At 71.1% G+C, this 55,509-nt stretch carries 58 protein-coding genes and 2 pseudogenes (2 of these 60 only partly in view); 39 read left to right on the forward strand and 21 right to left on the reverse strand.

The features are described from left to right. The 5 genes from B9S64_RS08920 to B9S64_RS08940 form a co-directional block, all read left to right on the forward strand. Positions 1-180 carry the 3' portion of a TetR/AcrR family transcriptional regulator gene (locus B9S64_RS08920; RefSeq protein WP_103490287.1) on the forward strand. Its footprint begins 564 nt before the window's first position, so the window shows 180 of its 744 coding nt (coding positions 565-744); its start codon lies off the left edge, out of view; it ends in the stop codon at positions 178-180. A 317-nt stretch (positions 181-497) separates the two neighbouring features. Further along, positions 498-1,709, forward strand: a complete 1,212-nt coding sequence (locus tag B9S64_RS08925; protein ID WP_103490288.1) for an alpha/beta hydrolase — start codon at positions 498-500, stop codon at positions 1,707-1,709. A gap of 108 nt (positions 1,710-1,817) precedes the next feature. Continuing rightward, positions 1,818-2,741, forward strand: coding sequence for a DUF4429 domain-containing protein (locus B9S64_RS08930; RefSeq protein WP_103490289.1), 924 nt, complete (start codon positions 1,818-1,820; stop codon positions 2,739-2,741). 141 nt (positions 2,742-2,882) lie between these two features. Further along, entirely contained in the window at positions 2,883-4,277 is a 1,395-nt protein-coding gene (locus B9S64_RS08935) for a sensor histidine kinase (RefSeq protein ID WP_103490290.1), read from the forward strand. After that, entirely contained in the window at positions 4,274-4,963 is a 690-nt protein-coding gene (locus B9S64_RS08940) for a response regulator transcription factor (protein WP_103490291.1), read from the forward strand. The genes B9S64_RS08935 and B9S64_RS08940 overlap by 4 nt, the downstream gene beginning before the upstream one ends. 101 nt (positions 4,964-5,064) lie before the next feature. Here B9S64_RS08940 and B9S64_RS08945 read toward each other — a convergent pair whose 3' ends face one another. Next, a complete protein-coding gene (locus B9S64_RS08945) occupies positions 5,065-6,084 on the reverse strand; it encodes an aldo/keto reductase (protein WP_103490292.1) in 1,020 nt (339 codons plus the stop codon). Between the two features lie 4 nt (positions 6,085-6,088). Beyond that, a complete protein-coding gene (locus B9S64_RS08950) occupies positions 6,089-6,541 on the reverse strand; it encodes a MerR family transcriptional regulator (protein WP_093526987.1) in 453 nt (150 codons plus the stop codon). 81 nt (positions 6,542-6,622) lie between these two features. Here B9S64_RS08950 and B9S64_RS08955 point away from each other — a divergent pair, with 81 nt between their 5' ends. After that, a complete protein-coding gene (locus B9S64_RS08955) occupies positions 6,623-7,435 on the forward strand; it encodes a serine hydrolase (protein ID WP_103490293.1) in 813 nt (270 codons plus the stop codon). Positions 7,436-7,521: 86 nt separating this feature from the next. On the opposite strand, the pseudogene B9S64_RS08960 reads toward B9S64_RS08955, so the two are convergent. Then, positions 7,522-7,872 (reverse strand): annotated as a pseudogene (locus tag B9S64_RS08960) (ATP-binding protein); the annotation flags it as partial. 81 nt (positions 7,873-7,953) lie between these two features. On the opposite strand from B9S64_RS08960, the gene B9S64_RS08965 reads away from it, so the two are divergent. The 3 genes from B9S64_RS08965 to B9S64_RS08975 are packed head-to-tail and all read left to right on the forward strand — an operon-like array spanning position 7,954 to position 9,316. Further along, positions 7,954-8,778 (forward strand): helix-turn-helix transcriptional regulator, encoded by an 825-nt coding sequence (locus B9S64_RS08965; protein WP_103490294.1) that lies wholly within the window; start codon positions 7,954-7,956, stop codon positions 8,776-8,778. Further along, positions 8,762-8,956: a DUF397 domain-containing protein gene (locus B9S64_RS08970; protein ID WP_103490295.1), complete on the forward strand. Its 195-nt coding sequence runs from the start codon at positions 8,762-8,764 to the stop codon at positions 8,954-8,956. Before B9S64_RS08965 ends, B9S64_RS08970 begins: the two co-directional genes overlap by 17 nt. Positions 8,957-8,977: 21 nt before the next feature. Then, complete coding sequence (locus tag B9S64_RS08975; protein ID WP_103490296.1) at positions 8,978-9,316, forward strand: DUF397 domain-containing protein; 339 nt, start codon at positions 8,978-8,980, stop codon at positions 9,314-9,316. A 29-nt stretch (positions 9,317-9,345) separates the two neighbouring features. On the opposite strand, the gene B9S64_RS08980 is transcribed toward B9S64_RS08975, so the two are convergent. From B9S64_RS08980 to B9S64_RS08990, 3 genes are all read right to left on the reverse strand, one after another. Then, positions 9,346-9,798: a GNAT family N-acetyltransferase gene (locus B9S64_RS08980; RefSeq protein WP_103490297.1), complete on the reverse strand. Its 453-nt coding sequence runs from the start codon at positions 9,796-9,798 to the stop codon at positions 9,346-9,348. A gap of 83 nt (positions 9,799-9,881) precedes the next feature. After that, complete coding sequence (locus B9S64_RS08985) at positions 9,882-10,850, reverse strand: hypothetical protein (RefSeq protein WP_103490298.1); 969 nt, start codon at positions 10,848-10,850, stop codon at positions 9,882-9,884. After that, positions 10,847-11,212 carry a PadR family transcriptional regulator gene (locus B9S64_RS08990; RefSeq protein WP_103490299.1) on the reverse strand — a complete coding sequence of 122 codons (366 nt, stop codon included), beginning with the start codon at positions 11,210-11,212 and terminating at the stop codon, positions 10,847-10,849. Before B9S64_RS08990 ends, B9S64_RS08985 begins: the two co-directional genes overlap by 4 nt. A gap of 840 nt (positions 11,213-12,052) precedes the next feature. Between B9S64_RS08990 and B9S64_RS08995 the strand changes: the two genes are divergently transcribed. Further along, positions 12,053-12,595 carry a hypothetical protein gene (locus tag B9S64_RS08995; RefSeq protein WP_258037781.1) on the forward strand — a complete coding sequence of 181 codons (543 nt, stop codon included), beginning with the start codon at positions 12,053-12,055 and terminating at the stop codon, positions 12,593-12,595. Between the two features lie 32 nt (positions 12,596-12,627). On the opposite strand, the gene B9S64_RS09000 is transcribed toward B9S64_RS08995, so the two are convergent. After that, positions 12,628-13,418 (reverse strand): IS5 family transposase gene (locus B9S64_RS09000; protein WP_103493837.1). Its coding sequence is split into 2 segments (ribosomal slippage): positions 12,628-13,101 and positions 13,104-13,418, totalling 789 coding nucleotides; the frame shifts between segments, so codons are not numbered across the junction. A 144-nt stretch (positions 13,419-13,562) separates the two neighbouring features. Between B9S64_RS09000 and B9S64_RS09005 the strand changes: the two genes are divergently transcribed. Further along, positions 13,563-13,997: a hypothetical protein gene (locus B9S64_RS09005; protein WP_103493831.1), complete on the forward strand. Its 435-nt coding sequence runs from the start codon at positions 13,563-13,565 to the stop codon at positions 13,995-13,997. A gap of 4 nt (positions 13,998-14,001) precedes the next feature. Here the strand turns inward: B9S64_RS09005 and B9S64_RS09010 are convergent. After that, positions 14,002-14,911 (reverse strand): annotated as a pseudogene (locus B9S64_RS09010) (IS5 family transposase). On the opposite strand from B9S64_RS09010, the gene B9S64_RS09015 reads away from it, so the two are divergent. Further along, on the forward strand, positions 14,869-15,114 hold the full coding sequence (locus tag B9S64_RS09015; RefSeq protein WP_146060195.1) for a hypothetical protein: 246 nt from the start codon (positions 14,869-14,871) through the stop codon (positions 15,112-15,114). The pseudogene B9S64_RS09010 and the gene B9S64_RS09015 overlap by 43 nt on opposite strands. 491 nt (positions 15,115-15,605) lie before the next feature. Further along, positions 15,606-16,106, forward strand: a complete 501-nt coding sequence (locus tag B9S64_RS09020) for a hypothetical protein (protein ID WP_103493834.1) — start codon at positions 15,606-15,608, stop codon at positions 16,104-16,106. Positions 16,107-16,594: 488 nt separating this feature from the next. Here B9S64_RS09020 and B9S64_RS34380 read toward each other — a convergent pair whose 3' ends face one another. The 4 genes from B9S64_RS34380 to B9S64_RS09035 form a co-directional block, all read right to left on the reverse strand. Continuing rightward, positions 16,595-16,759 (reverse strand): hypothetical protein, encoded by a 165-nt coding sequence (locus tag B9S64_RS34380; RefSeq protein ID WP_181012472.1) that lies wholly within the window; start codon positions 16,757-16,759, stop codon positions 16,595-16,597. A gap of 281 nt (positions 16,760-17,040) precedes the next feature. Next, positions 17,041-17,388, reverse strand: a complete 348-nt coding sequence (locus B9S64_RS09025) for a hypothetical protein (protein ID WP_103493835.1) — start codon at positions 17,386-17,388, stop codon at positions 17,041-17,043. Positions 17,389-17,671: 283 nt separating this feature from the next. Further along, positions 17,672-18,925 (reverse strand): pentapeptide repeat-containing protein, encoded by a 1,254-nt coding sequence (locus B9S64_RS09030; RefSeq protein WP_308460779.1) that lies wholly within the window; start codon positions 18,923-18,925, stop codon positions 17,672-17,674. 408 nt (positions 18,926-19,333) lie between these two features. Continuing rightward, a protein-coding gene (locus B9S64_RS09035; RefSeq protein WP_103490709.1) for an IS5 family transposase occupies positions 19,334-20,214 on the reverse strand; the annotation gives its coding sequence in 2 pieces (ribosomal slippage) (positions 19,334-19,854 and positions 19,854-20,214; 882 coding nt in all). A gap of 173 nt (positions 20,215-20,387) precedes the next feature. On the opposite strand from B9S64_RS09035, the gene B9S64_RS34940 reads away from it, so the two are divergent. After that, complete coding sequence (locus B9S64_RS34940; RefSeq protein ID WP_258317553.1) at positions 20,388-20,519, forward strand: hypothetical protein; 132 nt, start codon at positions 20,388-20,390, stop codon at positions 20,517-20,519. Positions 20,520-20,923: 404 nt separating this feature from the next. Here the strand turns inward: B9S64_RS34940 and B9S64_RS09040 are convergent. Continuing rightward, positions 20,924-21,714 (reverse strand): IS5 family transposase gene (locus tag B9S64_RS09040; protein ID WP_109492219.1). Its coding sequence is split into 2 segments (ribosomal slippage): positions 20,924-21,397 and positions 21,400-21,714, totalling 789 coding nucleotides; the frame shifts between segments, so codons are not numbered across the junction. A gap of 251 nt (positions 21,715-21,965) precedes the next feature. On the opposite strand from B9S64_RS09040, the gene B9S64_RS09045 reads away from it, so the two are divergent. The 6 genes from B9S64_RS09045 to B9S64_RS09070 all read left to right on the forward strand — a co-directional run bounded on the left by B9S64_RS09045 (position 21,966) and on the right by B9S64_RS09070 (position 28,804). Continuing rightward, positions 21,966-22,937, forward strand: a complete 972-nt coding sequence (locus tag B9S64_RS09045) for an ATP-binding cassette domain-containing protein (protein WP_103490800.1) — start codon at positions 21,966-21,968, stop codon at positions 22,935-22,937. After that, positions 22,934-23,722 carry an ABC-2 family transporter protein gene (locus B9S64_RS09050; protein WP_103490799.1) on the forward strand — a complete coding sequence of 263 codons (789 nt, stop codon included), beginning with the start codon at positions 22,934-22,936 and terminating at the stop codon, positions 23,720-23,722. Before B9S64_RS09045 ends, B9S64_RS09050 begins: the two co-directional genes overlap by 4 nt. Before the next feature lie 5 nt (positions 23,723-23,727). Then, positions 23,728-24,528, forward strand: coding sequence for an ABC transporter permease (locus B9S64_RS09055; protein WP_103490798.1), 801 nt, complete (start codon positions 23,728-23,730; stop codon positions 24,526-24,528). A 282-nt stretch (positions 24,529-24,810) separates the two neighbouring features. Further along, on the forward strand, positions 24,811-25,986 hold the full coding sequence (locus B9S64_RS09060; RefSeq protein ID WP_103490797.1) for a macrolide family glycosyltransferase: 1,176 nt from the start codon (positions 24,811-24,813) through the stop codon (positions 25,984-25,986). A 91-nt stretch (positions 25,987-26,077) separates the two neighbouring features. Beyond that, complete coding sequence (locus tag B9S64_RS09065; protein WP_103490796.1) at positions 26,078-26,506, forward strand: hypothetical protein; 429 nt, start codon at positions 26,078-26,080, stop codon at positions 26,504-26,506. 210 nt (positions 26,507-26,716) lie between these two features. Further along, on the forward strand, positions 26,717-28,804 hold the full coding sequence (locus B9S64_RS09070; protein ID WP_103490795.1) for a LamG domain-containing protein: 2,088 nt from the start codon (positions 26,717-26,719) through the stop codon (positions 28,802-28,804). 58 nt (positions 28,805-28,862) lie between these two features. Here B9S64_RS09070 and B9S64_RS09075 read toward each other — a convergent pair whose 3' ends face one another. After that, entirely contained in the window at positions 28,863-29,531 is a 669-nt protein-coding gene (locus B9S64_RS09075) for a pirin family protein (RefSeq protein ID WP_103490803.1), read from the reverse strand. A gap of 79 nt (positions 29,532-29,610) precedes the next feature. Between B9S64_RS09075 and B9S64_RS09080 the strand changes: the two genes are divergently transcribed. The 5 genes from B9S64_RS09080 (at position 29,611) to fabF (ending at position 34,493) form a co-directional block, all read left to right on the forward strand. Continuing rightward, positions 29,611-30,819: a CdaR family transcriptional regulator gene (locus B9S64_RS09080; RefSeq protein ID WP_028439860.1), complete on the forward strand. Its 1,209-nt coding sequence runs from the start codon at positions 29,611-29,613 to the stop codon at positions 30,817-30,819. Between the two features lie 89 nt (positions 30,820-30,908). Next, positions 30,909-31,823, forward strand: coding sequence for an ACP S-malonyltransferase (locus B9S64_RS09085; protein WP_103490794.1), 915 nt, complete (start codon positions 30,909-30,911; stop codon positions 31,821-31,823). A gap of 13 nt (positions 31,824-31,836) precedes the next feature. Continuing rightward, positions 31,837-32,838: a ketoacyl-ACP synthase III gene (locus B9S64_RS09090; protein WP_028439858.1), complete on the forward strand. Its 1,002-nt coding sequence runs from the start codon at positions 31,837-31,839 to the stop codon at positions 32,836-32,838. 63 nt (positions 32,839-32,901) lie between these two features. Beyond that, entirely contained in the window at positions 32,902-33,150 is a 249-nt protein-coding gene (locus B9S64_RS09095; RefSeq protein WP_028439857.1) for an acyl carrier protein, read from the forward strand. 80 nt (positions 33,151-33,230) lie between these two features. Continuing rightward, entirely contained in the window at positions 33,231-34,493 is a 1,263-nt protein-coding gene (gene fabF, locus B9S64_RS09100; RefSeq protein WP_103490793.1) for a beta-ketoacyl-ACP synthase II, read from the forward strand. 130 nt (positions 34,494-34,623) lie between these two features. Here fabF and B9S64_RS09105 read toward each other — a convergent pair whose 3' ends face one another. After that, on the reverse strand, positions 34,624-35,118 hold the full coding sequence (locus B9S64_RS09105) for a DUF3145 domain-containing protein (RefSeq protein WP_103490792.1): 495 nt from the start codon (positions 35,116-35,118) through the stop codon (positions 34,624-34,626). 378 nt (positions 35,119-35,496) lie between these two features. Here B9S64_RS09105 and B9S64_RS09110 point away from each other — a divergent pair, with 378 nt between their 5' ends. Both B9S64_RS09110 and B9S64_RS09115 read left to right on the forward strand, forming a co-directional pair. Beyond that, positions 35,497-36,411 carry an SGNH/GDSL hydrolase family protein gene (locus tag B9S64_RS09110; protein WP_103490791.1) on the forward strand — a complete coding sequence of 305 codons (915 nt, stop codon included), beginning with the start codon at positions 35,497-35,499 and terminating at the stop codon, positions 36,409-36,411. Between the two features lie 11 nt (positions 36,412-36,422). Next, positions 36,423-37,415, forward strand: a complete 993-nt coding sequence (locus B9S64_RS09115) for an aldose epimerase family protein (RefSeq protein WP_103490802.1) — start codon at positions 36,423-36,425, stop codon at positions 37,413-37,415. A gap of 60 nt (positions 37,416-37,475) precedes the next feature. Here the strand turns inward: B9S64_RS09115 and B9S64_RS09120 are convergent, their stop codons facing one another. Together B9S64_RS09120 and B9S64_RS09125 are read right to left on the reverse strand one after the other, a co-directional pair. Then, positions 37,476-38,084, reverse strand: a complete 609-nt coding sequence (locus tag B9S64_RS09120) for a LysE family transporter (RefSeq protein WP_103490790.1) — start codon at positions 38,082-38,084, stop codon at positions 37,476-37,478. Then, positions 38,081-38,917, reverse strand: a complete 837-nt coding sequence (locus tag B9S64_RS09125) for an EI24 domain-containing protein (protein WP_103490789.1) — start codon at positions 38,915-38,917, stop codon at positions 38,081-38,083. Before B9S64_RS09125 ends, B9S64_RS09120 begins: the two co-directional genes overlap by 4 nt. Positions 38,918-39,026: 109 nt before the next feature. On the opposite strand from B9S64_RS09125, the gene B9S64_RS09130 reads away from it, so the two are divergent. The 6 genes from B9S64_RS09130 (at position 39,027) to mmsB (ending at position 46,329) form a co-directional block, all read left to right on the forward strand. Beyond that, a complete protein-coding gene (locus B9S64_RS09130) occupies positions 39,027-40,181 on the forward strand; it encodes a mandelate racemase/muconate lactonizing enzyme family protein (RefSeq protein WP_103490788.1) in 1,155 nt (384 codons plus the stop codon). Next, entirely contained in the window at positions 40,178-41,197 is a 1,020-nt protein-coding gene (locus tag B9S64_RS09135) for a zinc-binding dehydrogenase (RefSeq protein ID WP_103490787.1), read from the forward strand. The genes B9S64_RS09130 and B9S64_RS09135 overlap by 4 nt, the downstream gene beginning before the upstream one ends. Positions 41,198-41,280: 83 nt before the next feature. Further along, positions 41,281-42,261, forward strand: coding sequence for a hypothetical protein (locus B9S64_RS09140; protein ID WP_103490801.1), 981 nt, complete (start codon positions 41,281-41,283; stop codon positions 42,259-42,261). Positions 42,262-42,395: 134 nt separating this feature from the next. Further along, positions 42,396-43,505 carry a multiple monosaccharide ABC transporter substrate-binding protein gene (gene chvE / locus B9S64_RS09145; protein WP_103490786.1) on the forward strand — a complete coding sequence of 370 codons (1,110 nt, stop codon included), beginning with the start codon at positions 42,396-42,398 and terminating at the stop codon, positions 43,503-43,505. Positions 43,506-43,537: 32 nt separating this feature from the next. Beyond that, positions 43,538-45,088 (forward strand): multiple monosaccharide ABC transporter ATP-binding protein, encoded by a 1,551-nt coding sequence (gene mmsA / locus B9S64_RS09150; protein ID WP_103490785.1) that lies wholly within the window; start codon positions 43,538-43,540, stop codon positions 45,086-45,088. Next, positions 45,085-46,329 (forward strand): multiple monosaccharide ABC transporter permease, encoded by a 1,245-nt coding sequence (gene mmsB / locus B9S64_RS09155; protein WP_103490784.1) that lies wholly within the window; start codon positions 45,085-45,087, stop codon positions 46,327-46,329. The genes mmsA and mmsB overlap by 4 nt, the downstream gene beginning before the upstream one ends. A gap of 64 nt (positions 46,330-46,393) precedes the next feature. Here the strand turns inward: mmsB and B9S64_RS09160 are convergent, their stop codons facing one another. Next, a complete protein-coding gene (locus B9S64_RS09160; protein ID WP_103490783.1) occupies positions 46,394-46,822 on the reverse strand; it encodes an organic hydroperoxide resistance protein in 429 nt (142 codons plus the stop codon). A 143-nt stretch (positions 46,823-46,965) separates the two neighbouring features. Next, positions 46,966-47,994 (reverse strand): NADP-dependent oxidoreductase, encoded by a 1,029-nt coding sequence (locus B9S64_RS09165; protein WP_103490782.1) that lies wholly within the window; start codon positions 47,992-47,994, stop codon positions 46,966-46,968. A 115-nt stretch (positions 47,995-48,109) separates the two neighbouring features. On the opposite strand from B9S64_RS09165, the gene B9S64_RS09170 reads away from it, so the two are divergent. After that, positions 48,110-48,538, forward strand: a complete 429-nt coding sequence (locus tag B9S64_RS09170) for a MarR family winged helix-turn-helix transcriptional regulator (protein ID WP_103490781.1) — start codon at positions 48,110-48,112, stop codon at positions 48,536-48,538. Positions 48,539-48,659: 121 nt separating this feature from the next. Here B9S64_RS09170 and B9S64_RS09175 read toward each other — a convergent pair whose 3' ends face one another. Then, positions 48,660-49,373, reverse strand: coding sequence for a hypothetical protein (locus B9S64_RS09175; RefSeq protein WP_181387625.1), 714 nt, complete (start codon positions 49,371-49,373; stop codon positions 48,660-48,662). Positions 49,374-49,496: 123 nt separating this feature from the next. On the opposite strand from B9S64_RS09175, the gene B9S64_RS09180 reads away from it, so the two are divergent. From B9S64_RS09180 to B9S64_RS09190, 3 genes are all read left to right on the forward strand, one after another. Continuing rightward, on the forward strand, positions 49,497-50,069 hold the full coding sequence (locus B9S64_RS09180) for a hypothetical protein (RefSeq protein ID WP_103488587.1): 573 nt from the start codon (positions 49,497-49,499) through the stop codon (positions 50,067-50,069). 131 nt (positions 50,070-50,200) lie between these two features. Further along, positions 50,201-51,238, forward strand: coding sequence for a rod shape-determining protein (locus B9S64_RS09185; RefSeq protein ID WP_103488588.1), 1,038 nt, complete (start codon positions 50,201-50,203; stop codon positions 51,236-51,238). 16 nt (positions 51,239-51,254) lie between these two features. After that, positions 51,255-52,760 carry a GAF domain-containing protein gene (locus B9S64_RS09190; protein ID WP_103488589.1) on the forward strand — a complete coding sequence of 502 codons (1,506 nt, stop codon included), beginning with the start codon at positions 51,255-51,257 and terminating at the stop codon, positions 52,758-52,760. Here B9S64_RS09190 and B9S64_RS09195 read toward each other — a convergent pair. After that, positions 52,738-53,169 carry an Lrp/AsnC family transcriptional regulator gene (locus B9S64_RS09195; RefSeq protein ID WP_028439837.1) on the reverse strand — a complete coding sequence of 144 codons (432 nt, stop codon included), beginning with the start codon at positions 53,167-53,169 and terminating at the stop codon, positions 52,738-52,740. The two genes, B9S64_RS09190 and B9S64_RS09195, sit on opposite strands and share 23 nt — an antisense overlap. Before the next feature lie 224 nt (positions 53,170-53,393). On the opposite strand from B9S64_RS09195, the gene B9S64_RS09200 reads away from it, so the two are divergent. After that, complete coding sequence (locus tag B9S64_RS09200; RefSeq protein WP_103488590.1) at positions 53,394-54,848, forward strand: acyl-CoA synthetase; 1,455 nt, start codon at positions 53,394-53,396, stop codon at positions 54,846-54,848. 19 nt (positions 54,849-54,867) lie between these two features. Further along, positions 54,868-55,509 carry the beginning of a carboxyl transferase domain-containing protein gene (locus tag B9S64_RS09205; RefSeq protein WP_103488591.1) on the forward strand. The gene runs 690 nt beyond the window's last position, so 642 of the gene's 1,332 nt are visible here — the first part of the coding sequence; it begins with the start codon at positions 54,868-54,870; its stop codon lies off the right edge, out of view.

The following is a 55,509-nucleotide window of genomic DNA, read 5'->3' on the forward strand; positions in this document are numbered from 1 at the left end:
TGGGGCCGCCGGCAGGACGCGAGCGCGCACGCGCTGCGCGAACTGACCGAACTCCACCTGGGCCTCCTGCGGACCACGCTCCTCGGCCCGTGGCGCACCGCGTCGCCCACGGACCACGAGGCCTGCCCCTGCCTGTGTCCGGCGGACGGCGCCACGGCCCCTTCTCCGGACCGGACGTAGCCCGGCGGCACGCGCGTTCCCCGGACCGGGTACAGCCCGGCGACACGCGCGGCCCGGCCCCGCCCTCCCCAACACCGCGCCCCCCGCCTTCCCGTACACCCGCACCCCCGCCGCCCCCGGCCGACACGCCTCGACGCCACCCCGTGACGAACATCACAAGAGCCCACGTGCGCACGCCATTTCGGGCACCGGCCCGCACCCGCCCCCGGACGCCGGGCGCACCGGGGCGCCACACGCGTCCGCCGCTCCTCCGCGGCCGGGTGATCCGGGTCACCCGTGACACGAGGGCCTGAAACCGTCTCCTAGGGTGGGGCGCAGTGACTTCCTTCGACTCCTCCCCCACCCTCACCGCGTGGCGCGCCCTGCTCGCCGTCGCGGTCGTGTTCGTGATGCTGGCGACCACGGGCTGGACCGCCGTACGCCACCAACACACCGCCACACCGCGCGACATCGCGCTCGCCTCCTGGGCGAAGGACCGGATAGGCGGTCACGCGCTCCCGGACGCGGACGCCCCCGCGGACCGGCTGGCCCGCTTCTTCGCGTCGCTCACGGCCGGGCAGCGGGTGGCGCTCACCGACAAGTACCCGCTGGTGGTGGGCAACATGAACGGCGCCCCCGTCACCCTGCGCTACCGGGCCAACCGGCGGGCCCTGGTGGCGGCCGAGGCCGAGGAGCGGCAGCGGACCGGGGACACGAGACTCTCGTTCGACGGCCGTCACCAGGCCCTGCTGCGGCTGGAACGCTTCCGGTCGCTGCTCGCGAAGGACCGGCAGATCCTCTCGTTCGACCCCTCGGGGCGAGGGCACGTGGCCGAGGTCCTCGGTGACCTCGACCGCGCGCAGCGTGTCTCCGTCGTCGTCCCCGGGGTGGACACGAACCTGCTGACGCTGGAGCGCACCGGCCGCAAGGAGAACGCCGCGCCGGTGGGCATGGCCCGCTCGCTGTACGGCGCGGAGCGCTCGGCCCGGCCGGACACCCGTACCGCGGTCATCGCGTGGGCCGACTACACCGCGCCGGCGGGCCTCGGCGTGGACGCCGCCCTCGGCGGTCTGGCGGCGGCCGGGGCGGTCCGGCTGAACGACCTCCTGGACGCGCTGCCCGGCACCTCGACGGTCTCGCTGTTCTGCCACAGCTACGGTTCCGTGCTGTGCGGTCTGGCCGCGCGGGACCTGCCCGGCCGGGTGTCCGACATCGCGGTCGCGGGGAGCCCCGGCATGCGGGCCGACAACGCGGCGGGGCTGCGGACCGGGGCCCGGGTGTGGGCCATGCGGGACGCCGACGACTGGATCGCGGACGTACCGAACATAGAGGTCGGCGGGGTCGGTCACGGCGCCGACCCGGTCGATCCGGAATTCGGCGCGCGACTCGTCTCGGCACAGGGCGCGATCGGCCACAGCGGCTATTTCGAGCCGGGTACGGAGAGCCTGAGCAATTTCGCCGCGATCGGTGTGGGCGCTTATGACTCGGTCAGTTGCGCGAGCGCCGAGCAGGCCTGCCGGAACGAGATCTCCGACGGCGTGCGTGCCTGACGCGCGTAGAGCGCGGCGAACGACGTGTGGACATCCTGTGAACGTTCCCATCGGAATGCGCATCACCAAGGGGCGACGTGAGGGCGCGTGCCGCCTACGATGAGGCACATGGGTGATGTGCTGGCCGGAATTCATGCCACCTGGGAGTTCGACACCGACTCCGTGCTCATCCGCTTCGAACGGGGGATCCGCACGCCGAGACTTTTCCAGAGTCTGCGTGAACGCCGCATTCCGTATGCCGCGTTGTCGTCGGTGGCGCTTTTCCCGGGCAAGCGGGGCACGGTGGTCCTGCACGCCGTGCCGAGACCGGGTGCCGATCCGCTCTGGGAGGCGGCGGCCGGGCAGCTGAAGACGGGCTGCGACCCGTACCGGCTGGCCCTGCCCGCCGAGCGCGAGACGCTCGCCGAGTACTACGCGGCCGAGCTGCGGGCGGTGCTGGGACCGGACGCGTCCCTGCCCGCCGACCGGTTCCTGGTCGCGGCGCCCGAGGCGCCGATGCAGTTCAAGGCGTACGACGGCCGGGCGGGCTTCGACGGGTCGCTGGTCTCCTTCCGCTGGTCGTGGACCGGGGCGTCCAGCGCCAAGTGGAAGGCGGGCGACCAGACGTTCCCGGTGGCGGAGCTGTGCGGGGTCGAGTGGCGCTCGCCGGACGCGATGGAGGGGTATCTGCGGCTGGTACCGCGGGGTGCGCCCACGGACGCGGAGGTGGCGGTGCCCGTCCCGGGGCTGACCGCCGGCCCGGACACCCCTGGTCCGTGCGTCGAGGTGGACCAGGACCCGGCCGCCGTCCTGTTCGGGCGGGGGTACGGGCCGGTGCACGAGTCCCTGCCGTTCGCCGCGGCGGTCCTGGAGTCCGTACGCCGTACCCAGCCCGCCCCGCTCGTCACGGCTCCCGCCCCGGTCGGCGGGCCGCTGCACGATCCGGCCGGCGTCGCGGAGCGGATGCGGCACCTCGGGGAGCTGCACCAGGCGGGTCTGGTGACGGACGCCGAGTACAGCGCCAAGAAGGCGGAGCTGCTCGCGGAGCTGTGACGCCCCGTCCCCTCCGGGCACGGCCGCCGCACCCCGTTCCCGGGCCATGGACCCCGTACTCCGGTACGGGGCGGGCCGGGGCAGGAGCGGCACCCTGGTATGACGCCCCGGTGCGGTGCGCCCGCCTAACCTGGCCGGGCCATGTCCTCCTCTTCCGCCTCTCCGGGGCCTCCCCCGCCCGCCGACGGCCTGATCGGCGCCGCCCGCCGCCATCTGGGTGCCCTCGCCCGCAGTCTGGCCCACCCCTCCCACCCGCCGACCCCGTTGCTCGCCGGCTCCTCCAGGCGGTGGCGGCGGCTGGCGCCCTATGTCGTCGTCACCCTGCTCACCGCCCTCTTCGTGCCCGTCACCTTCCAGATCCTGACCTCGGACTACCAGGTGGGGCGCGGCCTCGCGGCGCTCCTGGCGCTCGCCCAGGCGGGGCCGCTGCTGATGCTGGCCCACCGGCCGTTGCAGGCGTGGTGGATCGTGCTGTGCGCGGACGTCGTCGGCGCGCTGGTGCTGCTGACCCCCCTCACGGACCCGTCGCCCACCCTGGTGCAGCTCCCGCCTCTCCCCCAGGAACTCCCCTGGCCGTGGCCGCCTTCGGTCATCCTCGGCCACCTCTTCGTGCTGCTCGCCCTGGGCCTGCGCGAGACCCGGCGGACGCTGGTCGCCGTCTGGCTGACGATCTCCGCGGCCGGGCTCCTGCTGTACCTGATCGGGTCGGACCGCGACGCCGGCGGTGTGGTGCTGCTGCCGGTCCTGGGTGCCGTGGTCCTGGTGATCACGGCGGCGCTGCGGGAACGGGGCGAGGCACAGCGCAGGCTCGCCGAGCAGGAGACGATCAGCGAGACCGAGCGGGCCGGGCGGACACTGCTGGAGGAACGGACCCGGATCGCCCGGGAACTGCACGACGTGGTCGCGCACCACATGTCGGTGATCACGGTGCAGGCGGACTCGGCGCCGTACCGGATCGAGGGACTCCCGGACCAGGCGCGCGCCGAGTTCGACTCGATCGCGGCGAGCGCCCGGGAGTCCCTGGCCGAGATGAGGCGGCTGCTCTCCGTGCTGCGCAGCGACGGTACGGACGGGGAGCGCGCGCCTCAGCCGGGGCTCGACCGGATCCAGCAGCTGGTCGAGGCCACGGTGCGCTCGGGGCTCCGCGTGGAGCTGTCGATGGGCGCGGAGGTCTCCGAGGCGATACGGGAGGGGCTGCCCCAGGCCGTCGATCTGTCCGCCTACCGGATCGCGCAGGAGGCCCTGGCCAACGTGGTCCGGCACGCGCCGGGGGCCCGCACCCGGGTGTCGGTCACCGTGGCCGGCCCTCACCTGACGGTCCTGGTCGTCAACGACGGTGCGGGGCGGCCCGGTTCGCCGCTGGAGTCCACCGGGACGGGGCACGGGCTGGTCGGTATGCGCGAACGCGTACGGTTGACCGGCGGCACGCTGGACACCGGTCCGCTGCCCGACGGGGGCTTCCGGGTGGCCGCACGGCTTCCGCTGTCCGCCGCCACCCCGGTTCCGTCGGCTTCCCTCGCCTCGGAGGACTCGTGAGCATCCGCGTGATCATCGTTGACGACCAGGCCATGGTCCGGGCGGGGTTCGCGGCGCTGCTGGCGGCGCAGGGCGACATCGAGGTGGTGGGCCAGGCACCGGACGGGCGCCAGGGCGTCGAGGTGAGCCGGGAGACCTGCCCGGACGTCGTGCTGATGGACGTCCGGATGCCGGAGATGGACGGCCTGGCGGCGGCCCGCGCCCTGCTGGACCCGCCCACGGGGGTGGACCACCGCCCGAAGGTGCTGATGCTGACCACGTTCGACGTGGACGACTACGTGTACGAGGCGCTGCGGGTCGGGGCGTCCGGCTTCCTGCTGAAGGACGCGCCGCCGGCCGATCTGATCGCGGCGGTGCGCGTGGTGGCCGCCGGGGACGCGCTGCTCGCACCGTCCGTGACCCGCCGGCTGATCGCGGACTTCGCCCGGCAGCGGCCGTCCGGGGCGTTCCGGGGCGGCCCCGCCCGGCGGCTGAAGGGTCTGACCCCGCGCGAGACGGAGGTCCTGGAACTGGTGGCGCGGGGCCTGTCCAACCAGGAGATCGCGGGGCGGCTGGTGGTGGCGGAGCAGACCGTGAAGACCCACGTCTCACGGATACTCGCCAAGGTGGACCTGCGGGACCGGGCGCAGGCGGTGATCTTCGCGTACGAGTCGGGGCTGGTGGCGCCGGGCAGCGCCGAGGGGTAGCCCCCGGGGCCGCCCGGCGCCCACGCGCACCCGCACCAGGCCGGGAGGACCACCGCACACGCGGCCCGTGGGCCGTGGTGGGCCGTGGGCCGTGGGCCTGCCTACTCGCGGGCCATGGCCGTGTTGCTCATGTCCGGGTACCGGTCCCCCGCCACCTGCCCGGCGATCGGCTCCAGCCGCTCCAGCTCCTCGGCGCTCAGCGTCAGCCGGGTCGCGGCCACGTTCTCCAGCAGGCGGCTGCGCTTACGCGTCCCCGGGATCGGCACCACGGGCGTCCCGTACACCTGGGCGCGCTGCTGCACCCAGGCGAGCGCGACCTGGGCGGCGGTCACCCCGTGCGCCGCCGCGATCGTGTGGACGGGCTCCAGCAGAGCAGCGTTCCTCCGAGCGTTCTCGCCGGTGAAGCGCGGCTGGTGCTTACGGAAGTCGTTCTCCGCCAGATCCTTCGCCGCGTCCGCGAAGGCACCCGTGAGGAAGCCCCGGCCGAGCGGCGAGTACGGCACGACGGTCACGCCCAGCTCGACGGCCGCGGGCGCGGCGCTGCGCTCCACGTCCCGGCTGAAGAGCGACCACTCCGACTGGAGCGCGGCGATCGGATGCACCGCGTACGCCTCACGCAGCTCCGCCCCGGTCACCTCGCTCAGCCCGAGCTGCTTGACCTTGCCCTCCCGCACCAGCTCGGCCATCGCGCCCACCGATTCGGCGAGCGGGACGAGCGGGTCGCGCCGGTGCATGTAGTACAGGTCGATGACGTCGGTGCCCAGCCGCCGCAGGCTGCCCTCGACGGCCTGCTTGATGTACGCCGGGTCGTTGTTCACCCCCCGGAACTCCGGGTCGTCCGTCCGCTGGATGGCGAACTTGGTGGCCAGGGTGATCTCGTCGCGGTGCGCCCCGACGAACGGGGCGAGGAAGGTCTCGTTGGCGCCGCGCCCGTAGACGTCGGCGGTGTCGAAGAGGGTGACCCCGGCCTCCAGCGCCGCTTCGAGGGTGTCCCTCGCGGCCGCCTCGTCGGTGTCCCCGTAGAACTCGCTGATCCCCATGCAGCCGAGCCCCTGGACACCCACCGTGGGGCCGCCCTTCCCGAGCTCCGCCGTGGCGATCCTGTCGGTGCTCTCGCTCATGTCGTCAGACCCTTTCCGACGCCGTACGGGCGCCCGCATAGAAGTCGATCTTGTAGTCGAGTACGGCGAGGGTGTCCTGGAGCTCCGCGATGCGCGTGCGCACGTCGCGGCGGGTCGCCTCCAGCAGACCCTGCCTCTCCTCGAACGTATGTTCACCCTCGCGCAGCAGTTCCGCGTACTGGACCATGTGGGCGACCGGCATCCCGGTCAGCCGGAGCTTGCCGACGAAGGCCAGCCAGTCCAGATCGCGGTTACTGAAGCGGCGCTGCCCGGTGTGGGAACGGTCCACATGCGGCATCAGCCCGATCCGCTCGTACCACCTCAGCGTGTGCGCGGTGAGGCCGGTGAGGGCGGCCACCTCACTGATGGTGTAGCGGTCGTCACCCTCCGGGCGCGGGTGCGCCTCCTGGGGTGCGCAGGCGTCGGTCCGTGCGGGTGTGCTCTCCATCACCGTCATGCTCTCCACGCTAGAACCTTGGAGTGCACTCGAAGCAAGCGCAAACGGGTGACCCGTCCGGCCGGTCGTAAGCTCGTTCCCATGCAGAGCCTGGCACTGATCGAGAACTGGCCCGTTCCCACCGCGGCGGCGGCCGTCGTCACGGCGGACGGCGCCGTGGCGGGTACGTACGGCCCCACCACGCACCGCTTCCCCCTCGCCTCCGTCACGAAGCCGCTGGCGGCGTACGCGGCGCTGGTGGCGTACGAGGAGGGCGCGGTCGAGCTGGACGAACCGGCCGGGCCGGAGGGCTCCACGGTCCGCCACCTGCTCGCGCACACAAGCGGCCTCGCCTTCGACGAGCACCGGGCGACCGCTCCCCCCGGCACCCGCCGGCTCTACTCCAACGCGGGATTCGAGGTCCTGGGCGACCACATCGCGAAGGCCACGGAGATACCGTTCCCGGAGTACGTGCGCCAGGCGGTCCTGGAGCCGCTGGGCATGACGGCGACCACGATGGACGGCTCCCCCGCCAAGGACGGCGTCTCGACGGTGGACGACCTGGCCCGGTTCGCGGCCGAGGTGCAGGTCCCGCGCCTGCTGGACCCGCGTACGGTGCTGGAGGCCCAGACCGTCGTGTACCCCGGCCTCAAGGGCGTCCTGCCGGGGTACGGCCATCAGAACCCGAACGACTGGGGGCTCGGCTTCGAGATCCGTGACTCCAAGTCACCGCACTGGACGGGCACTTCCTCCTCGCCCGCGACCTTCGGCCACTTCGGGCAGTCGGGCACGTTCCTGTGGATCGACCCGGTGGCGGGGGCGGCGTGCGTCGCGCTGACGGACCGGGCGTTCGGCCCCTGGGCGACGGAGGTCTGGCCGGTGCTCACGGACGCGGTGCTCAAGGAACTGGCCTGACGCCCCTTGGGGTCGGCCAGACACTCGAACCACACCGTCTTGCCGGTCCCGTCGGGGCGCGGCTCCACGCCCCAGCGGTCGGTCACGGCCGCGACCAGCACCAATCCGCGCCCGCCGTCAGCGAGTTCGTCACCGACGGCGGGCCGGGGCAGCCTCGGATCACGGTCCGCCACCTCGACCCGCACCCCGTCCGCCCACAGATGGATGCACGTCTGACAGCGGCGGCCGGGGACGTGCCGGACGACGTTGGCGATCAGCTCGGTGAACGCCAGCTCGGCCGCGTCGGCGAGGTCGAGGAGGCCGGAACTCCTGAGGTACATGCGCAGGATGCGGCGGAGGTGCCGTGCCGAGTGCTCGCCCATGGCGAACTCCGAGCGGTAAGTGGGCTCGGACTCGGCGGCGCAGTCACCGGTCCGGGTGTCAGTTACGTGATTCATGTCACCAGCGTGCAGTGCGCTGATTACTCTCGGCTACACATCGAAACGAACGCCGCACGGCGTTGCAGCCGGAGGTGCCCCATGGCCAACGTGCAGACCCTCGACCCCAACGCTTCCCCGCTGGACTACTACGGCTGGGAACTCCGCCGCCTGCGCGAGGCCGCCCACCTGAAGCAAGGTCAACTCGGGGACATCATCTTCTGTACGGGCTCCCTGATCGGCCAGATCGAGACGACGAAGAAGGTCCCCACCCGCGACTTCTCGGAACGGGTGGACGCCGCACTCGGCACGGACGGCCTCTTCTCCCGCCTGGTGGGCCTGGTGCTGCGCAGCCAGCTGCCGACGTGGTTCCAGCCGTACGCGGACATGGAGACGAAGGCGACGTACATCTCCACATTTCAGGCGCAGTTGGTCCACGGGCTGTTGCAGACGGAGGAGTACGCGCGGGCCGTTCTGGCCGTCAACCACCACGACAAGATCGACGAGGTGACGGCGGCCCGCATGGAGCGGCAGCGCATCTTCCAAGGCGCCAATCCGCCCGCCCTGTGGGTCGTTCTGAGCGAAGCCGCACTACTTCAAGAGATCAGCGGGCACCAGGTCATGCAGCGCCAACTGGCCCACTTGTTGGAGTTCCACGACCATCCGTGGGTGCAAATCCAAGTGCTGCCGTTCACGGCGGGTCAACACACTGGCATGATTGGGTCGTTCACAACACTTAGATTCGAAGACGACCCTGATCTGTTCTACGTGGAGAGCTACGACCAGGGTCACATGACCGCCAATCCGCAGGTGATCAAGGAGCGTACGGTCGGCTACGCTCGCCTGCAAGCCACGGCCCTCTCCCCCGGGGACTCTGCGGTACTGATTGCTCGTGTGATGGAGGAACGCTATGGGAACCAGCCATGACCACGCCGGAGCACAGTGGCGTAAGTCGAGTTACAGCGGCCCCAGCGGTGGCGAATGCGTCGAGGTGGCCGACGGCTACCCCGCCACCGTCCCCGTCCGGGACAGCAAGAACCCGGCCGGTCCTGTCCTGTTGCTGGGCACCGACGCCTGGCAGGCTTTCGTGGACGGACTCCGGTAGACCACAGCCAGGGGGACAGCCATGCCGATCAGCCACGACCTGACCCGAGCAAGCTGGCGAAAGTCGTCCTACAGCGGAAGCACCGGCGGCGACTGCGTCGAATGCACCGTGACCGGCGCTGCCACCTGGCGTAAGTCGTCGTACAGCGGCCCCAACGGCGGTGACTGCGTCGAATGCGCGGTCACCGGCAACGCCGCCTGGCACAAGTCGTCCCACAGCGGAAACACCGGCGGCGAATGTCTGGAGGTCGCCGCCGGCTGTCCCGCCGCCGTCCCCGTCCGGGACAGCAAGAACCCCGGCGGCCCTGTCCTCGTCCTGAGCGCCGATGCCTGGCAGGCCTTCGTGGACGGGCTCCGGTAACCCGGCGCGGGAGGGGCGGCGCCCGGTGACTACCGGGCCGCCGCCGGGCGGCACAGGGCGACGGTCGCGTAACCGGTCTCCTCGTCCGTCCCGCGTCCGCGCTCCTCGAAGCCCACGCGCTCGTAGAAGCGGCGGGCGCGCCCGTTCTCCTCGAAGACGTCCAGGGTCACCTCGCCGTGCAGGGACACGGCGTGCTCCACCAGCGCCCGGCCGACCCCGGCCCCCTGGGACTCGGGGGCGACGAACAGTCCGCCGATCTCGGCCTCCAGCAGCCCGAGCAGACCCACGACGGTGCCGTCCGGTGCCTCGGCGACCCAGTTGTCGGCGTGCACGAGGTAGACCTCGCGCACCTTTCGCGCGCGCTCACCCTCTCCCTCCCCCTCGATGAAGGGGTGCGCCTCCTTCGAGGCTCGCGACCAGAGATCGACCACGACCTCTTCGTCGGCGGGCCGGTACGGGCGAATGATTGTTTCCGGGCTCATGCGGCCGAGGCTAAGGAGGGGGCAGGGGGCGTGCAATCGATTTAAGGCGCGGATGGATCACTCCCGGAGCCGGTGGGGCATGGTCACGAGGTCCCAGGGTGCTCACGGGTGCCACGCAGCCGCAGGGCGAGGCGGATGAGGAGGGCGGCCAGGCCGGTCAGGAAAGCGACCTTCCCGATCAGCATCCCGGCGCCGTAGGGCACGGATGCCAGCAGCCCGTACTCGTAGATCAGCGCGCACGCGGCGACGATCACCACCGCGGCGACAGCGCCTCCGTGACGGGACCGGGCCAGTCCGAGAGCGGCCGGAAAGGCCAGGACGAGCGGGGCGAACAGCAGGAGGACGCGCACCGGTTCCGGACGGGCGGACTCCACGATTCCCGGTCCCGCGAGGGCCTGGAAGACGGTGGTCGAGGCCACCAGCAGCGGCACCCCGAGTGCGAGGGCGGTCAGCGTGGCGTTGCGTCGGGCGCGCGGCGCGGTCGGCGGCAGGTCCGGCGGGGCGGCCAGCACCGCCGTGGCGGCCACCGCGAGACCGAGCAGCGTCGGCAGGTTCTGCGACAGCCCCTCCTGGCCGCCCGACCAGAAGGCGAGCGGCACGGACCCGGCGGCACCGGCCAGGGCACCGGCCGCGCTGATCCGGGCCCCTGTCCAGCGGCCCGCGATCAGGCATCCGAGCACCGCGAGCCAGGGGGCGTACGCGAGCGGTGTGTAGGTGCGCTCGCCGTCCCAGGCCTGCGGTTCGAGCGGCCACACCGCGAGCAGCGCGGCCGAGAGCGAGGCCGCCACGGCGACGACGTACGGGGTCATCCCGGCCAGCACCCGCCCCGCCGGCCGTGCCGAGCCCAGGCCCGTACGCATGCGCAGAGCGTGCCCGGCGACGGCTGCCGTCTCGCGCCGTACGCCCCACCTGCCCTCGGCGTCGGCGATGTCCGCCAGGGTCGCGGCGATCTCCGCGCCGTGCTGTCGGCGGTAGGCGGCCGGGTACAGCCGCACCACGCCGCCCGGTCGGGGCGAGCGGCCCTCGGTGGACTCGGACCTGTTCTCCGTCATGCGCCCGCTCCGTCCTGTGCGGGGCGCGGCGTCCCACCCGGGCGGCCCAGCCCGATGCGGCGCTCGGCCTCCCGCACGGTCGTCCGCAACCGGTCCGCCTCGGTGGCGAGCACCTCGTACCCGGCGTCCGTCAGCGCGTACGTACGGCGCAGCCTGCTGTCGACGACCTCTTCCCGTTCGACCCTGACGATCCCCTGCCCCAACAGGCGGTCGAGAGCCCCGTACAGCGTGCCCGCCCGCAGGCGCACCCGGCCGCCGGATATGGCGGCGACCTCCTGGATCAGGGCGTATCCGTGCCGCGGCGCGTCGGCGAGGGCGGTGATGAGGAGCAACGTCGGCTCCTGCAAGGGGCGTTCAGTCATAACCGTCACCATATACCGGCGATCGGTATATGCAGATGACATGCGGGGAGGGTGGGCAAGCGGTCGCGAGCGGCCCGCCGGACCGGCGGAGCGACGTGGCCTCGACGCCGGCTTGGGCGGTGCGCATGGTCCGGCCGGCCCCCGCGCTTCGGACGACGGACCCGAACCACCGCACCCAGTGGGCGGGGCACAGAGTTGGATTCATTGTTCGCTCGGGTGGATCTACGCTGGCGGATGCGGGACCATGTCCGCGGCCTGCTGGGTCAGACACCACGCAATAACGGCTGGCGGGTAAAACGAACGGTGTATACGGAGTCGCGCCGGGCTTATCGGACCGAGCAGAGCCTCCGCTGGCGCGCTACCTTCACCCGTCCGAAATAACGGAGTCGGGCGGTGCAGCGGATTCGTTGACAAGATTGTGGAGCTTCGGGGCTTCGGGGGCCGTATCGAGCCGGTGTGCGCGGCGGCCAGAGCCGTTCGTACGGGCGTGCTTGCGACCTCGTGTTCCTCAGCAGAGGTCTGGATGAAGCCGTCTCAATGGGCGCCCGACTGATCGACCGGATGCGCTCCCGCTCCACGGAAGGTTCAGACACCACGGTGGAGAGCTACCACCCCACCACCGCACTCACACGCGAGAAAGTTTAGCGACGGCAGCACGTGGTCGCGGGCAGGCAAGCCCCTCGCGCGGCGGCACAGCGTACAAGTGCTGTGCCGCCGTGCGACACGTTCCGCGCCTGAGGCATGGCTCAAACAGAGCAGCATCGCTCAAGAGCCCACCCAGGTTCGGGAGTTCCGGCACCGGCAACCTCCCGGAGGCCGGCCAAGAGCAAGGAGCTGACCTTGGAATCGACGCCGCCCCAGCATCACACGCAGGACCTCGGCGCCATGGTCGGTCTCTTCTGGATCGAATCGGGAAAGACGTACTTGGGTATGCCCCCGGTCCCACCGGCACCTGGCGTACTTTTCTCGCCCGCAGGCGTGCAGGTCGTCGGACCTGATGCGGTGCAATGCTCTTGGTCCGACGTGACGGACCTGCGGGTGACCGAGGCGCCGGTCCGTTCAACTGCGGCCCGATGGGCAGCCCGCGCCGCGAGCGTTGCCGCAGCAGCCCTGGACGCGTGGGTTCCCGGCAGCCCGACCGAGATGACAGCGGTGATTGCCATCGACGGCAACGAACACAAGACACCAGTCTTCTCGGGTGCCTCAAGCGCCTACACACAGCGGGAGGTCGATCTCTCGCACGGACTGCTCGCACGTTTCGCCCGCGGCACCTCCTCACCCTCCGTCCTGTCCGATTGGTGGTACGGAGATGGGCGGCCCTCTGGGGTACTGCCGTCGAGGCGCCGGGAGGCTCTTCTCGAGAGCTGGCTACGAGTTGGCTGAGGGCGCTGCCCACCTAAGAGCTCGTAACACGATCATGGGCGAGGCTTCTTGAGGCGTCGGTAGCAGATGAGGCTGCAGGCGAGGGAGACGAAGGCGTCGTGGAGTTCGGTGCGGCGTTCCCAGCGGACGGCGAGGCGTTTGAAGTGGTGGAGCAGGGCGAAGGTCTGCTCGACGACGTAGCGGAGTTTGCCCAGGCCCTTGATGTTCGGGCGGCCCTTCTGGGAGATGACTGGCATGATCCGCCGCTTGCGCAGTGTGTCTCGGTTCGGGTTGGAGTCGTAGCCCTTGTCGCCGAGGAGGGCTACGGGCCTTCGGCGGGGTCGTCCGGGTCGGCCCGCGACGGGCGGGATGCCGTCGACCAACGCGAGGGTTTGGGTGACGTCGTTGACGTTGGCCGCGGTCGTGATGACCTTGAGCGGGGTACCTCGTCCGTCGCAGATCAGGTGGTGCTTGCTGCCCGTCTTCCGCCGGTCGACCGGCGACGGACCGGTGTCGGCGCCCCCTTTTTCGCGCGGATGTGAGAACCATCCACGCACGCCCGTGACCAGTCGAGATTGCCGGCCGCGTTCAGCTCCGCGAGCAGGACCCGGTGCAGCTGGTCGAAGACCCCCGCCTTCTGCCACCGGTCCAGGCGGCGCCAGCACGTCTGACCCGAGCCGAACCCCAGCTCCAGGGGCAGAAGTTGCCAGGCTATGTCGTTGTAGAGGACGAACAGAACGCCCTGGAGACAGCGCCGGTCCGACACCGGCCGAGGCCCCGGGGACCGCTCCGGCCACGGCGGCAGCAGCGGCTCGATCAGCGCCCACAACTCATCGTCCACGATCCACGGTCGAGTACCCACACCCTCACGAACGGCCGAATCGCCACACCGGTAACGCCCAACCAGCACACTTCAACAAGATCGTGTTACGAGCTCTAAGACTTGTCCGGCCGATCATGGCTGTGGGCGGTCGGGCATGATGCGAGGGTGAGCAACATCGTGAAGTTCTTCGTGGCGCCGGAAGACACGTCAGCCGGTCTGGCCCTCCAGACGGGCCCGGGGCGGGCATTCGAGTCGATCTCCTTCGGCAACTTCGATCCCGAAGAGGCGGTCGTCGAGTGGGAATGCCTTCTGGCCGGCGGCAGCTTCGAGGAACTCGTCGAAGCCGGTGAGCCTCGCATCGTCGCCGGCCAGGGCGATGACGGATGCGTCGTCTTCGCGATCTCGCCTCGCCTGTCCACCGCACTCGCGGACGCAGGGCACTCCAGGCTGCGTGACATCGCTGCCTCGTGGGCTCAGCTGTGTGCGGAGGACGGTGACGTCATCGAAACGGAGATCGCCCACGCGATCGTGAGTGATCTGGCTGCTCTCGTCAGCAGCGCCCGGCGCCAGAACCAGAGCGCCTACTGCTGGGTCGCGTAGGAGTTCATGTTCGGAGCCAGATAGCGACGGACGCCACTGTGGCGGTGCCGAGGAAGACGTAGCCGCGCTTGTCGTAGCGAGTCGCGACCGCCGGGAACTGCTTCAAGCGGTTGATCGTCCGTTCGACGGTGTTGCGCTTCTTGTAGCGGTCCTCATCGAAGCCGGACGGCCGTCCACCGCGTGCGCCCTTGCGCAGGCGGGCCGCCTGACTGTCGGACTTCTCGGGGATGGTGTGGCGGATCCCCCGCCGTCGCAAGTACTCCCGGATGGGGCCATTGCTGTAAGCCTTGTCGGCCGCGAGGCTGTCGGGCTTCTTGCGTGGCCGTCCCAGGCCAGGTCTGGGCACCCGGATCTTCTCCAGGACCGGCTTGAACTGGGTGCAGTCTGCCCGCTGACCTGGAGTGACGATCAGGGACAGCGGACGACAGCGGCCGTCCGCGCTCAGGTGGAGCTTGCTGGTGAACCCGCCCCGCGAGCGGCCCAGGCCCTCACCTTCCGCGCCACCTCCACCAAGCGGGCGAGGAGACTCTGCCACGGCGTCTCGTCCTGGTGTTCCATCCCTTCGCCCCCCCCTTTGACCCCGGGGCCGGAGACGGGTCGATGCGGGCGCCGGCCGCATGCTGATGCGCGCGGACGATGGTGGAGTCGACCGAGATGTCCCAGTCTTTGATGGTGACTGTGCCTTCTGCCAGGCCGCCCCACGGTCCTGGCGCCCGCACCCGTGAAGGCGGGCGCCGCCATGATGGCCACCGAACCGCACCCTGCCTCCACACCTCTCGGGCGTCAACCCAAGCCGTGCAGCGCCGCTCGTTCAGATGATCTCCGGCCCAGTGCCCGCTATGGCACCGTGGCCATCGCCAAACTCGTGATCGTGACCGACCTGAACCTCCCTGACGGGACGGGCCGGACGGCAGCCGGCACTGGCCGCGTCCGCTTCCCGCTCGCGCGGTGGATCCTCGCCCCGCGTACGACGTGGCAGGCGCGCCGTCTGGCCGCCGACTTCGGCGAGGGGATGGACGCCCGGACCGCGTGGGTGATGGCCCGTCTGGCCCGCCACCCTGACGAACGCGGCTACGCCATGGTCCACTTGGACGACGACCGACGGGCCACGGACTGAGGAGAACTCAGGAATGCCGCCCGGCCGTGCCAGTACCGGCCCGACCCGATCCCCGTCCTGCTCCGTCATGGTCGTGACCGTAGCGAGCGCGCCTGTCCGAAGACGCCGTCTCTCGCAGCTCAGCCGGCTCCCTATGAGCCTCACATGGCGTTTCCGCAGGTGAAGGCGGTGCAGCACGTGCCCGTCGTGGGTGGCGAGCACCATGTTCAGGCACGGCTGACCTCTGACAGGTGATCTTGGCCGTTTGCCATCTGGCTTTCACGGCGGGGTGCTTGCTGCGGTGCTCTTCACTCCGATGGAATGATCACTGGACAGGACGTTCGGCAGCGTGGGGGCAGATGATGGGCAGGCGGGAGATGCGGCGGAAGCTTCATGCTCCGCTGCGTCGAGCGGGCTTGCAAGTGCTTGAGGGCGGGGTGCCGAAATGTCCGTTGCCGGTATTCGCGGTGGGCGCGACGGTCAGTTGTGGCGACGGGACGGGTCGGCGTGACATGTACGTCGACTTCGACGCCCCGTCCCTCATCGAGCGTGCCAACCAGGGCTGGTACGAGTTGGCGACCTCTTTCAGGCTGTTCGGAGCCGACCGGGAGTTTTTGCTTGCCTTGCCCGCTCATCTTCATAGCGCGCGAGCGGCATCCCGGCACCGCAAGTCCGTCTGGCGCCGAGTGCGTCTGCTCGACGACTGGGACGTGATGGGCGCCGGTTGCGCGGTTAGTCGGGGGATGAACGAGCACGGATACCCCGAGCACCTGCTCGGCTCAGGCGCTGGCCGCCCGGAGTTCGCCATGCTGTCTCTCGACAGCACCGTCGCCGTGATCGGGACCACCTGGCAGAACGGCATCAGCTCCCTGGCCGTGCCCAACCCGAGCGACACAGAACCCGTACGAAACACGATCGGCTGGGCGGCGACCAGCGAATGGGATTCCCGTTCAGACCGCGCTGAGGCACTCGCGTGGCTGCGACACCACGAGCCGAGCACACAAGAGGCATAGAACGGCACCGAAGCCAGTGATCAAAGTCATTTGGCAATCGGTCAAGAACCTCTGTCAGAGGACAACGGCGCCGGGCCAACGATGGGGAGTTCGCAGGCGGTGGCGACGTCCTGCGTCTCTCGACTTCGAACCCGCCGATGACCTTCGACAAAGGATCTTCGCCGCTTGCCAGGTGATCTTGACGACGGGTAGTTCTCTGCCACCTGATCTTGACCAACGAGGTCACCTGCCCCGCAGGCCGGGGCGGCGGCTGCCCGACGCGACCGGACTCCACCGCAGGAGAGGCGGAACCGGGAGGCGAAACTGTGGAATGGACTGATTGGACTGGCATGCAACGTGCCCGGATGCCCTCTTCACTGTGGATCGACGTGCGGTGACTGCAGCCGGAGGCGGTCATTCCCACCGAGGGCGAGGCCGCCTTCGACCGTTTCTGCCACCCTCCGGATTGGATCACCACATGGTCTGGGCTGGCCCGCTCAGGCATGACCTTAGGGACGGCGGTCGTTGCCCTGGTCATTGTGGAGGATCAGGTACACGATGGCTACAACGGCGGCTGATACCCCGATCGCTGTGCCGAGAGCAGGGTTGCTGTAAGCGGCGTAGCCAACGATCACGGCAACGATCGCGAGGAGGAGCATGGTCTGGGTATTCATGTAACGGGCCACCCCTGTGGTCTGGCCCGCCGCACGCGTCTTCCCGGATCACTGCGGCGGGCCTGCCTCGGCCCGCCGCCGGATGACGGGAGGCCGCTCTTGCCTCTTCAGCAGTGAGCGGCGCCTCTCGCACAGCAAAAAGGCCCAACTCTCCATTGAAGAGACTGGGCCTAGCCCTGGGGGGCGACGTCAAAAGCATGTCAGCTCTGGGTGGCATCCTAGATACCGAGTACAACGAAACCCGAAAAAACCCTCTGAGCTGCGCTGTTGTGAGGGTTTCGTTACTTCTGTGGGCGTTGTTTCCCCAGGCCTCGGAGTGGGTCGTTAAGGCTGTCGGGGTCTCCCCTCAGGTCTTCATGCTGGCGACTCAGGTGCCCCGTGATCTTTACGATTAGGCGCCGGAGCTGCCGCTCAACTGCGCCAAGCTCTGTGTTCCCCAGCCAGATCGTGCTTCTCGTGGTTGAGATCGGTGAGCGTCGGATCCGCTCAGCAACGAACTGGTTCTCGATCAGGCTTAGAAGCAGGAGCACCTCTTGGGCGGTGTAGCGCCCGTTGACAATGCGGTCGAGGATCTCTTGTTCGTTGGGGTACGACTGGATCTTGATGGCCTCGTCCCTGGCTGCGGCCATCTGCGCGAAGCGGCGACGTCGATGAGCGCGTCCCTTGCATCGTTCTGAGCAGTACTTCCTTGGACGTCCAGTAGGGCTGGCCTTGGGCAGAGTGAAACTGCAGCCTGGTCCCTGACACTGTCCACTCTTGCCTGTCCCCATCTGCGCACTGTACGACCGCACGCCCACGCTGGGTCCGAGACGGAGGCTGGTGAGACCGTACTGTCGTCCGTCGGGTCATGAAGTGACCGGACCCTTCGGGAGACCTGCAGGCCCGCCTGCGACCGATTAAGCCCCCGTAGTCCTATGGACTTGGGAGTAGCCAAGAGGAAGGCAGGTTGACCTCTGCAGGAGCAGGTGTGCCGACGGCAGCCAGAAGCGCATGAGGAGCCGGGCCGCACGCGTCGCGGAAGTCCACGGTGCCGCCGGAGAACTCCGCGCGGGAGAAGTCCACGTTGCCGCCGGAGAACTCCGTGTCGGAGAAGTCCACGTCGCCGCCGGAGAACGTCGCGCGGGAGAAGGGCACGTCGCCGCCGGAGAACCTCGCACCGGAGAAGGACACGTCACCGCCGGAGAACCTCGCACCGGAGAAGTCCACGTCGCCGCCGGAGAACCTCGCACCGGAGAAGCGCACGTCACCGCCGGAGAACCTCGCACCGGAGAAGCGCACGTCGCCGCCGGAGAACGTCACGCCGTCGAAGTACACATAGCCGCCGGAGAACGTCACGCCGGAGAAGGGCACGCCGCCGCCGGAGAACCTCGCACCGGAGAAGTACACGTCGCCGCCGGAGAACCTCGCACCGCGGAAGTCCACGATGCCGTCGGAGAACGTCGCGCTGGAGAAGTCCACGTCGCCGCCGGAGAACGTCACGCCGAAGAAGGACACGTCGCCATCGGAGAACGTCGCGCTGGAGAAGGACAGGTCGCCATCGATGACGACCTTGGTGAGATCAAGGTTGTAGCCCTGCCACGAGCGGTGAGTGCCCTTGGGGATGCGGTAGTGATCTCCGATAAGCCGCAAGATCGTGTGGCGAACCTCGCGCAGTGCGCGGTACCGGTCCTTCTTGTCCTGATGAGTATCGCGTCGTTCCTCGGAGGGCGAAGTCCCGTCGGGAAAGGTATCGGGCAAGTCGCCGGGATCGGGGGAGAAGGGTAGACGGAGGTAGGCGCACAGGACATCGATGCAGGTCTGGCGCAGGTCTTGTGTGGGGGCGTCGTCGGCAAGGCCGGCCAATGCGTGGACGCCGCCGAGCCGGACGGCTGGGGAGTCAGATCCGAGTTTGTCGACGGCCTGGGAGAAGCGCTCAGAGTGCAGCTTTGTGGCCTCCCGGTGAGCGCCGACCTCGTCGACGCGCTGGCGGCGGTAGGCGACGACCAGGGCGACGAGCGCACCGGCCCCGGCGACCACACCGAAGGAGAGCTTCACCAGGTCGAAGAGCGTTTTCGCGTTGAGCTTCGCGGTGGAACCGATCTCCTTGACACCGAGCAGGCTGTACAGCCCGTAGAAGACGCTGCTGGCGATTAAGACCGCAGCGGCAAAAGAGGCCGTCAGCGCCAAGCCGACCTTCCATAGCCTCAACTCCCGATCATTCGGAGCGGATCGAGGCCTTCGATTGGGTGTCATGACACTGAAGATACGGCTGGAAGACCAGCGGTTGCAGCCAGGTCAGTGTCCCTCGATGTCGTTGCGTTACGGTGATCGGGAAATTCCCGTTGCGTTACGCCATGGTGTGACGCAACGGAGAACCTCCGACCTGCGTAACGCAGTACCAGGAGGCCCCGGTGTCGGCACGCCGCTGCACGAACCCTGTCTGTTCCGAAGCGTTGCCGGACGACTCGACTACCCGCAGGCGCTACTGCTCGGGCGCGTGCCGCCAGGCCCACCACCGGAGCACCCATCCCGCCGCGATCGCGCGGCCAGCGCCGGATCCCCAATTCCAGGCGGTGCTAGGTCGTGTCCGGCGGATCACTGGCGGAGCCAGAGTCGGATCGCGGCGGCGGTAACGGTGCCGTGGAAGACGTAGGCCCGCTTGTCGTAACGGGTCGCGACCGCGCGGGAGTTCTTGAGCCGGTTGATGGTCCGCTCGACCTCGTTGCGGCGCCGGTAGAGGTCGCGGTCGAAGCTGGCGGGCCTGCCACCGCTGCTGCCTCTGCGTCGGCGGTTGGCCCGCTGGTCCTTCGGTTCCGGGATCGTGTGCCGGATGTGGCGTCTTCGCAGGTAGCGGCGGTTTCGGCGTGAGCTGTAAGCCTTGTCGCCACTGACGTGATCCGGCCGGGTGCGGGGCCGTCCGCCCAGTGGCCGGGGAACCCGTATCCGGTCCAGGACCTCGACCATCTGCGGGGCATCGCCCCACTGACCCGGCGTGAGCAGGAACGCCATGGGACGGCAACCGCCTTCGCCGGCGAGGTGGATCTTGCAGGTCAGGCCGCCCCGGGACCGTCCGAGTCCCTCGTCGGGGCGGTGGTGCCGGGGCGTCGTCCTTTTTTCGGGATCCGCGGACGGACTGTGCGGGCGCCGGCCGCGTGCTGATGGGCCCGGCAGGACGTCGAGTCGACGCCCACCATCGACCAGTCGATCCTCCCGGCCAGGTCGGCGTCAGCCTGGACCGCGTGCAGGATCCGGTCCCAGGTACCGTCCGCCGACCAGCGGCGATGCCGTTCATAGACAGTCTTCCACGAGCCATAGCGTTCCGGCAGGTCACGCCACGGGACACCGGTCCGGACCCGAAAGAGGATCCCGTTGAGCACGGTGCGGTGGTCATTCCACCGGCCGCCCCGACCACCAAGAGGTGGCAGATGCGGCTCCAGCGATGACCACTCGCGGTTCGTCAGATCCCCCCGACCCATGCCCGAACCAACGAACGACCGGTCAGAAGGTCACATGATCCGCCGGACAGGGCCTAGCCGAATTCGCGCGGGCGCGCGCGGCCGGCCTGGCCGGAGCGGCGCAGGAGCTAGCAGCCCTGCCGCCGGGTGATCAGGCAGTACGCAGCGCCTACACGGCGCGGCTCCCGGAACTGGTGCGCGAGGTGATGGCGGCCGCCGTCGTGTGCGACCGGGCCGCCGGACTCACCTGGGAGGACATCGGCGAGTGGCTGGAACTCCACCCGGACACCGCCCGCAGCCGCTACGGAACTCCCGGGAAGCGCTGACGACGGGAGGCGTCGGCGAGGACCGTCTTCGCCTCCTGGAACGGATTAGATTCACGGCTGTTGGACGTGCTGACGCGCAGCACGTCGTCCCGCCCTGCTGCGCGGGTGCGTACACCTCGGGAGTCGTCACCGGTCAAACTCCAGTGACAAACAGTCAAGATCGTTTGTCAGAGGTCAGCCGAGGAGAGACCCCGCCTCATCCACGACAGGCCGGGAAAACTCACTGAATGCGCAACCGCCTCATGCCGCTACACCACCGGCCGAACGCCAACGGAAGGATGGCAATGCTGGCAGTGCGAGAAACTTCAGCGCCGTCGCCAACGCACCCACCAACGCCGAGGACATGTTTCCGACGGCTCCTGACCAGTCGGTGCCACGAACCACCCTTAGAGCTCGTAACACGATCATGGGCGAGGCTTCTTGAGGCGTCGGTAGCAGATGAGGCTGCAGGCGAGGGAGACGAAGGCGTCGTGGAGTTCGGTGCGGCGTTCCCAGCGGACGGCGAGGCGTTTGAAGTGGTGGAGCAGGGCGAAGGTCTGCTCGACGACGTAGCGGAGTTTGCCCAGGCCTTTGATGTTCGGGCGGCCCTTCTGGGAGATGACGGGCATGATCCGGCGCTTGCGCAGTGTGTCGCGGTTCGGGTTGGAGTCGTAGCCCTTGTCGCCGAGGAGGGCTACGGGCCTTCGGCGGGGTCGTCCGGGTCGGCCCGCGACGGGCGGGATGCCGTCGACCAACGCGAGGGTTTGGGTGACGTCGTTGACGTTGGCCGCGGTCGTGATGACCTTGAGCGGGGTGCCGCGGCCGTCGCAGATCAGGTGGTGCTTGCTGCCCGTCTTCCGCCGGTCGACCGGCGACGGACCGGTGTCGGCGCCCCCTTTTTCGCGCGGATGTGAGAACCATCCACGCACGCCCGTGACCAGTCGAGCTTGCCGGCCGCGTTCAGCTCCGCGAGCAGGACCCGGTGCAGCTGGTCGAAGACCCCCGCCTTCTGCCACCGGTCCAGGCGGCGCCAGCACGTCTGACCCGAGCCGAACCCCAGCTCCAGGGGCAGAAGTTGCCAGGCTATGTCGTTGTAGAGGACGAACAGAACGCCCTGGAGACAGCGCCGGTCCGACACCGGCCGAGGCCCCGGGGACCGCTCCGGCCACGGCGGCAGCAGCGGCTCGATCAGCGCCCACAACTCATCGTCCACGATCCACGGTCGAGTACCCACACCCTCACGAACGGCCGAATCGTCACACCGGTAACGGCCAACCAGCACACTTCAACAAGATCGTGTTACGAGCTCTTAAGGAGGGGGTGAAGGGCGTGCAATCGGTTTAGCGGCAGGGGGCACCCGAACTACCACCCTCTGGACCGAAATTGGTTGGCCTAGACCAGCCCTTGATGTGCACACTCCTGTTCGGCACGCCCCTCGGGGCCCGACCAGGTCCAGGAGAGGCACACATGCCCGTCATCGAGGTGGCAGACCTCGTCAAGGAGTTCCGCAGGACCAAGCGCCAGGAGGGCTCCTTCGCCGGTCTGCGCACACTGCTGACCCGTGAGCAGACCGTCAAACGAGCCGTCGACGGCATCAGCTTCCAGGTCGGGCGGGGAGAGATGGTCGGCTACCTCGGGCCGAACGGCGCCGGTAAGTCCACCACCATCAAGATGCTCACCGGCATCCTGGTGCCCACCTCCGGCACCGTCCGCGTCGCCGGGACCGTCCCCTGGCGTGACCGGGCCCGCAACGCGCGGCAGATAGGCGTGGTCTTCGGGCAGCGCAGCCAGCTCTGGTGGGACCTTCCGCTGCGCGACTCGCTGTGGCTGATCGGCCGGCTCTACGACGTGCCCACCGCCCGGTTCGAGGAGAAGCAGCGGCAGTTCACCGAGGTGCTCGACCTCGGCTCGTTCCTCGACACCCCGGTACGGCAGTTGTCGCTCGGCCAGCGGATGCGCGGAGACCTCGCCGCCGCGATGCTCTACGACCCGAGCATCCTCTACCTGGACGAGCCGACCGTGGGCCTCGACGTCGTCGCCAAGGAGCGCATCCGCGCCTTCGTCGGCGAACTCAACCGGGAGTCCGGGACCACCGTCGTCCTCACCACCCACGACCTGGACGACGTCGAGGAACTCTGCGACCGGATCGTCCTCATCGACCACGGCAAGGTCGCCTACGACGGCGCCGTGGCCGAGCTGAAGACCCGCTACGCGCCGCACCGCGAACTCGTCGTGCAGACCGACCGGCTGGAGAGCGTCGAGGGCGCCGAGGTCGTCCGCCGCGAGGAGGGCAAGGTGTGGCTCCGCTTCGACCCGGCGCGCACCCCGCCCGCCGCCCTGGTCGCCTCCGTACTGGCACGGCACGAGGTGACCGACCTGTCGATCGTGGAACCCGAGCTGGAGAGCGTCATCCACCGGATCTACGCGGACCGAGGATGAAGGCCCATCTCGCGTGCGCCCGGATGGAGTTCCGCGTCGCGCTCACCTACCGCGCCTCCTACCTGTCCTCGTTCGTCATGATGCTGCTCCAGATCTACCTGCTGACGGTGGTCTGGGAGGCGTTCTACGACGGCCGCGACGAGGTGGACGGCGTCTCCCTCTCCACCATGACGGCGTACGCGACGCTGTCCACGCTCCAGTACACGCTGGTCAGCCCGTGGCGGTCGTCGCCCATCGACCAGCGGGTGCGTGAGGGCAAGGTCGCGGTGGACCTGCTGCGGCCCGTCGGGTTCCCCGGGCAGATGCTCTCCGGCCAGCTCGGGTGGGCCTCCGCAGCGGTGCCCGTGCTGCTGGTGGCGCTGCCGTTCGCCCTGCTGATCGGCGCCGGCCAGGCCCCCGCCTCGACGGCCGCCGCCGTCGCCTATCCCCTGGCCCTGCTCGGCGCGCTGCTCGTGAACCAGCTGCTCGGGCTGCTGCTCGGCATGGTCTCCTTCTGGACGCTGGAGGTGAGCGGAGCCCTCATGGCGTACCGCTTCGTCGCACAGTTCTTCTCCGGGGCCCTGGTCCCGCTGTGGTTCATGCCGGGACCGGTCAGGGCCGCCGCGGAGTGGCTCCCCTTCCAGGCGACCGCGTACACCCCGGCCGCCGTCTACCTCGGCCAGGTCGAGGGGTACGGCACGCTCGCCGCCCTCGCCGTCCAGGGGGCGTGGATCGTCGCGCTCGGCGCTCTTTCCGCGCTCGTCTGGTCGCGGGCGCGCCACCGTGTCATGTCGCAGGGCGGGTGAGGGGGGTGCGAGGGCTGCGCGTCTATCTGCTGCTGGCCGGTGCGGCGTTCCGCGCCGAGTTCCAGTACCGGGGGAACCTGTTCATCAACATCATCGGGGGGCTGTTCTACCAGGGTGTCGGGCTGGCCTTCATCTGGGCGGTCCTCGACCGTTTCGGCCAGGTGGGCGGCTGGGGGCTCCCGGAGATCGCGTTCCTCTACGGGCTGCGGCTGACCGCCCACGGCCTGTGGCTGCTGCCGGGCCACCAACTGGTCCATGTGGACGAGGTGGTGATCGAGGGCGAGTACGACCGGTACCTGGTCCGGCCGGTGTCGCCACTGGTCCAGCTCCTCACCCGCAGGGTGCGGCTCAGCTCGCTGGGCGACCTGGCGGGCGGGGTGGTCCTGCTGTCCGTCGCCTCGGCGTCCGCGCCGGTGAACTGGACGCCGGGGGCCGTGGGCTTCCTGCTGCTGGCGGTCCTCGGGGGCGCGTTGGTGGAGGGTGCGCTGCAACTGGCCGCGTCCGCCCTGGTGTTCCGGATGAAAAGGGTCTCACCGATCAAGTTCGCCATCGACATGATCTTCAGCGACTTCGGCAACTACCCGCTGAAGATCTTCGGTTCGGCGGCCGGATTCGGGCTGACCTTCGTGTTCCCGCTGGCGTTCGTGGCGTACCTCCCGGCGACCGTGCTGCTGGACCGCGAGGACGAACTCGCGGTGCCCGCGTGGCTCGGCTGGGGGGCGCCCGCCGTCGGGGTGCTGCTGATGTACGCCGCGTACCGCTTCTGGGAGCGGCAGACCCGCCACTACGAGAGCAGCGGGCACTGAGCGGGAACGGCCCGCCCGGCGGTGGCTCTCCGCCGGGTGCCGCCGGCCTTCGCGGGCGGCACCCGGCGGCACCGCGTAAATCCGTCGCGTGCGGCGCGCGGACGCACTATCGTGCCGCGCATGAACATCGTCCAGCTCTACGGCTGACGCCGGACGGGGCACCGCCCCCGCCTCCGTCCCCGCGCACCGCGCTCCGTGCGCGTCTCCCCGGGCCGTTCCCGGGGAGCCGTCGCACCGGTCCGCCGTGCCCTCCGCCGTAGACCTGAATCGAGTTGATCCTCCATGTCCCGTCGCCCCGCCCATATCGCGATGGTCGGCGTCCCCGCCGTCAGCCACGTCCTGCCGAGCCTCCAGGTCATCCGTGAGCTGGTGGCCCGTGGCCACCGGGTGACCTACGCCAACGACCCGGCCGTGGCCGGCCTGATCACCGCCACCGGCGCCGAGTTCGTCCCCGTCACCTCCGTACTGCCCGTGACCGACAACGACTGGCCCGACGACCCGATCGGGGCGATGGGCCTCTTCCTGGACGACGCCGTCCAGGCGCTTCCGCAGGTGCGGGCCGCCTACGACACCGACCCGGCGGACCTGTACCTGTACGACATCGGCGCGTACGCCGCCCGCGCGCTCGCCGAGTCGCAGGGCCGCCCGCTCATGCTGCTCTCCCCGACCCTCGTGGCCTGGGAGGGCTACGAGGAGGAGGTCGCGGCAGCCCTGTGGGGGCTGCCCGGGGCCGACGCCTACCGGGCGAGGTTCACCCGGTGGCTCGCGGAGTGCGGGGCGGTCACCACGGACATGGACGCCTTCTGCGGGCGCCCCGCCGACACGCTGGCGCTCATTCCCCGGGCGATGCAGCCGCACGCCGACCGGGTGGACACCGGCACGGTGACGTTCGTCGGCCCCTGCTTCGGCCCGCGCGGCGACGAGCACACCTGGACGCGCCCCGAGGGCGCCGAGAGGGTGCTGCTGGTCTCCCTGGGCTCGGCGTACACCCGGCAGCCGGAGTTCTACCGCCGGTGCCTGGCCGCCTACGGTGATCTGCCCGGCTGGCACGTCGTGCTCCAGATCGGGAAGTACGTCGATCCCGGGGAGCTGGGAGCCATCCCGTCCAACGTGGAAGTGCACTCCTGGGTACCGCAGTTGGCGATCCTGGAGCAGGCCGACGCCTTCGTCACGCACGCGGGGATGGGCGGGAGCAGCGAGGGTCTCTACACCGGGGTCCCGATGATCGCCGTGCCGCAGGGCGCCGAGCAGTTCATGAACGCGGACCGTCTCGTCGAACTGGGCGTGGCCCGGCGCATCGACACGGCGGACGCCACCCCCGAGGCGCTGCGGACCGCGTTGCGCGAACTGACCACCGACCCGGAGGTGGCCCGCCGGTCCGCCGAGCTCCGGGCCGGGGCACGGGAAGAGGGCGGCACCGCGCGGGCGGCCGACCTGATCGAGCGCACCTTGGGCTGACGCGGCCGGCCGGGGCGGGCACGTGCCCCACCGGGGAGCCGTCCCGGCCCATGTCCCCCTGGCGAAAGCGCCGTTGCTAGATTCGTGCGCCATGCGATCACACGAGTACGACCTCCAGTTCCGCGACCGGGCCGCACGCATACGCACCTGGGGCCTGATCCTGCTGTCCCTGGCCGGGCTGCTGTGGATCTGGTGTGCCGTGCTGCTGGTGACGCCCTACGAGGCCGACACATCCCGCGGGAACGACTACCGGAGCCCCGCCCACTGCGAGTCCCGCCTGTTCACCGACCGGGGGACGGCCAACCACGGCATCCAGGAAGGGAATTACTGCGCGAACGAGCGTGACTGGCCGGAGGCCCTCGCGGTCCTCGGGCTGTCGGTCCCGTTGTCGGCCGCGGGGATGGGGCTCTTCACCGCCGGTTCCGTCAGCCGCCGGATGAGCGCCCATGGCCAGGCGATGCGCGAGCTGGACAAGTTCGCGGAGGCCGGGGACAGCCCGGACGGCGAACTCCCCGCATAGCGCGGTCCGTTCCCCCCCCTGCGCACGCCGCCTTCCAAAAATGCGACGCGGGCATGCCACCGCCGGGGCTAGGGTCACGGCGGGGGCGGGTGCGGATGTCCGGGTGCGGGCGTCCGCCCTGTGTGGCGGAGCGGGCCGAAGGACGGGCCGTCCGCTTCGGCGGTGCTCGTGAGCCGTGGCCCCCTACCGACCCACCGGGGAGCCCACACCGTGCCGAGAACCACGTTCCGCCTCCTGACCGTCACCCTCGTCACGGGGATGGCGGTGGCCGCCTCGCTGCCCGCCTCCGCGCGGTCCGAGCAGAGACCGTCCCGCCCGTCACTCGACAGCCTGGCCACGGAGGACCGGCCCTGCGACGTGGTGACACCGACCCGAGTGCGCTTCTCACCGACCCTCCACGCCCAGCTGAGCGACCCCGACGGCGACCCGGTCAGCGCCCAGTTCGAGGTCAGCTGGACCGCCGCGGGCTCCGACGCACCGAGCCGTCTGCGCCTCGGCACCACGGCCAAGGCCAGCGGGTCCGCGTTCTCCTGGAAGGTGCCGGACACCGTCCCTGAAGGGCAGGTCAGCTGGCGGGTACGGGCGAAGGACGCCGACGGCTACGGCCCCTGGAGCGACTCGCGGCACCAGGGCCGGTGCCAGTACCTCAAGGACGTCGAGGCACCCGCCGCGCCCCAGGTCACCTCGCCCGACGTGCCCCTCGACGGCGACGAGCCGGTGGACGTCATGGGGCGGTACCCCTCCTTCACCTTCGCCACGTCCTCACCCGACGTCACCGCGTACCGGTACTCCCTCAACGGCGGAGCGACCGAGACGGTACGGCCGGAGAAGCCCGGGGCATCCGTGACGGTGCGGCTGACGCCTCCCTCCCCGGGGCTGCTGCAGCTGGAGGTCCAGGCGCTCGACGAAGCGGGGAACATCAGCGCGCCCACCCGGTACACCATCCGGGTCGCGTCGCCCGCCGACTCCGTCGCCCGGTGGAAGCTCGACGACCCGGCGGGCTCCCTGTTCGCCGGGGAGGCCTCCGGCGGGCAGTCGGCCTGGGCGTGGCACGGCGTCACCTTCGGCGCCGACGGCCCCAGCGGCACGTCGGCCACCGGGGCGGTGACACTCGACGGCACCTACGCGACCGGCCTCCGCGCCGAGACCACCGCGGCGGACCCCACCGGCACCTACAGCGTCAGCGCGTGGGTCCGTCCCGAGGACGTCGACCGCGGCATGACGGCGGTCAGCCAGACCGGCTTCCTCGCACCCTCCGACTTCGCTCTCGGCACCACCGTCGGCGAGGACGGGCGGCCGGCCTTCGCCTTCTCCGTCCCCGCCGCGTCCGGCGGGGCGACCCGCGTCACCGGCGGCACCCCCGCACCCGGCGAGTGGACCCACCTCACCGGCGTCCACGACCCGGTGGCGGGCACCGCGCGGCTCTACGTCGACGGGGCCCTCGCCGCATCCGGCGCCGCGGCGGTCCCGGCGGCGGACTCCCACGGGTACGTGGAGATCGGGCGCGAACTGGAAGAGGACGGCACCCACTGGACGGGCGCCTGGCACGGCGACCTCGCCGACGTACGGGTCTGGGACCGCGTCGTACGGTCGGAGGAGATCGCCGACCTGGGCCACCGCACCCCGCAGCGCACGGGGTACTGGGCGATGGACACCGTCCGCACCGACGACTCGTACACCGACACCCCCGGCGTCGGCGGCGGCCAGAGCCTCATCCTCTCCGGCGACGCCCACCTGAACACCACGGACCCGCTGACCGGGGAGGGCAGCATCTCACTCGACGGCGACGGCGACCACCTCGACAGCGACGGCCACCAGATCGACACCGGCCGGAGCTACACCGTCACCGCGCAGGTGCGGCTGCGCGAGTGGGCGCCGGAACGGGACATGGCACTGCTCTCGCAGGGCGGTGACGAGGCCGACGCCTTCACCCTCCGCTACCGTGGGGACGACCTCATGTGGGAGGCCGTCTTCGCCCACGCCGACTCCGGCGACGCGGAGACGACCACCCTGACCGCCCCGTTCGGCGACGACACGTGCACGTTCGCGGTGCAGTACGACAGCGAGGCCGGCGAGGTCCGCCTCTTCCTGAACGGTTCTCTCACCGACAGCGCCGCGTACTCCGCGGCCGACGCCTGGGACGCCTACCGCGCCCTCCAGGTCGGCCGCGACGGGGCCGGACAGGGCGGGGCCCACCACCTCGACGGCGACGTGGACGAAGTCCGCACCTACGCCGGTGTGCTGTCGGCGTCGGAGATCCGTGAGCTGGCCGAGCCGGGAGAGCACCCGGATCTGTGATCCGGGTGCCCGCGCCCGGCACCCGCCGCCGGGCGCGGTCCGCCGACCGGTGGCACCGTCACATGCCGGCGAACTCCCACACCAGCGCCTCGGCGTCCGTCAGGGCCACCAGCTCCAGCCCCCGGGGGTCCGTGATCCGCGCCGAGTCGCCCGCGCCCAGCTCCTCACCGCCGAGCCGCACCTGGCCCCGCACCACGTGCGCGTACACCCCCGCCGCCTCCGGGACGGCCGTGCGCTCCCCCGCGGCCGGCCGCCGGACATGGAGCACCGCCCCCGCCTCGGCGAGGACGTACGGGGTGGCGGCGGGTCCCCGGACATGGGTGTACGAGGGTTCGCCGCCCGCCTCCAGTGGGGCCAGCCACATCTGAACGAACGTCAGCGGGCCCGTCCCGTCGTTGCGTTCGACGTGCCGCACGCCCGCGGCGGCGCTGAGGTGCTGCACCTCCCCGGCCCGTACGACGGTGGCGTGGCCCGCCGAGTCGCGGTGGGTCAGCTCGCCCTCCACCACCCAGGTGACGATCTCGGTGTGACTGTGCGGGTGCTCGTCGAAGCCCGCGCCGGGGGCGAGGCGCTCCTCGTTGCAGGCGAGGAGCGGTCCGAAGCGCAGGTTGTCCGGGTCGTAGAAGTGCCCGAACGAGAACGCGTGCAGGGTCTCGATGCCCGCGGAGCCACCCGTGGCCGGGTCCCCTCCGCGGAAGCGGTCGCCGGAGCGGCGTACGTCCATCACACGCACCACGGTAGCCCCGTCGGGTATCCCGCCGCCCCGGCCCTCCGTCCGGCGGTTCCGATAAGGCAGTCTTGTGTGCGTGCCCCGACCCGATCCCGAGCAGCCCGAGCAGCACGCTGCGAACGACGCCCATGACCACGCCGCGACCCTGAAGCGACTGGAGCAGTCCTCCGGCCGGCTGGCCGCGAACGCCATCGCCCGCATGGACGAGACGCTGCCGTGGTACCGGGCGATGCCCCCGGAGAACCGTTCCTGGATCGGCCTGGTCGCCCAGGCCGGTATCGCCGCGTTCACCGAGTGGTTCCGGCATCCGGAGACCCCGCAGGCCATCTCCACCGACGTCTTCGGGACGGCTCCCCGCGAGCTGACCCGGGCCATCACACTCCGCCAGACCGTCGAGATGGTCCGCACCACGATCGAGGTCATGGAGACCGCGATCGAGGAGGTCGCGGCGCCCGGGGACGAGTCCGTGCTGCGCGAGGCGCTGCTCGTGTACGCCCGGGAGATCGCCTTCGCGACCGCCCAGGTGTACGCGCAGGCCGCCGAGGCCCGTGGGGCGTGGGACGCCCGGCTGGAGTCGCTGGTGGTGAACGCGGTGCTGTCCGGCGAGGCGGACGAGGGTGCCGTCTCCCGGGCGGCGGCGCTCGGCTGGAACTCCCCCGAGCACGTGTGCGTGGTCCTGGGCACCGCCCCGGACGGCGACAGCGAGCTGACCGTGGAGGCGATCCGCCGGGCGGCCCGGCACGCCAAGCTCCAGGTGCTGACCGGGGTGCTCGGACACCGCCTGGTGGTGATCGCGGGCGGCAGCGACAACCCGCTGAACGTCGCGAAGTCGCTGATCGGCCCGTACGCGGCCGGTCCCGTCGTCGCCGGCCCCGTGGTGCCCGACCTGCTCGCGGCCACCCGGTCCGCGCAGGCCGCCGCCGCCGGACTCAAGGCGTGCTCGGCGTGGCAGGACGCTCCTCGGCCCGTCCTGTCGGACGATCTCCTTCCGGAGCGCGCGATGGCCGGAGACCCCGCCGCGCGCGACCAGTTGGTGGAGGAGATCTACAGACCGCTCGAAGAAGCCGGTTCGGCTCTGCTGGAGACCTTGAGCGTCTATCTGGAGCAGGCGAGCAGCCTGGAAGGGGCGGCCCGGATGCTGTTCGTACACCCCAATACCGTGCGCTACCGGCTGCGACGTGTGACCGACGTCACCGGCTGGTCACCCTCCGACGTCCGTTCGGCCTTCACTCTGCGGATCGCCCTCATCCTGGGGCGCTTGGCCGCCGCGGACACCCCGTCCTAGACTTTTGTCGGACTTCAACAATTCCCCTGACGGTTCTTCGTCCCTGTCCCCACGGGCGTAGGAGGCCGTCCCCAAGAGAGAGTGTGAGTGTGCTCGTACTCGTCGCTCCCGGCCAAGGCGCTCAGACGCCCGGCTTCCTGACTCCCTGGCTCGAACTCCCCGGAGCCGCCGACCGCCTCGCGGGCTGGTCGGACGCCATCGGGCTCGACCTCGCCCACTACGGCACGAAGGCCGACGCGGAGGAGATCCGCGACACGGCCGTGGCCCAGCCGCTGCTGGTCGCCGCGGGCCTCCTGTCCGCCGCCGCCCTGGACGCCTCGCCCGGCGTCGTCGCGGGCCACAGCGTCGGTGAGATCACCGCAGCGGCGCTGGCCGGCGTGATCGACGACGAGGCCGCGCTCCGCTTCGTCCGCACCCGGGGGCTCGGCATGGCCGAGGCCGCCGCGGTCACCGAGACGGGCATGGCGGCCCTGCTGGGCGGCGACCCCGAGGTGACCGTCCCGCATCTGGAGAAGCTCGGTCTCACCCCGGCGAACGTCAACGGCGGCGGCCAGATCGTCGCCGCCGGCACCGCCGCGCAGATCGCCGCGCTGACCGAGGACAAGCCCGAGGGCGTGCGCCGAGTGGTGCCGCTCAAGGTGGCCGGCGCGTTCCACACGCGGCACATGGCCCCGGCCGTGGAGAAGCTGCGTTCCGCCGCCGCCACGCTGAAGGTCGCCGACCCCCGGGTGACGTACGTGTCCAACGGCGACGGGACGACGGTCGCCGACGGCCCCGAGGTCATCACCCGGCTCGTCGGGCAGGTCGCCAACCCGGTCCGCTGGGACCTGTGCATGGAGACCTTCGAGAAGCTCGGTGTCACGGCCCTCGTCGAGCTGGCACCCGGTGGCACCCTGGTCGGGCTCGCCAAGCGCGCGCTGCCCGGCGTGAAGACCCTCGCGCTCAAGACACCCGATGACCTCGACGCGGCCCGCGCGCTCATCTCCGAGCACGCGGGCGCCTAAGGAGCCCGAGAGCATGTCGAAGATCAAGCCCAGCCAGGGCGCCCCGTACGCACGGATCATGGGGGTCGGCGGCTACCGCCCGACCCGGGTCGTGCCCAACGAGGTGATCCTCGAAACGATCGACTCGTCCGACGAGTGGATCCGCTCCCGCTCCGGTATCGCCACCCGCCACTGGGCCTCCGACGAGGAGACCGTCACCGCGATGTCCGTCGAGGCGGCCGGCAAGGCGATCGCCGACGCCGGGGTCCGCCCCGAGCAGATCGGCGCGGTCGTCGTCTCCACCGTCTCGCACTTCAAGCAGACGCCGGCCGTCGCCACGGAGATCGCCCACAAGGTCGGCGCGGGCAAGCCCGCCGCCTTCGACATCTCGGCCGGCTGCGCGGGCTTCGGCTACGGCCTGACCCTCGCCAAGGGCATGATCGTGGAAGGCTCGGCGGAGTACGTCCTCGTCATCGGCGTGGAGCGGCTCAGCGACCTCACCGACCTGGGGGACCGGGCCACGGCCTTCCTCTTCGGTGACGGCGCGGGCGCGGTCGTCGTCGGCCCCTCGAAGGAGCCGGCCATCGGCCCCACGGTCTGGGGCTCGGAGGGCGACAAGTCCGAGACGATCAAGCAGACCGTGGCGTGGGACGAGTTCCACGCCGAGCGGCCGGAGAAGTTCCCGGCCATCACGCAGGAGGGCCAGGCGGTCTTCCGCTGGGCCGTCTTCGAGATGGCGAAGGTCGCCCAGCAGGCGCTGGACGCCGCCGGGATCTCTCCGGAGGACCTGGACGTCTTCATCCCGCACCAGGCCAACATGCGGATCATCGACTCGATGGTGAAGACGCTCAAGCTGCCGGAGCACGTCATGGTCGCCCGTGACGTGGAGACCACCGGCAACACCTCGGCCGCCTCGATTCCGCTCGCGATGGAGCGGCTTCTGGCGACCGGGCAGGCCAAGAGCGGCGACACCGCGCTCATCATCGGCTTCGGGGCGGGTCTCGTGTACGCCGCGACGGTCGTTACCCTCCCCTAGGCACAGCGGATCATTCTTTCCGTACGCCCGAACCCTGCAGACACACACCGAAGGAGCGCCAACATGGCCGCCACTCAGGAAGAGATCGTCACCGGTCTCGCCGAGATCGTCAACGAGATCGCCGGTATCCCGGTCGAGGACGTCCAGCTGGACAAGTCCTTCACCGACGACCTGGACGTCGACTCGCTGTCCATGGTCGAGGTCGTCGTCGCCGCCGAGGAGCGCTTCGACGTCAAGATCCCCGACGAGGACGTCAAGAACCTCAAGACGGTCGGGGACGCCGCCGAGTACATCCTGAAGCACCAGGGCTGATCCGAGCCCTGATCCGTGTGTCGCCACCCGGCGGTGGCGCCGCTGATTCACGACCCTCTACACGTGGAGAAGATTTTCCAGTGAGCTCGACCAATCGCACCGTGGTCGTCACCGGTATCGGCGCAACCACTCCGCTGGGTGGCGACTCCGCATCGACCTGGGAAGGTCTGACGGCCGGTCGCTCCGGCATCACGACCCTTCAGGGCGAACGTTTCGCCGAACTGCCCGTCCGGATCGCCGCCCTCGCGGCCGTCGACCCGGGCGACGTACTGCCCCGCCCTCTGGCCCGCAGGCTGGACCGCTCGGCGCAGTTCGCGCTGATCGCGGCCCGCGAGGCGTGGGCGGACGCCGGTTACACCGGCAAGGCCGGTGAGGACGAGAAGGTCCTCCCCGAGCGTCTGGGCTCGGTCGTCGCCTCCGGCATCGGCGGCGTGACCACCCTGCTCGACCAGTACGACGTGCTCAAGGAGAAGGGCGTACGCCGCGTCTCCCCGCACACCGTTCCCATGCTCATGCCCAACGGCCCCTCGGCCAACGTCGGCCTGGAGGTCAACGCCCGAGCCGGTGTCCACACCCCGGTGTCCGCCTGCGCGTCGGGCGCCGAGGCCATCGGGTACGCCGTCGAGATGATCCGCACCGGCCGTGCCGACGTGGTCGTCGCCGGTGGTACCGAGGCGGCCATCCACCCGCTGCCGATCGCCGCGTTCGCCAACATGATGGCGATGTCCAAGAACAACGACGAGCCCGAGAAGGCCTCGCGTCCGTTCGACACCGGCCGGGACGGCTTCGTCCTGGGCGAGGGTGCGGGCATCGTCGTCCTGGAGTCGGCCGAGCACGCCGCGGCGCGGGGCGCCAAGGTCTACTGCGAGGTGCTGGGGCAGGGGCTGTCCGCGGACTCCCACCACATCGCGCAGCCTGAGCCCACCGGGCGCGGTATCGCCGCGGCGATGCGGAACCTTCTGGACTCCTCGGACCTCAAGCCGTCGGAGATCACCCACCTGAACGCGCACGCCACCTCCACCCCGCAGGGCGACCTGGCGGAGATCAAGGCGCTGCGCAAGGTGCTGGGCGACGACCTGGACCACGTCGCCGTCTCCGGTACGAAGTCGATGACGGGCCACCTGCTGGGTGGCGCGGGCGGCGTCGAGACCGTGGCGACGGTCCTGGCCCTGCACCGCCGTCTGGCGCCCCCGACCATCAACATCGAGGAGCTCGACGAGGCGGTGGACGCGGACATCGTGCGCGACAAGCCCCGTGCGCTGCCCGAGGGGTCGATCGCGGCGATCAACAACTCGTTCGGCTTCGGCGGTCACAACGTGGTGCTGGCGTTCCGCTCCGTCTGACGCCGCGTCACCGTACGTGGACGAGGCCCGCCTCCCGGTCCGGGAGGCGGGCCTTCCGCGTCGCGGGACGGCCAAACGGCCGGGCCCGCGCCCTGGCCGTAAGGGGGCCTTTCCCGTCGCGACGGCGGCCTCACACCACCTGGTGGAGCCACCGCACCGGGGCGCCCTCGCCCGCGTGCCGGAAGGACTCCAGCTCGTCGTCCCACGGCTTGCCCAGCAGCACGGCGACCTCCGTCTCCAGGTCCGCCGTGCCGTCCAGGGACCGGGCGAGCGCGGCCCGCAGCCGGTCCTCCGGGACCAGGATGTCGCCGTGCATACCGGTGACGGCGTGGAAGATGCCGAGGCCCGGCGTGGCGCTGTAGCGCTCGCCCTCCGCCGTGGGGCAGGGCTCGGCGGTCACCTCGAAGCGCAGCAGGTCCCAGCCGCGGAGCGCCGAGGCGAGCTGTGAGGCGGTGCCGGCCCGGCCCTGCCAGGAGAACTCGGCCCGCCACATGCCCGGCGCGGCCGGCTGTCTGATCCAGTCGAGCTGCACCCGCACGCCGAGAACACCCGCCACCGCCCATTCGACGTGCGGGCACAGCGCGCGCGGTGCGGAGTGGACGTACATGACTCCACGTGTCGTCACCGGGACCTCCAGTGTGGGACGAGGATCGCCTTCCCCAGCGGCCTCGCGCCCGTACCGCCTCTTCCCGGACGGCTCCCGAGGTCGTCTTCAGTAAACAGCATCGGGAGTGAATCTCCTGAAAAGGGACAATATGTGACATAGGATAACTTACCGGATCTCTCTTGGTTCGGATCCGGTCGGAAAGACGACGTCACTGGTTCGACGGGGGAAAAGCTACCGTGCCCCGAGGCCGGGTGGGTGGCGTACGGTCGGTACGAGGCCCCCGAATCGCCCGGCGTTCACCCGCCGGGGCGCGCGGGCCCGCCACCTGGGGACGCCGGAGTACGCCGGAGTGCGCCAGGGACTCATTCGCCCGTGCGACCGGAGGGGACAGCAGGAATGGCCAAGGGTGTGTCTCGCCGTCGTCTCCGGCGCGCCGCGACCGCGCTGGTGGCGGCCGCGGCCGTGGGTGCCACGGTGCTGACCGGATGCGGCGGCCTCGTGGACGACGGCTCGGCGGGCGGCGCGGGGCACTCCCGGCGCGGCCCCTCGCCGACGTCCGTGTGGGACACCGGCCCCTCCTCCGTCGCCGCTGTCGGGGACTCCATCACCCGGGGCTTCGACGCCTGCTCGGTCCTGGCCGACTGCCCCGAGGTGTCGTGGGCGACCGGCACCGACGACGCGGTGCGCAGTCTCGCGGTGCGGCTGCTGGGCCCCTCGAAGGCGGCCTCGCACAGCTGGAACCACGCGGTGTCGGGCGCCCGGATGGCACAGCTGCCGGAACAGATGGCGCTGGCCGCGAAGGAGCGCCCCGAGCTGGTGACGGTGATGATCGGCGCCAACGACGCGTGCCGGGACACCGTGGACCTCATGACGCCGGTGGCGGACTTCCGGGCCTCGTTCGAGGCCTCGCTCCGGCAGCTGCGCGCGAAGGCGCCCGGCGCCCAGGTGTACGTGTCAAGCGTGCCCGACCTGAAGCGGCTCTGGTCCACCGGGCGGGAGAACCCCCTGGGCAAGGAGATCTGGAAGCTGGGGATCTGCCGGTCGATGCTGGCCGACGCGGACGACATGAGCGCCGCGGCCGTCGCCCGGCGCGACGCGGTCCAGGAGCGGGTGGTCGCCTACAACGGGGTCCTGAAGGACGTCTGCGCCACGGACACCCGCTGCCGGTACGACGGCGGGGCGGTGTTCGACTACCGGTTCACCGGCGAACAGCTCAGCCGGTGGGACTGGTTCCACCCCGGACTCGACGGCCAGGCCAGGCTGGCGGAGATCGCGTACCGCACCGTCACGGCCGCCGGACCGTCCGCGTAAAGTCCGTGATCATGATCACGGGCACCGCGATACACAGCGAAGACTTCACCCCCCGCGCCGACGGCACGCCCGTCCGGCGCTGGACCCTGGAGCGCGACGGCACACGGGTCCGGGTGCTGACGTACGGCGCGGTGGTGCAGTCCGTGGAGGTGCCCGGACGGGACGGCGTGCGGGCCGGGGTGGCGCTGGGGCTGCCGGACACCGCCGGGTACGAGACACACCCGGGGCCGTACTTCGGGGCCCTGGTCGGGCGGTACGCGAACCGGATCGCGGGCGGGACGTTCGTCCTGGACGGACACACCCACCAGGTCACCCGCAACGAGGGCCGCAACCACGTGCACGGCGGGACCCGCGGCTTCGACAAGCGGGTGTGGGACGCCGAGGAGGTGGCGGACGGGGTACGGCTGTCCCTGGTCGCCGAGGACGGCGAGGAGGGCTTCCCGGGGCGGCTGGCGGTCTCGGTGACGTACACCCTGGACGCGGGCGGGGCGCTGCGGATCGGCTACCGGGCGGCCACGGACGCGCCGACCGTGCTGAACCTGACCAATCACACGTACTGGAACCTGGCCGGCGCGGGCAGCGGGAGCGCGCTCGGGCACGAGCTGCGGATCGCGGCCGGGCGGATCACGCCGACGGACGACCGGTCCGTGCCCACCGGCGCCCTCGCGGCCGTGGACGGGACCCGCTTCGACTTCCGGAAGCCGGCGCCCGTGGGCCCCGGGTACGACGTCAACTACGTCCTGGACCCGGCGGGCGAGGCGCCGGTGGCCGAGCTGTACGACGCGGGTTCGGGCCGGCTGCTGACGGTGTGGACCACCGAGCCGGGGCTCCAGCTGTACACCGCCGACCACTTCGACGGGCGGCCGTTCACCGCGTGCGCCGGGATCGCGCTGGAGACGCAGCACTTCCCCGACTCCCCGAACCGGCCGGACTTCCCGAGCACGGTGCTGCGGCCGGGCGAGGAGTTCACCTCCACGACCGTGTACGGGTTCTCGGTCCGCTGAGGGGCGCCGAGGGGGCCGAGGGCGCCGAGCGGCACTGAGGGGGCGTGCGGGCCGGGGGGCTCAGCGGGCGAGGCCGAGGGTGACACCGAGGCCCACCAGGGCCGAGCCGATCGTACGGTTGAGGGCCTTCTGCCGCCGGAGCATCGCGGTGCGCAGGTGGGCGTGCGAGAAGAACAGCGCGACCAGGCCGAACCACCCGAAGTGGGCCAGGGACATGAACAGCCCGTAGCCCGCCTGCCGCCAGTAGGCCGTGTCCTCCCCGACGACCTGGGTGAAGGTGGACACGACGAAGAGCGTCGTCTTGGGGTTGAGCACATTGGTGAGGAAGCCGGCGCGCAGCGCGGCGGCCCCGCTCAGCGCCCCTTTCCCCCCGAGGTCCACGGTGAGGTCGCCCCGGGCGAGGAAGGTGCGGACGCCGATGTACACGAGGTAGCAGGCGCCGGCCAGCTTGATCGCGGTGAACAGCGCGGTCGAGGAGGCGATCAGCAGGCCGATGCCGAGCATCGTGTAGGCGACGTGCACCAGGACGCCCGCGGCGACCCCGGCGGCCCCCAGCACGCCGGTCCTGCGGCCGTGCAGGGTGCTGTTGCGGACGACCATCGCGAAGTCGGCGCCCGGACTGACGACCGCGAGCACGGTGATCAGGGCCACGGCCAGGATCTCGGTCATACGGGCCCGCTCCTCGGTCCTCGTTCAGGGTGCGGGGGCACCGGCGTCCGGTCCTTGCTCAGGGTGTACGGGGACGGGGCGGCCGGTTCCGGTGCGGGCGGGGCCGTGAGGTCGCGGACCAGCAGCGTGGCCCCGGCGACCGCGCCCGGCATCAGGAACACCGCGACGAGCGGGACCAGGAAGGCGAGCGCGAGCGGCACCCCGAAGCCGAGGACCAGCATCCGGCGCGTACGCAGCAGCGCCAGCCGGTCCCCCAGCTCCGCGCCCCGGCGCTGGAGCGCGACGGCGGTCAGCTCCTCGCACAGGAAGTAGCCCGAGACGCAGAGGCCGAGCACCGGAATCACCGTCTGCCCGACGAGCGGGACGAATCCGAGGGCGAAGAGCACCACCCCGTACAGCGCGACGCGTGCCAGGACGCGGACGGAGTCCCGTGCGGAGATCCACAGTTCGCGCCAGAAGGACAGGCCGGACCCGGGGACCTCGCCGCCCTCGGCGCGGTCCACCTCCTCGGACAGCGCGTCGTAGAAGAGCTGGCCGACCAGCAGGGTCACCGCGGTGAAGGTGATCACCGCGAGGAACAGCCCGAAGAGGAAGACCAGGACGGTCAGGGTGTCGCGCAGGAGTCCGGACCAGGGCGAGGACCAGTCGTCGGCGAACGGGGTGACCCAGATGGCGAGGTCGTCGGCGCCGTAGCCGAGTCCGACCAGTGCCCCGGCGTAGACGACGAGGGTGATCAGACCGGGCAGCAGGCCGAAGCCGAGCCACCTGCCGTGGCCGAGGACCCAGCGCTGTCCCTTGACCAAGTACCCGACGCCCGCGGCGAGATCCTTCATGGCGTCAGCGTACGTGCGCGAACCATTGACACGGTCCGGGACCCGGTCCTACCGTCTCGCCAGGATTTCGAACGAGTGACGACATACCGAACAAGGAGAGTCAACTCCCGTGCGTATCACCGGAATCAGCACGCATGTCGTCGGCACGCCGTGGCGCAACCTCACCTATGTCCAGGTGCACACCGACGAGGGCCTCACCGGGGTCGGCGAGACCCGGATGCTCGGGCACACGGACGCGCTGGTCGGCTATCTCAAGGAGGCCTCGGCCAACCACGTCACGGGGTCGGACCCGTTCGCGGTGGAGGATCTCGTACGCCGCATGAAGTACGGCGACTTCGGGCGGGCCGGGGAGATCGTGATGTCCGGCATCGCGGTCGTGGAGATGGCCTGCTGGGACATCAAGGGCAAGGCGCTCGGGGTCCCGGTCTGGCAGTTGCTCGGCGGGAAGGTCACCGACCGGGTCAAGGCGTACGCGAACGGCTGGTACACCACCGAGCGCACCCCCGAGGCGTACCACGAGGCGGCGCGGGCGGTCGTCAAGCGGGGCTACCGGGCGCTGAAGATCGACCCGTTCGGCACCGGCCATCTGGAGCTGGGCCAGGAGGAGAGCCGGTACGCGGTCTCGCTGATCGAGGCGGTACGGGACGCGATCGGCCCGGACACGGAGCTGATGCTGGAGATGCACGGGCGGTTCAGTCCGGCGACGGCGGTGCGGATCGCCCGTGAGATGGCACCGTTCGCACCGGCCTGGCTGGAGGAGCCGGTGCCGCCGGAGAACCTCAAGGCGCTGGCCAAGGTCGCGGAGAAGGTGGACCAGCCGATCGCGACCGGTGAGCGGATCCACGACCGGATCGAGTTCCGCGAGCTGTTCGAGTCGCAGGCCGCCGATGTCATCCAGCCGGACGTCGGCCACATCGGGGGCATCCTGGAGGCCCGCAAGCTCGCCGCGACCGCCGAGACCCACTACATGATGGTCGCCCCGCACAACGTGGGCGGTCCGGTCCTCACCGCGGCCAGTCTGCAACTCGCGGGCTGCACGCCCAACTTCAAGATCCTCGAACACTTCAACGACTTCGCGGACGCCGACATCAAGAAGGTCGTCAAGGGAGCGCCCCGGGTGGACCCGGACACCGGCTGCTTCGAGCTGTCCCACGCGCCCGGACTCGGCGTCGAGCTGGACGTGGACGCGGCGGCCGAATTTCCGCAGCAGCGGGCGCGGTTCGACCTGTGGGCGGAAGGCTGGGAGAAGAGGCAGCCCAAGTGAGCACCCTCTCCCGCTCCGTGGTCGTCGACCGTCCCGGTGGCCACCGGCTGGTCCAGGGGCCGTGCCCCACACCCGGCCCCGGCGAGGTCCGGGTGCGGGTCGAGGCCGCCGGTATCTGCATGAGCGACCGCGAACTGTACGACGGCCACCGCGACGCGGCCTATGTGCGCTATCCCGTGGTGCCCGGACACGAGTGGTCGGGGACGGTCGAGGCGGTGGGCGAGGGGGTGGACCCCGCGCTCGCCGGGCGGCGCACGGTGGCGGAGGGCTTCCGGTTCTGCGGGGCCTGCGAGCGGTGCCGGTACGGCGAGACCTCGCTGTGCACGGCGGGGTACGACGAGACCGGGTTCACCCGGTCCGGGGCCTTCGCCGACCACGTGGTGGTCCCGGCCCGGCTGCTGCACCCGCTGCCCGACGAGGCCGATCCGCGGGCCGCCGCACTGCTGGAGCCCGCCGCGGTGACCGCCGCCGCCGTACGCGCCGGGGCGCCCGAGCCGGGCGAGCGGATCGCGGTGCTGGGGGCGGGGACGCTGGGACTGCTCGCGGTCCAGCTGCTCGCCGCGCTCTCGCCCACCGAGCTGACCGTGATCGACCCCCGGAGCGAACGGGCCGCCCTGGCACTGGACTTCGGGGCGAGCGAGGCCCGTACCCCCCAGGAGGCCGAGGAGGTGCGCGGGCGGTACGACCTGGTCGTGGAGACCGCCGGCGCCCCCAGTACCGCCGCCGACGCGTGTCTGCTGGCGCGGCGCGGGGGGCGGGTGGTGCTGACCGGGATGTTCACGCCGGGCGCGGTGGGCATCGACCCGGTGCACCTGTCGCTGAGCCAGCTCACCGTGCGCAGTGTCTTCGGGGCGTCCTCGGCCGCCTGGTCGTACGCGGTACGGGCGTTCACCGCGGGGCTGCTCGATCCGGCGCCGCTGATCACCCACGAGTTCCCGCTGGAGCGGTTCGGTGACGCCATGGCCCTGGTGGGCGCCGGGGGCCCGGGGACCGGGAAGGTGCTGCTGCGCCCCTGAGACACGCCCTCAGGGCTCCGCGCACCGGCGCGCGCCCCGAGATCCGAACCTTGTCCGACATACCGAACACGAAGGATCCCGCCGTGCACGACATACCCGTCTCCGCCCCCGCCACGGGCCCCCGCCGCCCCGGTGACGCCGCGCTCACCTCGCTGGGCCTCGGGCCCACCCCCCTCTCCCCCGCCGACGCCTCCCCGCACTCCTTCCCGGACGGCGGGTCCTGGCGCACCGAGGTGCCGTCCGTGGAGGGCCCGGAGGCCCTCGCCGCCGTCCTGGAGGAGTCGGCCCGGCTCGACGTCCCCGTGCACCGCGTCAGCCAGGGCAGCGGCGTCTGGATGCTGACCGACGCGGAGATCACCGAGATGGTGCGGGGCTGCGCCGAACGCGGCGTCGAGCTCTGCCTGTTCACCGGCCCCCGGGGCACCTGGGACACCGGCGCCTCGGCCCGTACGGACTCGGGCGGGGCCGGGCTGCGCGCCCGGGGGCACGACGCGCTCGCGGGCTGCGTCGAGGACGCGCTGCGCGCCACCGGGCTGGGCGTGAGATGCCTGCTGGTGGCCGACGAGGGCGTGCTGTGGACGCTGCACCGGCTGCGCGAGGGGGGCGAACTCCCGGCGGACACCACGCTCAAGGTGTCGGCGCTGATCGGTCCGGTGAACCCGGCCTCGTACGCCGTCTTCGAACGCCTCGGCGCCGACTCGGTCAACGTCCCCTCCGACCTGACACCGGCCCACCTCACGGAGATCCGCCGGGTCTCCCGGGCCCCGATGGACCTGTACATCGAGGCCCCGGACGACCTGGGCGGTTATGTGCGGATGTACGAGGTGGCCGAGCTGATCCGGCGGGGAGCGCCGCTGTACCTGAAGTTCGGCCTCGCCAAGTCGCCCGGGATCTATCCGTACGGCCGGCACCTGCGGGAACTGGCGCTGGCCACCGCGAGGGAGCGGGTGCGGCGCGGCCGGCTCGCGCTGGACCTGCTCGCACGGCACGGGTCGGACGGGGACATGGCTCCGCTCGGCGGCCGGCTCCCCGGCCCTCTCGACCGCTTCGACATCTCGTCATAACGTTCCGGAAACTCTTCCCACAAAAGAAGACAGAGACGCGCACAATCCCACACACCTGTTCTCGGTCGGCCCGCCCCCGGCGTTCCGGCACGACCACCGGCCCGAGCCCAGACCCCACATCAAGGATGATGACTATGCGCAACCGCAGAGCAGCACTCGCCGCCACAGCCTCCGCCGCCTCCCTGGCCCTCGCCCTGACCGCCTGCGGCCAGAACAGCGAGGGCGGCGGCAAGGAGGACAAGAGCGGCTCCGGCGGCGCCACCATCGGCGTCGCCATGCCGACCAAGTCCTCCGAACGCTGGATCTCCGACGGCGCCAACGTCGTGAAGGAGCTGAAGTCCAAGGGCTACAAGACCAAGCTCGTCTTCGGCGAGGACGACCCGGACCAGCAGGTCTCGCAGATCGAGAACATGATCACGCAGGGCGTGGACGCCCTGATCGTCGCCGCGATCGACAACAAGTCCCTCAACAACGTGCTCCAGCAGGCCAAGGACGCCGACATCCCGGTGATCTCCTACGACCGGCTGATCCTCGGCACGGAGAACGTCGACTACTACGCCTCGTTCGACAACGAGAAGGTCGGCGAGCTCCAGGGCTCGTACATCGTGGACAAGCTCGGCCTGAAGGACGGCGAGAAGGGCCCCTTCAACATCGAGCTGTTCGCCGGCTCCAACGACGACAACAACACCAAGTACTTCTTCCAGGGCGCGATGAACGCCCTCAAGCCCCACATCGACAAGGGCGAGCTGGTCGTCAGGTCCAAGCAGACCGCGCTCAACCAGGTCACCACCCTGCGCTGGGACGGCGGCACCGCGCAGAAGCGCATGGACGACCTGCTCACCTCCAGCTACCGCAGCACCACGGTGGACGCGGTCCTCTCGCCGTACGACGGCATCTCCATCGGCATCCTCTCCGCCCTGAAGTCGGACGGCTACGGCACCAAGGCCAAGCCCATGCCGGTGGTCACGGGGCAGGACGCGGAGCTGGCCTCCGTGAAGTCGATCATCGCGGGCGAGCAGACCCAGACCGTCTACAAGGACCTGCGCAAGCTCGCCAGGATCGCGGCGGGCATGGTCGACGCCGCCCTGAACGACAAGAAGCCCGAGATCAACGACAGCACGTCCTACGACAACGGTGTCAAGGTCGTCCCGGCCTACCTGTTGCAGCCGGTCAGCGTGGACAAGTCGAACTACGAGAAGGCGCTCGTGGACGACGGGTACTACACGGAGAACGACCTCAAGTAACCGGGCCCACACAAGGATTGGAAGGCAAGACCATGGCGGGACCCGTCCTGGAAATGCGCTCGATCGTCAAGACCTTCCCCGGTGTCACAGCGCTTTCGGACGTCTCACTGACGGTCCGTCAGGGCGAGGTCCACGCCATCTGCGGAGAGAACGGCGCCGGGAAGTCGACCCTGATGAAGGTGCTCTCCGGAGTCCACCCGCACGGCAGCTACGAAGGGGACATCCTCTTCGAGGGCGAGACCTGCCGGTTCAAGGACATCCGGGCGAGCGAACAGCGCGGCATCGTGATCATCCACCAGGAGCTGGCGCTGGTGCCGTATCTGTCCGTCGCGGAGAACATCTTCCTCGGCAACGAACACGCCCGACGCGGGCTGATCAACTGGAACGACACCCTCAGGCACGCGAGCGAACTGCTGCGCCGGGTCGGTCTCGACGAGCACCCGGAGACCCGGGTCGCCGACATCGGCGTGGGCAAACAGCAGTTGGTGGAGATCGCCAAGGCGCTGTCGAAGAAGGTGAAGCTGCTCATCCTCGACGAGCCGACGGCGGCGCTCAACGACGAGGACAGCGGCAAACTCCTCGACCTGATCCTCTCGTTGAAGGAACAGGGCATCACCTCGATCATCATCTCGCACAAGCTGAACGAGATCAGCCGGGTCGCCGACGCGGTCACGATCATCCGCGACGGCCACTCGGTCGAGACGCTCGACGTGAAGGCGCCGGAGACCACCGAGGACCGGATCATCAGCGGGATGGTCGGCCGCGACCTGGAGAACCGTTTCCCGGAGCGGACCCCGCACCATCCGGAGGAGGGCACCGCGCCCGCCCTGGAGATCCGGAACTGGACCGTGCACCACCCCATCGACCAGCAGCGCAAGGTCGTCGACGACGTCTCGATCGAGGTGCGGCGCGGCGAGATCGTCGGCATCGCCGGGCTGATGGGCGCCGGCCGCACCGAGCTGGCGATGAGCGTCTTCGGCCGCTCCTACGGCCGGTACGCGGGCGGCACCGTCCTGCGGGACGGTACCGAGATCCGTACGAAGTCCGTGTCGGAGGCGGTGGCGCACGGCATCGCGTACGCCACCGAGGACCGCAAGCACTACGGCCTCAACCTCATCGACACCATCAACCGGAACATCTCGCTGACGGCGCTGGGCAAGGTCGCCAAACGCGGGCTGGTGGACGCGCACGGGGAGCAGCGGGTCGCCGAGGGCTTCCGTACGTCCATGAACATCAAGGCGCCGACCGTCTTCGAGCCGGTGGGCAAGCTGTCCGGCGGCAACCAGCAGAAGGTCGTCCTCAGCAAGTGGATCTTCGCGGGTCCCGAGGTGCTGATCCTGGACGAGCCCACCCGCGGCATCGACGTGGGCGCCAAGTACGAGATCTACACGGTCATCGACCAACTGGCCGCCCAGGGCAAGGCGGTCCTCTTCATTTCCTCCGAACTGCCGGAGCTGCTCGGCATGTGCGACCGCGTCTACACCATGGCGGCGGGACGGCTGACGGGCGAGTTCTCGCGGGCCGAGGCCTCGCAGGAAGCGCTGATGCGTCAGATGACGAAGGACAAAGAGGTAACCCGATGAGCACGGACGTGACCGCCAAGACCCCGCCCCCCGCGCCGCCCGGCGACGGCGGAGGCGGCACCGGCGACGGCCTGTGGGCGCTGATGCTCGGCGGCATGCGCCGCAACATGCGCCAGTACGGCATGCTGATGGCGCTCGGGCTGATCGTGGTGCTGTTCGCGGTGTGGTCGGGCGGCGACCTGCTGCTGCCGCGCAACGTCTCCAACCTGGTCCTGCAGAACAGCTACATCCTGATCCTCGCGATCGGCATGATGCTCGTCATCATCGCGGGCCACATCGACCTCTCGGTCGGCTCACTGACCGCGTTCATCGGCGCGATGTCGGCCGTCCTGATGGTCGAACACCATCTCTCCTGGCCGCTCGCGGTGGTGCTGTGCCTGGCCATCGGCGCCGTCGCCGGCTCGGTGCAGGGGTTCTTCATCGCCTATCTCGGCATACCGTCGTTCATCGTGACCCTCGCGGGCATGCTGCTCTTCCGCGGTCTGACGGAGATCGTCCTGAAGGGCCAGACCCTCGGCCCCTTCCCCAAGGACCTCCAGAAGATCGCCAACGGCTTCCTGCCCGAGGTCGGCCCCCACACCAACTACCACAACCTCACCCTGCTGCTGGGCTTCGCCCTGATCGTCTTCGTGGTGTCCCAGGAGGTCCGCGACCGCAAGCGGCAGCAGGAGTTCGCCCTGGACGTGCCGCCGGCCAAGCTGTTCCTGCTGAAGCTGGTCGCGCTGGTCTCGGCCGTCCTCGTCGTCACCCTGCTGCTCGCCAGCTACAAGGGCGCCCCGGTCGTGCTGCTCATCCTGGGGGTGCTGGTCGTCGGGTTCGGCTATCTGATGCGCAACGCGGTCATCGGCCGCCACATCTACGCCATCGGCGGCAACCTGCCCGCGGCCAAGCTGTCGGGCGTGAAGGACCGGAAGGTCACCTTCCTGGTCTTCCTGAACATGGGCATGCTCGCGGCGCTGGCGGGGCTGGTCTTCGCGTCCCGCTTCAACGCGGCCTCGCCCAAGGCGGGTCTCAACTTCGAACTGGAGGCCATCGCCGCCTCGTTCATCGGCGGCGCGTCGATGAGCGGCGGCGTCGGCACGGTCCTCGGCGCGATCATCGGCGGCTTGGTCCTCGGCGTGCTGAACAACGGCATGAACCTCGTCGGCATCGGCACCGACTGGCAGCAGGTCATCAAGGGCGCGGTCCTGCTGGCCGCGGTCGGCTTCGACGTCTGGAACAAACGCAAGGTCGGCTCCTGACGCCGGACGGACGACGAGAGCGGCGCTCCCTTCCCGGAGCGCCGCTCTCGCCTTGACCGGAACGTCAGACGACCGACAGGTCCACCGTGATGTTGCCACGGGTGGCGTTCGAGTACGGGCACACCTGGTGCGCCTTCTCGACGAGCGACCGCGCGGTCTCCGCGTCGAGGTTCGGGATGGAGGCGCTGATCGCGACCTGGAGGCCGAACCCGCCGGCCTCGGTCTTGCCGATGGAGACGGCCGCGGTCACCGTGGAACCGCTGATGTCCACCTTCTCCTTGCGGGCCACCACGCCCAGCGCGCCCTGGAAGCAGGCGCTGTAGCCCGCCGCGAAGAGCTGCTCCGGGTTGGTGCCGGCCCCGCTTCCGCCCATCTCCTTCGGCGGGTTGACGACGACGTCGAGCCTGCCGTCGTCGGTGGAGACGCGGCCGTCACGGCCGTTCTCCGCGGTGGCGACGGCGGTGTAGGCGACGTCGATGCCCTGGATGGTCATACGGGTGACTCCTCCTGCTGTTGCGCCACGGTTCGCGCCCACGACCGCGGCGGCCTGCGCCGAGTCTAAGGGCTGTCCCGTGATCGACGCGGCGAGGTGCCGTAGCCGCCGTCGTGCGCCCGCCAGGGATGACGGGACGGCCCTCAGCGGCTGTTGTCGAGGGAGACGATCATCTTCCCGGTGTTCTCGCCGCGCAGCAGGCCCAGGAACGCGTCGAAGCCGTTCTCGATGCCCTCGACCGTCGTCTCGCGGTACTTGAGCGCCCCGGAGGACAGCCAGCCGGCCACGTCCTGGACGAACCGCGGCTGGAGCGCGGAGTGGTCGCCGACGAGCATGCCCTGGAGGCGCAGCCGCTTGCCGATGACGAGAGCGAGGTTGCGCGGGGCGGGGCTCGGCTCGGTGGCGTTGTACTGCGCGATCATGCCGCAGATGGTGGCGCGGCCGTGCACGTTGAACGAGGAGATCGCGGCCTCCAGGTGCTCGCCGCCGACGTTGTCGAAGTAGACGTCGATACCGTCGGGGGCGGCCTCGGCGAGCTGCTCCTTGACGGGGCCGTCCTTGTAGTTGAAGGCGGCGTCGAAGCCGTACTCCTCGGTGAGGAGCTTGACCTTCTCGTCGGAGCCCGCGGAGCCGATGACCCGGGAGGCGCCCTTGATCCTCGCCATCTGGCCGACCTGGCTGCCGACCGCGCCGGCCGCGCCGGAGACGAAGACGGCGTCGCCCTCCTTGAAGGAGGCGACCTCGAACAGCCCGGCGTAGGCGGTGAGTCCGGTCATGCCGAGCACACCGAGGTAGGCGGAGAGCGGGGCGATCGAGGCGTCCACCTTCACCGCATGCTCGGCGGGGACCTCCGCGTACTCGCGCCAGCCCTTGCCGTGCAGCACGTGGTCACCGACGGCGAAGCCCTCGGCGTTCGACGCGACGACCTCACCGACCGCGCCGCCGTCCATGGGGTGGTCGAGCTTGAAGGGCGGGAGGTACGACTTCACGTCGTTCATCCGTCCCCGCATGTACGGGTCGACCGAGAAGTACAGGTTGCGCACGAGGACACGGCCCTCGCCGGGAGCGCTCACCGGCGCCTCGCGCAGCGCGAAGTCCGAGGCCTCGGGCCAGCCGTGCGGGCGGGCGACGAGGTGCCATGCGCGGCCGGAGGTGGGAAGTGCGTCGGACATGGTCGGGGTGTCTCCTCGATGGCTCGCGGACGGGAAGCGTGGATTGCTTCATTACCTGAAACAACCATGCGCCTTAATATTTCATATTGTCAAGTAATTGGGTATTCTGAGTGTCATGGCCCCCTCTCGCACGGACCCGCTGACCCTGGACGTCATAGAACTGATCGGTGACGTCGTGGCCCGCTACCACGAGGAGTACGACCGGGCCGCGGCCGCGCACACGCTGACCGGCGCGCAGGCCAGGGTCCTCGCTCTCCTTTCCCTCGAACCGATGCCCATGCGCAAGATCGCCCGCAGGCTGAAGTGCGAGCCCTCCAACATCACCGGCATCGTCGACCGGCTGGAGCTCCGCGGCCTGGTGGAACGCCGCCCGGACCCGGCCGACCGCCGGGTCAAGCTGGCCGCCGCCACCGAGGAGGGCGTGCGCATCGCGCGACAGCTGCGGGACGCCCTGGACTTCGCCCGGGAACCGCTGGCCGAACTCTCGGAGGCGGAGCGGACCCATCTGCGCGATCTGCTGCGCCGGATGCTGGGCACGGACTGAGCCCGCCGGCCCGCCACGGGAGCCTGGGACCTCCAGGGCTCTCAGGTGTCCCGGGCCACCTGGCGCCCCGGGTGCCTCACGTACCTCAGATGCCTCGGGCGCCCCACGTGCCCCGGGTGCCTCAGGTACAGAACCAGAGCCACCGGGTGCAGGTCTCGGTGGGCGACGGGGTGGGCGAGGGTGTCTCCGTGGGCTCCGGCGGCACCGGAGCGCCGCTCGGCCCGGGGCTCGTCGGCTCGCCCGGAGGGTCGCTGTCGTGGGGGTCCTCGCCCGGGTCCGTCGAGGACGGGGCGTCGGCCGCACCGGACGCGTCCGAGGAGACGGAGGCGGAGGCGGTGGAGGCGGACGGCCGGGACTCCTCGGCGGTCGCGGCCCCGGTGGGCCCGGCGCTCCCGGTCTCCTCGGAGGGCGAGGCCGTCACGGGGTCCCCGGTCGGTGAGGCCACCGGCCCCGGGCCGCCGGTCTCCGTACGCGTCACGGGCACCTCGGCACCGCCCGCGGCCGGGTCCGAGGCGTTGGTGACGTACTCGGAGGCGCTGTCCCGGTGCTCGGTCTCGGTCGCCAGCTCGGCCAGGCTCAGCGCTCCGGCGGCCAGCACCACACCACCCACCGCCAGCAGCGCCCCGCGCCCGCGCCTGCGGTGCCCCCGCCGGCCGCGCGCACGCCGCCGCGCCGGCTCGGCGAGCAGGACGTGGTCGTCCGGCGGCGGTCCGGGGTCGTGGTGGTCCGGGTGCGCCGGAGCCGCGAAGGGGGCGGGCGCCTCGGCGGGCGTACCGCAACCGGCACACACCAGGGCGCCGTTGAGGTGGCGTCGGCACGGGTGGCAGTAATCCATGGCGCCCGCAGACTAGACGCGCGGGCGACACCGCAGGAAGCCGCCCAGGTGAGGATCCTGTGTGGAAGTACGGATTCCGGTGTACGCCGTCCGATACGCGGCAGACGCGGCAGGATGAGCGCCATGACCGCTCCCGCCCCGTTCGGCCCCCTCCAGTTCCAGCTCGTCCTGCTGCGCCGGATGGCCGACCACCAGCCGGACCTCGTGGAGGACGCCCGCCGCGGACTCGGCGCCTCGCTCGCCGAGATGCGGGAGGCCAACCGCCGCTGGCAGGCCATGGTCCGGGCCCCGCGCGGCCGGGGCGCCCTGCGCCGCTACCGTTCCGTCCTGGGTGAGCCCGAGTCCTCCGTACGCCGCGCGGTCGGTGACCTGGAGTGCGACGCGCTCCTGTGGCGGCTGCCCCTCTGGCCGGACCTCCGCTTCGAGGTGATGGCCGGGCCCGGCGGGGCCGTCTGGAACGAGTGGCTGGTCCGCGCCCCGGGCGCGCCCGCCCCCGGCCTGCGGACGGTCCGCGACCTGCGGCCCTGGTCGTGCACCGTGGACGAGGTGGCCCGCGCCTTCGCGCCGGTCCGGCCGATGGAGGGCAGCGCGCCGACCCGCTGGGCCCTGGCCCTCACCGACCCGGCCGACCGGCTCCCGTATATCGCGGAGTTCACCTGGGGCCTCCTCCAGCGGGTGCTTCCCGGCCGCGCCTGAGACCTGGCGGCCCGTCAGTTCCGGGTCCCTCCTACGGACCCGCCCAGCGCGCGCCGCCCCCGGCGCGGCGGGACGATGCCAGGAAGACCGGCTGCCGCCGGTGCCCCGTCCGCGCTCCGGGAGAACCTGCCGTGACCGTCAGTCTCGATCAGTTGCGCCGTTGCCATGTCGCCGTCGATCTCGGGGCCGCCAGGACCCGTGTGTACGTCAAGGGACTGGGCCTCGTCGTCGACGAACCCAGCGTCGCCGCCGTGAACACGCGTACCGGCTCACTCATCGCCGTGGGCGCGCTGGCCGAGCAGATGACCGGCCGTACGCCCGGTTACATCCGGGTGGCCCGCCCGGTCTCCGGCGGGACCGTGGTGGACATCGACATGGCCCAGCGCATGCTGCGCCACCTGCTCGGGGAGAAGCTCCGCCGCCAGCTGCGCCGCAAGCCCCGGCTGCGGGCCGCCGCCTGCACCCCGCACGAGAGCGATCCGCTGGCCCAGCGCGCCACCGTCGAGACCCTCGTCGGGCTCGGGGCGCGCCGGGTGGAGCTGGTGGACACCCTGATCGCGGCGGCCGTCGGCAGCGGGATGCCCGTGGAACAGCCGACCGCGACCATGATCATGGTGTGCGGCGCGGCCACCACCCAGATCGCCGTGCTCTCGCTGGGCTCGATCGTGACGGCCGTCCGCGTCCCGGTCGGGGGCGAGGCGATCGACCACGCGGTGATCCAGTACCTGCGCCAGCACCACCAGCTGATGCTGCCGAGCCAGTCGGTACGCCCGCTCCAACTGGCCCTGAGCGGCAACGGGCTGACACCGGGCGGCCCCGCGGTCACCGAGATCCACGGCCGGGACGTGGCCACCGGACTGGCCCGTACGGTGGCGGTGGACACCGCTGCCGTACGGCAGGCCATCCACGCCCCGCTCATGGCGGTGCACGACGGACTGGGCAAGGTGCTGCGCGCCTGCCCGCCCGACCTGGTGGCCGACATCGCGGACTCCGGGATCGTCCTGGTCGGCGGGAGCGCCCTGCTGCCGGGCCTGGACCAGATGCTCCGGGAAGCGACCGGCGTGCCCGTGCGCATCGCCGAGCGGCCCGACGTCTGCGCGGTCCTCGGGCTCGGGGCCATGCTGGACGGCACGGTCCAGCCGATGGTCCTCGACCCGCTGGCCGGCTGAGGCCGCGGGGCTCACCGTGTCCGGGCGCGGTCTCGAACTGGGGACCATCCTCCAGCACATCGTGGACACCGCCACCGGGCTGGCCGGGGCCCGCCACGGCGCGCTGACCCTGCTGGACCGGGACCGCCGCCGCGTCACCGACCTGTTCACCACCGGGTTGAGCGACGCCGAGCGCCGGGAACTCGCCGGCGTCCCGGACACCCACGCGGGGGTGGTCGGGGCCCTCGCCGACGACCCCCGGCCGCTGCGCCTGGACGATCTGACGGCCGATCCACGCTCCTGCGGCGTCCCCGCCGGGCATCCACGGGCGCGCACCTTCGCCGGTGCCCCCGTCCAGGTGCGTGACGAGGTGCTGGGGAGCCTCTGTGTCACCGGCAAGCGGTCGGGCGCCTTCACGGACACCGACCTCTCCCTGCTGCGGCTGCTGGCCTCCCAGGCCGGGGCGGCGATCGGCGGCGCGCATCTGTACGAGGCGGCGCGGCAGCGGGCGCACTGGATCGAGGGGGCCGCCGCCGTCACCCGGGCGCTGCTGACCGGTACGGGCACGACCGACGCGCTGATGACCGTCGCCGAGCGGGCCAGGGTCCTCGCCGGGGCGGCGGCGGGGGTGATCCTCCAGCCGACGGCGAACGGGGGGATGGAGATCGTGGCCGCGTCCACCCTCGACGACCCGGCGGGCCTGGTCGGCACGGTCATCGAGCCCGGCGCCCCCGTCCTGGTCCAACTGCTGGGCGGTGAGGGCGTCTTCCTCGACGACTCGGCGACCGATCCCCGGATGACGACCCATGTGCGGTCCCGCTTCGGGCCGAGCATGATGCTGCCGTTGCAGAGCGGCGGACGGCTCATCGGCACCCTCGCGCTGCCCCGGCGGCGCGGGGAGCGGCTCTACACGGAGGCGGAGCGGCAGCTCGCCACCCAGTTCGCCTCGCAGGCCGCGCTGGCCATGGTGATGGCCGACGCCCAGCAGTACCGGGAGCAGCTCGCGGTGTACGAGGACCGGGACCGGATCGCCCGTGACCTGCACGACCTCGTCGTTCAACGGCTGTTCGCGACGGAGATGATGCTGGAGTCCACCCGGCGCAAGGACCCGTCGGGGGACGCCGGGACCGGCGACCTGCTCACCCGGGCCGTGGACGAGCTGGACTCCACCATCCAGGAGGTCCGGACGGCGATCTTCGCGTTGCAGCAGCCGCCGGCCGACGCGCCCGCCACCTTCCGGGGGCGGGTGCTGCGCGAGACGGCGGCCGCGGCGGGGCTGCTCGGCTTCCAGCCGTCGGTGCAGTTCGCGGGGGCGGTGGACGCCCTGGTGCCCGACCCGGTGGCCGGGGACCTGCTCGCGGTGCTGCGCGAGGCGCTGGCCACCGCGCACCGCCGGGCGGGGGTCTCGGCGGTCGAGGTGGAGGTGGACGCGACGGCGCGGCTGCCCGACGGGCGGGCCGCGGTACGTCTGGTGGTGGCGGACGACGGGCGTACCGAGAGCGGCGGCCGGTCGCCGACCGTCATCTGGCAGGCGCCGCTCTGAGGGCGATCCGGGTGTTGGAGTGGGCGACGCCCGCGTCCTTCTTCAGCCGGCGCAGCAGCGCGTCCAGCGCGCCGGAGTCGGCGGCGGTGGCCCGTACGAGGTAGTCGTGGCCGCCCGTCACGTGCACCACCTCGGTGATGCCGGGCAGCGTCAGCACTGACCGCTCGAACTCCTCGGCGGTCGTGTCGAGGCGCAGGGTGACGTCGATGAAGACGACGAGGCCCGACCGGGTGTCGGCGGCCGGGTCGATGATGACCGTGAAGCCGCGGATCACCCCCTCCTGGCGCATGCGGCGCACGCGGTCGCCCGCGGCGTTGGCGCTGAGTCCGACGCGCATACCCAGATCCCGGTACGAGATCCGGGCGTCCTCCTGGAGGATGCCGAGGATCTCTCTGTCCAGACGGTCCATAGGCCGATTGTCGCAGCCGGGGGCCGGAAAGGACGGCCGAGCGGGTGCTCCGGGGGGCCGTGGGGAGCCCGGGGGCCAAGGGGCGTCAGGGCGAGGCGCGTGCGCCCCGGATGGAGTAGTCCGGCGGGCCACGGGTTCCTCCGGATCCCGCGCGGCGAGGGCTGAGCCGGGCAGCACCGGCGTACGCCTGCCGGGGATCGCGGGACACCCTTAGGCTTCGCCGGGTGACCTCTCTGCTGCCCGCACTCGACGAGACATCCGGCCGCGCGGACTCCCCGGAGGCCGTCCGGTTCGGTCCGCACGCCCTGGACTACGCCGGGCTGGCCGGGGCCTCCGCCGCCCTGGCCGCCCGGCTCGCGGGGGCCGGACGGGTGGCCGTGTGGGCCACCCCCACCGCCGCGACGGTGGTCGCGGTGGTGGCCGCGCTCCGGGCCGGCGTCCCGGCCGTACCGCTCAACCCGAGGACCGGCGGGCGGGAACTCGCGCACATCCTGGCCGACAGCACCCCCTCCCTGGTGCTGGCCGGGGCCGGTGACGAGCTGCCGGACGCCCTGGACGGGCTGGAGCGCCTCGACGTGGACCCGGACGCGCGGGCCCCGGGTGCCTTCCCGGAGCCGCCCGCCGAGTCCCCCGCGCTGATCGTGTACACCTCCGGCACCACGGGCCCGCCCAAGGGTGCCGTGCTGCCGCGCCGGGCGCTCGCCGCCTCGCTGGACGCGCTGGAGGACGCCTGGGCGTGGACGGCCGACGACGTCCTGGTCCACGCCCTGCCGCTGTTCCATGTGCACGGGCTGGTCCTGGGCGTCCTCGGACCGCTGCGCCGGGGCGGTTCGGTGCGGCACCTCGGCCGGTTCTCCCCCGAGGGCGTGGCCCGGGAGCTGCTGTCCGGGGGCACGATGCTCTTCGGCGTGCCGACGATGTACCACCGGCTGGCCGGGGCGCTGGACGGCGCCGAGGACTCCGGGGAGCTGCGGAAGGCGCTGGCGGGCGCCCGGCTGCTGGTCTCGGGATCGGCGGCGCTCCCGCTCCACGACCACGAGCGGATCACGGCGGCCACCGGGCGCCGGGTCGTCGAGCGGTACGGCATGACGGAGACCCTGATGAACACCGGGGTACGGGCGGACGCCGCGCCCCGCGCCGGGACGGTCGGCCCGCCGCTGGCCGGGGTGGAGCTGCGCCTCGTCGAGGAGGACGGGACCGTGCTGGAGGACCCCGCCTCGCTCGGCGAGATCCAGGTACGCGGCCCGAACCTCTTCACCGGCTATCTCAACCGGCCCGACGCCACGGCCGCCGCCTTCACCGAGGACGGCTTCTTCCGTACGGGCGACATGGCGACGGCCGACCCCGACGGCTATGTACGGATCGTCGGGCGCAGGGCCACCGATCTGATCAAGAGCGGTGGCTACAAGATCGGCGCCGGTGAGATCGAGAACGCGCTGCTGGAGCACCCGGGCGTACGCGAGGTGGCGGTCACCGGGGAGCCGGATCCGGACCTGGGCGAGCGGATCGTGGCCTGGGTGGTGCCGTCCGACGCCGGATCGCCGCCCGGTGAAAGGGAGTTGGCGGACCATGTGGCGGAACTGCTGGCCCCGCACAAGCGCCCGCGCGTGGTCCGGCTGCTCGACGCGCTGCCCCGCAACGACCTGGGCAAGATCATGAAACGGTCGCTCGGTGTCTGAGGGGCCGGGCGGCGGCCGGATGCCGGCCCGGGACGCGATCGCCGCCGTCACCGAGGACTTCACCGAACACCGCCCGGCCGGGGGCCCGGAGACGGGCGACGGCCCGATCGGCTGGGCCGGGTACGGGGAGTCGAGGGCCCGTGCCGCCGCGCGGACCGGCGAGGAGGAGTCCGTCCTGCACGGCACGGCCCGCGTCGCCGGCCGGAGCTGCGTCCTGGTCGCCTTCGAGTTCGGCTTCCTGGGAGGGTCGTTGGGCCGGCGCGCCGGGGACCGGCTGGAGGCCGCGTACGCCCTGGCCACGGAGCGCCGGCTGCCGCTCGTCTCGCTCGTCGCGACCGGGGGCAGCCGGATGCAGGAGGGCATGATCGCGCTGACCCAGCTCCAGCGGGTCGCCGCGGCCTCGGCGCGGCTGCGGGCGGCCGGACTGCCGCAGATCGCCGTGGTGCGGGACCCGGCGACCGGGGGCGGCTGGGCCACCCTGGGGGCGGGCGCCGACGTCGTGCTCGCGCTGCCCGGCGCGCAGACCGGGTTCGCCGGGTCGCGGGTGCGTCCGGCGGGCGCCGACCCCTTCGCGTACACCGCCGAGGGGCAGTGGGCGGCGGGCCAGGTCGACGCGGTGGTGGCACCGGCCGAGCTGCGCCGGACACTGGGCCGCTGGCTG

This window comes from Streptomyces sp. SM18 (assembly GCF_002910775.2).
GTDB classification, from domain to species: domain Bacteria; phylum Actinomycetota; class Actinomycetes; order Streptomycetales; family Streptomycetaceae; genus Streptomyces; species Streptomyces halstedii.

What these genes read in the sequence shown, in the direction of transcription:
- B9S64_RS09095 (WP_028439857.1), top strand. Translation starts at nt 32,902, where the DNA reads ATGGCCGCCACTCAGGAAGAGATCGTCACCGGTCTCGCCGAGATCGTC.
- B9S64_RS09175 (WP_181387625.1), bottom strand. Translation starts at nt 49,373, where the DNA reads ATGGATTACTGCCACCCGTGCCGACGCCACCTCAACGGCGCCCTGGTG.
- B9S64_RS08970 (WP_103490295.1), top strand. Translation starts at nt 8,762, where the DNA reads ATGGGAACCAGCCATGACCACGCCGGAGCACAGTGGCGTAAGTCGAGT.
- B9S64_RS09045 (WP_103490800.1), top strand. Translation starts at nt 21,966, where the DNA reads ATGCCCGTCATCGAGGTGGCAGACCTCGTCAAGGAGTTCCGCAGGACC.
- mmsB (WP_103490784.1), top strand. Translation starts at nt 45,085, where the DNA reads ATGAGCACGGACGTGACCGCCAAGACCCCGCCCCCCGCGCCGCCCGGC.
- B9S64_RS09065 (WP_103490796.1), top strand. Translation starts at nt 26,078, where the DNA reads ATGCGATCACACGAGTACGACCTCCAGTTCCGCGACCGGGCCGCACGC.
- B9S64_RS08935 (WP_103490290.1), top strand. Translation starts at nt 2,883, where the DNA reads ATGTCCTCCTCTTCCGCCTCTCCGGGGCCTCCCCCGCCCGCCGACGGC.
- B9S64_RS09025 (WP_103493835.1), bottom strand. Translation starts at nt 17,388, where the DNA reads ATGGCCGCAGCCAGGGACGAGGCCATCAAGATCCAGTCGTACCCCAAC.
- B9S64_RS09195 (WP_028439837.1), bottom strand. Translation starts at nt 53,169, where the DNA reads ATGGACCGTCTGGACAGAGAGATCCTCGGCATCCTCCAGGAGGACGCC.
- B9S64_RS08945 (WP_103490292.1), bottom strand. Translation starts at nt 6,084, where the DNA reads ATGAGCGAGAGCACCGACAGGATCGCCACGGCGGAGCTCGGGAAGGGC.
- B9S64_RS08930 (WP_103490289.1), top strand. Translation starts at nt 1,818, where the DNA reads ATGGGTGATGTGCTGGCCGGAATTCATGCCACCTGGGAGTTCGACACC.
- B9S64_RS09115 (WP_103490802.1), top strand. Translation starts at nt 36,423, where the DNA reads ATGATCACGGGCACCGCGATACACAGCGAAGACTTCACCCCCCGCGCC.
- B9S64_RS09090 (WP_028439858.1), top strand. Translation starts at nt 31,837, where the DNA reads ATGTCGAAGATCAAGCCCAGCCAGGGCGCCCCGTACGCACGGATCATG.
- B9S64_RS08985 (WP_103490298.1), bottom strand. Translation starts at nt 10,850, where the DNA reads ATGACGGAGAACAGGTCCGAGTCCACCGAGGGCCGCTCGCCCCGACCG.
- chvE (WP_103490786.1), top strand. Translation starts at nt 42,396, where the DNA reads ATGCGCAACCGCAGAGCAGCACTCGCCGCCACAGCCTCCGCCGCCTCC.
- B9S64_RS08980 (WP_103490297.1), bottom strand. Translation starts at nt 9,798, where the DNA reads ATGAGCCCGGAAACAATCATTCGCCCGTACCGGCCCGCCGACGAAGAG.
- B9S64_RS08955 (WP_103490293.1), top strand. Translation starts at nt 6,623, where the DNA reads ATGCAGAGCCTGGCACTGATCGAGAACTGGCCCGTTCCCACCGCGGCG.
- B9S64_RS08990 (WP_103490299.1), bottom strand. Translation starts at nt 11,212, where the DNA reads ATGACTGAACGCCCCTTGCAGGAGCCGACGTTGCTCCTCATCACCGCC.
- B9S64_RS34380 (WP_181012472.1), bottom strand. Translation starts at nt 16,759, where the DNA reads ATGAATACCCAGACCATGCTCCTCCTCGCGATCGTTGCCGTGATCGTT.
- mmsA (WP_103490785.1), top strand. Translation starts at nt 43,538, where the DNA reads ATGGCGGGACCCGTCCTGGAAATGCGCTCGATCGTCAAGACCTTCCCC.
- B9S64_RS09050 (WP_103490799.1), top strand. Translation starts at nt 22,934, where the DNA reads ATGAAGGCCCATCTCGCGTGCGCCCGGATGGAGTTCCGCGTCGCGCTC.
- B9S64_RS08975 (WP_103490296.1), top strand. Translation starts at nt 8,978, where the DNA reads ATGCCGATCAGCCACGACCTGACCCGAGCAAGCTGGCGAAAGTCGTCC.
- B9S64_RS09165 (WP_103490782.1), bottom strand. Translation starts at nt 47,994, where the DNA reads ATGTCCGACGCACTTCCCACCTCCGGCCGCGCATGGCACCTCGTCGCC.
- B9S64_RS09125 (WP_103490789.1), bottom strand. Translation starts at nt 38,917, where the DNA reads ATGAAGGATCTCGCCGCGGGCGTCGGGTACTTGGTCAAGGGACAGCGC.
- B9S64_RS09170 (WP_103490781.1), top strand. Translation starts at nt 48,110, where the DNA reads ATGGCCCCCTCTCGCACGGACCCGCTGACCCTGGACGTCATAGAACTG.
- B9S64_RS08965 (WP_103490294.1), top strand. Translation starts at nt 7,954, where the DNA reads ATGGCCAACGTGCAGACCCTCGACCCCAACGCTTCCCCGCTGGACTAC.
- B9S64_RS09120 (WP_103490790.1), bottom strand. Translation starts at nt 38,084, where the DNA reads ATGACCGAGATCCTGGCCGTGGCCCTGATCACCGTGCTCGCGGTCGTC.
- B9S64_RS09110 (WP_103490791.1), top strand. Translation starts at nt 35,497, where the DNA reads ATGGCCAAGGGTGTGTCTCGCCGTCGTCTCCGGCGCGCCGCGACCGCG.
- B9S64_RS09060 (WP_103490797.1), top strand. Translation starts at nt 24,811, where the DNA reads ATGTCCCGTCGCCCCGCCCATATCGCGATGGTCGGCGTCCCCGCCGTC.
- B9S64_RS09020 (WP_103493834.1), top strand. Translation starts at nt 15,606, where the DNA reads ATGTACGTCGACTTCGACGCCCCGTCCCTCATCGAGCGTGCCAACCAG.
- B9S64_RS09160 (WP_103490783.1), bottom strand. Translation starts at nt 46,822, where the DNA reads ATGACCATCCAGGGCATCGACGTCGCCTACACCGCCGTCGCCACCGCG.
- B9S64_RS09180 (WP_103488587.1), top strand. Translation starts at nt 49,497, where the DNA reads ATGACCGCTCCCGCCCCGTTCGGCCCCCTCCAGTTCCAGCTCGTCCTG.
- B9S64_RS08950 (WP_093526987.1), bottom strand. Translation starts at nt 6,541, where the DNA reads ATGACGGTGATGGAGAGCACACCCGCACGGACCGACGCCTGCGCACCC.